This is a genomic window from Segatella copri (assembly GCF_051861805.1).
In the GTDB taxonomy this organism is placed as follows: domain Bacteria; phylum Bacteroidota; class Bacteroidia; order Bacteroidales; family Bacteroidaceae; genus Prevotella; species Prevotella copri_M.
Genome location: NZ_CP146520.1, coordinates 722,844 through 780,514, shown reverse-complemented (window position 1 = coordinate 780,514; position 57,671 = coordinate 722,844). Strand labels below are relative to the sequence as shown.

At 45.5% G+C, this 57,671-nt stretch carries 48 protein-coding genes (1 of these 48 only partly in view); 22 read left to right on the top strand and 26 right to left on the bottom strand.

Annotated features, from left to right (window positions below; all coding sequences use genetic code 11):
• Nucleotides 1-418: 418 nt before the first annotated feature.
• Both V8Z93_RS02950 and V8Z93_RS02945 read right to left on the bottom strand, forming a co-directional pair.
• Nucleotides 419-2,914 (bottom strand): hypothetical protein, encoded by a 2,496-nt coding sequence (locus tag V8Z93_RS02950; RefSeq protein WP_439432346.1) that lies wholly within the window; start codon nt 2,912-2,914, stop codon nt 419-421.
• A gap of 210 nt (nt 2,915-3,124) precedes the next feature.
• Entirely contained in the window at nt 3,125-4,735 is a 1,611-nt protein-coding gene (locus V8Z93_RS02945) for a hypothetical protein (RefSeq protein WP_439432345.1), read from the bottom strand.
• A 927-nt stretch (nt 4,736-5,662) separates the two neighbouring features.
• Here V8Z93_RS02945 and V8Z93_RS02940 point away from each other — a divergent pair.
• From V8Z93_RS02940 to V8Z93_RS02930, 3 genes are all read left to right on the top strand, one after another.
• A complete protein-coding gene (locus V8Z93_RS02940; protein WP_439432344.1) occupies nt 5,663-6,895 on the top strand; it encodes a phage integrase SAM-like domain-containing protein in 1,233 nt (410 codons plus the stop codon).
• Nucleotides 6,896-6,959: 64 nt separating this feature from the next.
• Complete coding sequence (locus tag V8Z93_RS02935; protein WP_118034277.1) at nt 6,960-8,171, top strand: site-specific integrase; 1,212 nt, start codon at nt 6,960-6,962, stop codon at nt 8,169-8,171.
• Nucleotides 8,168-8,530, top strand: a complete 363-nt coding sequence (locus tag V8Z93_RS02930) for a hypothetical protein (RefSeq protein WP_264905686.1) — start codon at nt 8,168-8,170, stop codon at nt 8,528-8,530. Before V8Z93_RS02935 ends, V8Z93_RS02930 begins: the two co-directional genes overlap by 4 nt.
• 237 nt (nt 8,531-8,767) lie before the next feature.
• Here V8Z93_RS02930 and V8Z93_RS02925 read toward each other — a convergent pair whose 3' ends face one another.
• A complete protein-coding gene (locus V8Z93_RS02925) occupies nt 8,768-9,076 on the bottom strand; it encodes a helix-turn-helix domain-containing protein (protein ID WP_008145366.1) in 309 nt (102 codons plus the stop codon).
• Between the two features lie 82 nt (nt 9,077-9,158).
• Complete coding sequence (locus V8Z93_RS02920; protein WP_008628599.1) at nt 9,159-9,470, bottom strand: helix-turn-helix domain-containing protein; 312 nt, start codon at nt 9,468-9,470, stop codon at nt 9,159-9,161.
• Between the two features lie 397 nt (nt 9,471-9,867).
• On the opposite strand from V8Z93_RS02920, the gene V8Z93_RS02915 reads away from it, so the two are divergent.
• The 7 genes from V8Z93_RS02915 (at nt 9,868) to V8Z93_RS02885 (ending at nt 16,768) form a co-directional block, all read left to right on the top strand.
• On the top strand, nt 9,868-10,347 hold the full coding sequence (locus V8Z93_RS02915) for a DUF3408 domain-containing protein (RefSeq protein ID WP_071122670.1): 480 nt from the start codon (nt 9,868-9,870) through the stop codon (nt 10,345-10,347).
• A 184-nt stretch (nt 10,348-10,531) separates the two neighbouring features.
• Complete coding sequence (locus V8Z93_RS02910; protein WP_218459621.1) at nt 10,532-10,945, top strand: plasmid mobilization protein; 414 nt, start codon at nt 10,532-10,534, stop codon at nt 10,943-10,945.
• A complete protein-coding gene (locus V8Z93_RS02905) occupies nt 10,942-11,892 on the top strand; it encodes a relaxase/mobilization nuclease domain-containing protein (protein WP_218459620.1) in 951 nt (316 codons plus the stop codon). The genes V8Z93_RS02910 and V8Z93_RS02905 overlap by 4 nt, the downstream gene beginning before the upstream one ends.
• 32 nt (nt 11,893-11,924) lie before the next feature.
• Complete coding sequence (locus V8Z93_RS02900) at nt 11,925-12,680, top strand: hypothetical protein (RefSeq protein ID WP_264949701.1); 756 nt, start codon at nt 11,925-11,927, stop codon at nt 12,678-12,680.
• Between the two features lie 212 nt (nt 12,681-12,892).
• Nucleotides 12,893-15,214, top strand: coding sequence for a TonB-dependent receptor domain-containing protein (locus tag V8Z93_RS02895; RefSeq protein WP_218459618.1), 2,322 nt, complete (start codon nt 12,893-12,895; stop codon nt 15,212-15,214).
• Nucleotides 15,215-15,274: 60 nt separating this feature from the next.
• Complete coding sequence (locus tag V8Z93_RS02890; protein WP_234564828.1) at nt 15,275-15,532, top strand: hypothetical protein; 258 nt, start codon at nt 15,275-15,277, stop codon at nt 15,530-15,532.
• A 471-nt stretch (nt 15,533-16,003) separates the two neighbouring features.
• Nucleotides 16,004-16,768 (top strand): hypothetical protein, encoded by a 765-nt coding sequence (locus V8Z93_RS02885; RefSeq protein WP_439432343.1) that lies wholly within the window; start codon nt 16,004-16,006, stop codon nt 16,766-16,768.
• 390 nt (nt 16,769-17,158) lie between these two features.
• Here the strand turns inward: V8Z93_RS02885 and V8Z93_RS02880 are convergent, their stop codons facing one another.
• The 4 genes from V8Z93_RS02880 to dapB form a co-directional block, all read right to left on the bottom strand.
• Nucleotides 17,159-17,812, bottom strand: a complete 654-nt coding sequence (locus V8Z93_RS02880) for a WbqC family protein (RefSeq protein WP_203051449.1) — start codon at nt 17,810-17,812, stop codon at nt 17,159-17,161.
• 297 nt (nt 17,813-18,109) lie between these two features.
• Nucleotides 18,110-18,586, bottom strand: a complete 477-nt coding sequence (locus V8Z93_RS02875; protein WP_439432342.1) for a S26 family signal peptidase — start codon at nt 18,584-18,586, stop codon at nt 18,110-18,112.
• Between the two features lie 12 nt (nt 18,587-18,598).
• Entirely contained in the window at nt 18,599-20,047 is a 1,449-nt protein-coding gene (lepB, locus tag V8Z93_RS02870) for a signal peptidase I (protein ID WP_439432341.1), read from the bottom strand.
• 5 nt (nt 20,048-20,052) lie between these two features.
• On the bottom strand, nt 20,053-20,814 hold the full coding sequence (gene dapB, locus V8Z93_RS02865) for a 4-hydroxy-tetrahydrodipicolinate reductase (protein WP_119248609.1): 762 nt from the start codon (nt 20,812-20,814) through the stop codon (nt 20,053-20,055).
• A gap of 171 nt (nt 20,815-20,985) precedes the next feature.
• On the opposite strand from dapB, the gene V8Z93_RS02860 reads away from it, so the two are divergent.
• The 4 genes from V8Z93_RS02860 to dusB all read left to right on the top strand — a co-directional run bounded on the left by V8Z93_RS02860 (nt 20,986) and on the right by dusB (nt 25,441).
• A complete protein-coding gene (locus V8Z93_RS02860) occupies nt 20,986-21,396 on the top strand; it encodes an acyl-CoA thioesterase (RefSeq protein ID WP_439432812.1) in 411 nt (136 codons plus the stop codon).
• A gap of 121 nt (nt 21,397-21,517) precedes the next feature.
• A complete protein-coding gene (locus V8Z93_RS02855) occupies nt 21,518-22,810 on the top strand; it encodes a DUF2851 family protein (RefSeq protein WP_439432340.1) in 1,293 nt (430 codons plus the stop codon).
• Nucleotides 22,811-23,110: 300 nt separating this feature from the next.
• The gene (gene dprA / locus V8Z93_RS02850; RefSeq protein WP_439432339.1) at nt 23,111-24,241 is read left to right on the top strand and encodes a DNA-processing protein DprA; all 1,131 of its coding nucleotides are present in this window, start codon (nt 23,111-23,113) and stop codon (nt 24,239-24,241) included.
• A gap of 213 nt (nt 24,242-24,454) precedes the next feature.
• Nucleotides 24,455-25,441, top strand: a complete 987-nt coding sequence (gene dusB, locus V8Z93_RS02845) for a tRNA dihydrouridine synthase DusB (protein ID WP_218420486.1) — start codon at nt 24,455-24,457, stop codon at nt 25,439-25,441.
• Between the two features lie 95 nt (nt 25,442-25,536).
• Here dusB and V8Z93_RS02840 read toward each other — a convergent pair whose 3' ends face one another.
• From V8Z93_RS02840 to ruvB, 4 genes are all read right to left on the bottom strand, one after another.
• Nucleotides 25,537-25,932: a hypothetical protein gene (locus V8Z93_RS02840; protein ID WP_439432338.1), complete on the bottom strand. Its 396-nt coding sequence runs from the start codon at nt 25,930-25,932 to the stop codon at nt 25,537-25,539.
• A gap of 112 nt (nt 25,933-26,044) precedes the next feature.
• Nucleotides 26,045-26,479, bottom strand: coding sequence for an rRNA maturation RNase YbeY (gene ybeY / locus V8Z93_RS02835; protein ID WP_006848933.1), 435 nt, complete (start codon nt 26,477-26,479; stop codon nt 26,045-26,047).
• A 19-nt stretch (nt 26,480-26,498) separates the two neighbouring features.
• The gene (coaD, locus tag V8Z93_RS02830; RefSeq protein ID WP_203041688.1) at nt 26,499-26,984 is read right to left on the bottom strand and encodes a pantetheine-phosphate adenylyltransferase; all 486 of its coding nucleotides are present in this window, start codon (nt 26,982-26,984) and stop codon (nt 26,499-26,501) included.
• Between the two features lie 48 nt (nt 26,985-27,032).
• Nucleotides 27,033-28,067, bottom strand: a complete 1,035-nt coding sequence (gene ruvB, locus V8Z93_RS02825; RefSeq protein ID WP_294715523.1) for a Holliday junction branch migration DNA helicase RuvB — start codon at nt 28,065-28,067, stop codon at nt 27,033-27,035.
• A 367-nt stretch (nt 28,068-28,434) separates the two neighbouring features.
• Between ruvB and V8Z93_RS02820 the strand changes: the two genes are divergently transcribed.
• Nucleotides 28,435-29,406, top strand: coding sequence for a bile acid:sodium symporter family protein (locus tag V8Z93_RS02820; protein WP_203041686.1), 972 nt, complete (start codon nt 28,435-28,437; stop codon nt 29,404-29,406).
• 187 nt (nt 29,407-29,593) lie between these two features.
• On the opposite strand, the gene V8Z93_RS02815 is transcribed toward V8Z93_RS02820, so the two are convergent.
• From V8Z93_RS02815 to V8Z93_RS02805, 3 genes are all read right to left on the bottom strand, one after another.
• Nucleotides 29,594-31,177, bottom strand: a complete 1,584-nt coding sequence (locus tag V8Z93_RS02815) for a S41 family peptidase (RefSeq protein ID WP_439432337.1) — start codon at nt 31,175-31,177, stop codon at nt 29,594-29,596.
• Nucleotides 31,178-31,322: 145 nt separating this feature from the next.
• Nucleotides 31,323-33,314, bottom strand: coding sequence for a DNA topoisomerase IV subunit B (locus V8Z93_RS02810; protein ID WP_439432336.1), 1,992 nt, complete (start codon nt 33,312-33,314; stop codon nt 31,323-31,325).
• 136 nt (nt 33,315-33,450) lie between these two features.
• Nucleotides 33,451-34,602, bottom strand: coding sequence for an N-acetyltransferase (locus V8Z93_RS02805; protein WP_439432335.1), 1,152 nt, complete (start codon nt 34,600-34,602; stop codon nt 33,451-33,453).
• A 1,329-nt stretch (nt 34,603-35,931) separates the two neighbouring features.
• Here V8Z93_RS02805 and V8Z93_RS02800 point away from each other — a divergent pair.
• Complete coding sequence (locus tag V8Z93_RS02800; RefSeq protein WP_439432334.1) at nt 35,932-36,648, top strand: sensor histidine kinase; 717 nt, start codon at nt 35,932-35,934, stop codon at nt 36,646-36,648.
• Between the two features lie 67 nt (nt 36,649-36,715).
• Here the strand turns inward: V8Z93_RS02800 and V8Z93_RS02795 are convergent, their stop codons facing one another.
• Nucleotides 36,716-37,588 carry a hypothetical protein gene (locus tag V8Z93_RS02795; RefSeq protein WP_439432333.1) on the bottom strand — a complete coding sequence of 291 codons (873 nt, stop codon included), beginning with the start codon at nt 37,586-37,588 and terminating at the stop codon, nt 36,716-36,718.
• 877 nt (nt 37,589-38,465) lie between these two features.
• Here V8Z93_RS02795 and V8Z93_RS02790 point away from each other — a divergent pair.
• On the top strand, nt 38,466-39,242 hold the full coding sequence (locus tag V8Z93_RS02790; RefSeq protein WP_439432332.1) for a sensor histidine kinase: 777 nt from the start codon (nt 38,466-38,468) through the stop codon (nt 39,240-39,242).
• Here the strand turns inward: V8Z93_RS02790 and V8Z93_RS02785 are convergent.
• The 5 genes from V8Z93_RS02785 to V8Z93_RS02765 form a co-directional block, all read right to left on the bottom strand.
• On the bottom strand, nt 39,177-39,881 hold the full coding sequence (locus V8Z93_RS02785) for a response regulator transcription factor (RefSeq protein WP_439432331.1): 705 nt from the start codon (nt 39,879-39,881) through the stop codon (nt 39,177-39,179). The two genes, V8Z93_RS02790 and V8Z93_RS02785, sit on opposite strands and share 66 nt — an antisense overlap.
• A 139-nt stretch (nt 39,882-40,020) precedes the next feature.
• Nucleotides 40,021-41,358 carry an acetylxylan esterase gene (locus V8Z93_RS02780; protein ID WP_439432330.1) on the bottom strand — a complete coding sequence of 446 codons (1,338 nt, stop codon included), beginning with the start codon at nt 41,356-41,358 and terminating at the stop codon, nt 40,021-40,023.
• A gap of 42 nt (nt 41,359-41,400) precedes the next feature.
• Nucleotides 41,401-42,576 (bottom strand): DUF1186 domain-containing protein, encoded by a 1,176-nt coding sequence (locus V8Z93_RS02775; protein ID WP_203051489.1) that lies wholly within the window; start codon nt 42,574-42,576, stop codon nt 41,401-41,403.
• 19 nt (nt 42,577-42,595) lie between these two features.
• Nucleotides 42,596-42,757 carry a hypothetical protein gene (locus V8Z93_RS02770; protein ID WP_203051490.1) on the bottom strand — a complete coding sequence of 54 codons (162 nt, stop codon included), beginning with the start codon at nt 42,755-42,757 and terminating at the stop codon, nt 42,596-42,598.
• Nucleotides 42,758-42,976: 219 nt separating this feature from the next.
• A complete protein-coding gene (locus V8Z93_RS02765) occupies nt 42,977-45,403 on the bottom strand; it encodes a leucine-rich repeat domain-containing protein (RefSeq protein ID WP_439432329.1) in 2,427 nt (808 codons plus the stop codon).
• Between the two features lie 325 nt (nt 45,404-45,728).
• Here V8Z93_RS02765 and V8Z93_RS02760 point away from each other — a divergent pair, with 325 nt between their 5' ends.
• Both V8Z93_RS02760 and V8Z93_RS02755 read left to right on the top strand, forming a co-directional pair.
• A complete protein-coding gene (locus V8Z93_RS02760) occupies nt 45,729-46,313 on the top strand; it encodes a Fic family protein (protein ID WP_439432328.1) in 585 nt (194 codons plus the stop codon).
• Between the two features lie 150 nt (nt 46,314-46,463).
• A complete protein-coding gene (locus V8Z93_RS02755) occupies nt 46,464-46,622 on the top strand; it encodes a hypothetical protein (RefSeq protein WP_439432327.1) in 159 nt (52 codons plus the stop codon).
• Between the two features lie 297 nt (nt 46,623-46,919).
• Here V8Z93_RS02755 and V8Z93_RS02750 read toward each other — a convergent pair whose 3' ends face one another.
• The 5 genes from V8Z93_RS02750 to V8Z93_RS02730 form a co-directional block, all read right to left on the bottom strand.
• Nucleotides 46,920-48,290 carry an ATP-binding protein gene (locus V8Z93_RS02750; protein ID WP_439432326.1) on the bottom strand — a complete coding sequence of 457 codons (1,371 nt, stop codon included), beginning with the start codon at nt 48,288-48,290 and terminating at the stop codon, nt 46,920-46,922.
• 204 nt (nt 48,291-48,494) lie between these two features.
• Nucleotides 48,495-49,925 carry a class I SAM-dependent methyltransferase gene (locus V8Z93_RS02745; protein WP_439432325.1) on the bottom strand — a complete coding sequence of 477 codons (1,431 nt, stop codon included), beginning with the start codon at nt 49,923-49,925 and terminating at the stop codon, nt 48,495-48,497.
• 617 nt (nt 49,926-50,542) lie between these two features.
• The gene (locus V8Z93_RS02740) at nt 50,543-51,301 is read right to left on the bottom strand and encodes a succinate dehydrogenase/fumarate reductase iron-sulfur subunit (protein ID WP_089543082.1); all 759 of its coding nucleotides are present in this window, start codon (nt 51,299-51,301) and stop codon (nt 50,543-50,545) included.
• Between the two features lie 15 nt (nt 51,302-51,316).
• Nucleotides 51,317-53,299, bottom strand: a complete 1,983-nt coding sequence (locus tag V8Z93_RS02735) for a fumarate reductase/succinate dehydrogenase flavoprotein subunit (protein WP_117663575.1) — start codon at nt 53,297-53,299, stop codon at nt 51,317-51,319.
• A gap of 32 nt (nt 53,300-53,331) precedes the next feature.
• A complete protein-coding gene (locus V8Z93_RS02730) occupies nt 53,332-54,015 on the bottom strand; it encodes a succinate dehydrogenase/fumarate reductase cytochrome b subunit (RefSeq protein WP_203040376.1) in 684 nt (227 codons plus the stop codon).
• Between the two features lie 233 nt (nt 54,016-54,248).
• Here V8Z93_RS02730 and mnmG point away from each other — a divergent pair, with 233 nt between their 5' ends.
• The 3 genes from mnmG to uvrC form a co-directional block, all read left to right on the top strand.
• Nucleotides 54,249-56,120: a tRNA uridine-5-carboxymethylaminomethyl(34) synthesis enzyme MnmG gene (gene mnmG, locus V8Z93_RS02725; RefSeq protein ID WP_439432324.1), complete on the top strand. Its 1,872-nt coding sequence runs from the start codon at nt 54,249-54,251 to the stop codon at nt 56,118-56,120.
• Between the two features lie 215 nt (nt 56,121-56,335).
• On the top strand, nt 56,336-56,866 hold the full coding sequence (locus V8Z93_RS02720) for an adenine phosphoribosyltransferase (protein WP_203051766.1): 531 nt from the start codon (nt 56,336-56,338) through the stop codon (nt 56,864-56,866).
• A 69-nt stretch (nt 56,867-56,935) separates the two neighbouring features.
• Nucleotides 56,936-57,671 carry the start of an excinuclease ABC subunit UvrC gene (gene uvrC / locus V8Z93_RS02715; protein WP_439432323.1) on the top strand. It continues 1,112 nt past the right edge of the window, so only the first 736 of its 1,848 coding nucleotides appear in the window; it begins with the start codon at nt 56,936-56,938; the stop codon falls past the right edge of the window.

The following is a 57,671-nucleotide window of genomic DNA, read 5'->3' as shown; positions in this document are numbered from 1 at the left end:
TAATTCCGGTGCAAAGATACAAACTTTTGTGTTCGCACACAAATGTTTTAGAAGAAAAGTTTCAGAAACCCCCGATTTCTTGATAAAGGTCAAGTACCTTTACATTCTCGTTACGAAATCAGGAGGGTGTGTCAAAAGTCCAAGACACACCCTCTTTTTTTGTTGCTTCATCGTTTTTCTTCATCGGATTACGCTGAGTTAACGGAACATTCTTGCTTCACGGATTACGCACGGAATTTAAACGGATTTGGCCTTACGGCCATTGGGCTAGCGCATTCGCATTCCAGCTTTAGGGGGTATCGCCACGACCGCCAGGTCGAGTTTCCGTTTAAAATCCGTGAGTAATCCGAGGAAGGCGGTTAAAGTTCCGTTTATTCTGCGTAATCCGATGAATAATGACACACCCTCCTAATCTATTCTACGCTGCCATTCCCGGAGTTCCATAATGCCCATACTTGCCTATGAACTTAGCCGTCTTCGAGAAGGTGCCATCCTCGTTCTTCACGATGAAGCCACGCTTCTTCCAGTTGCACAGCAAGATGGCAAGCTTCGTCTTCGTGCCGTGAATCTGACACACACGCTGAATCTCCACCTTATCAAACGTATCGTGAACAAAGAGCAGAAGATTGCTCACACCCGTAGCATGATAAACCATACGACTGTCGGCATCTATCGCCTCCTGCATCTGATTGCCGAAGAAACGCATCTTGCACCATAAATCATACTTCACGCTCCACTCTATGAAATCCTCTATCGGCTTCTCCCACTTCTCGCCGTTAGCCAGATAAAGCACCATCGCACGGCGGAAACCATTCGCCAAACCACGCTTGGCAAACTCGGCGTATGGCTTGTTGTAAGCCAGCTGAGCCGTCTCCATAATCTCATTCTCCAGTCGCTCGATGAGCAGTCGCGCCTTCTTGCAATCCTTGAAACCGCTGGTGCCGTTGAGATGATGAATGTAAGGAGCCAACTGCGCCTTGAACAGGGCATCATACTCGCCTACCACCGGACGCGGAGCGAAATCGGGACGGATGATAGTGGCTAGCGACAAGCGGCTCACGGCACCATCAGCCACCTCTCTTACCGAGAAGAACTTCTGGGTAACGGCGATGGTGCTCGAAGCATTCCAGTTGAAACGGGTCTTCACCTGCGCCGTAACGCTCTTTACGCCCACACGCTCCTGGCCATCCAGCGAGCAATCCCAGCAGCAGCGAATCAGCTGACTAGGGTCGTTGAACTTCTTGAGCATATCCACCTCGTCCATCTTGCAGTAGAGGAAGCCGTCGCCAGCCTTCTGCACATCGTCGAGACGCTGAATGTAGGCGGCACGGGTAAGGTCGGGCGAAACGATGCGGATGCAGATATCCTCCGGGCGCACCGGCTTTTTCTTGTTGTCGCCCATGGTGCTCACCTCGTCCTTCCAGTCCTGCTCCTTCTGGCGGTTCACCTTATCCATCTGCACCAGGTCGTCGATGATGCAGTCGATAGGACCGTTCACCAGCGATTTGCCCGAAGACATCGCTGCCACCAGCAGATTCATCATCGCCGGCTCGTGCACCTGGTTATCGGTGTATCTGAAGCTTACGCCCTTGAGGTGGGCGGCAAGCGGTGGGAACACCGCCATCGCTACGGCTGGCTTGAAATCGGCAGGCACCTTGCTGGTGAGCAGCTTCACGAGCTTAGGCAGCTTGACAGGCATCTGAGGGGGAACATCGGCGTAGATTCCCGCCTTCTCGGTGGCTTGCTGAGCCAGATAATTCTTGCGGGCAAATTCTATCGCCACCTTCACCTTTTCTGGCATTACGGCAGATTGAGCCACCTTGCAAGCACTGTCCACGGTAGCAAAAGCCTTCTGCTCGTCCTCGCCATAGATAAGGATTACCTGCTTGATCCATTCGGGGTCGTTGTTGCAGATGTAACGCAGATAAAGCGCCTCTCTGTAGATGAAGTTGTTGCGATTGCCCGTAGCCGGATCAGGACCTATCTGCGCCGCCAGCTCCTTCACAATCACCTCGTAAGGAATGCCCTCGTAGGTCTGTTCATACTGCACAGTATTGGCTGCCTTTCTCGCCTTCTCCTCCTCGCTCTCTATCGGCTGGAAATCTACGGTTGGAGCGGCAGAAGATGATGATGATGAAGAAATATCCAGCGGACGGCCGTCGATATCCAATCCTCTCTTTCTATAAGCCTCACGATATTCTGCCACGGCCTCCTCGTCCAGGCGCTTGTACCAGTCGTCGGCTGTATAGATCTGGCTGGTTGCATCGGTGATGAAGATGATGCGCTCGGGAGTTACGCAGCTAGGGTCTTCGGTGGCATGGATGAGCTTGCAGAAGGCACTCTGCGCCTCGGCGATGGTCATTCCCACCGGGATACGGATATCGATGTGCGCCTTGTTGCGAGCCGAACGTTCCACGTGAAGCACTTTTCCCTTCCAAAGCTCGATGTCATCGGCAGAGAAAATCTTCTCACGGAAGAGCTTCTCCTCTGCATCATCAAACATCCCATTCAACAGCAGGGCATTCTTCACCGCCGTCTCTACCTCCTCCGGGTTATCGATATCAACGGTGGTTTGGAAGGTGAAGGATTCCGGGTCAATGGTTTTCTGGGCACGATGGTCGTCGATGAAATGGAAGTAGTGAGGCGAGCGGAACGGCAACTGCTTCTTCAGGAAGCCCACCTGCTTATCCAGCTGCTTGTAGGCCTCGCCCGCCTTCATCTCCTCCTGCTGGGCAGTGAGGTCGCGAATCTGCCCTACGAGCTGGGCGAGCCAAGGCTGCTTGGTAAGCTCGGTGTAGTAATCGAGGAGGAAAGTAGAAATCTTACCCATGTTCGCATTGCGATTAGGGTTCATGGCGACGAGACGGCTGCTCATCTGCTTGCACTCATCAAAAGAAAGATTGTTTTTTACCATTTGAATATTATTTTATGTTAAACAATGACTGGAATACTGAAAACCAGCCACTTCTCTTCCGAAAAGCGATGCAAAGATAAACAAAAAAAAAGCCGTTTACAAGTTTTTTCTGGAATAAAAAAGCAGGGGTATAAGGAGGGGTATAAAAAGGTATAAAAGTATAAACAAAGGGTATAAGAGGGGTATAAGCGGGGATATATTAATACCCCGCTAACTACCATCTCTCGCCATCATCTCGTCATCTTTCATGGTGTTCGAGGTTGGCACTTTCTTATCCACCAATTTCGGCAAGATTTCCCTCAAGTTCACATTCTCCGAACAGGCTGTTTCTCCCAAAATCTTCTTGAAAGTATTCACAATATCGCAATAACGATTGAATCTTTCTAAGCTTATCGAGCCCAACCCACCTGAATCAAGTTTCCACCATTCCAGAGCCGCATATTCGAAAGGTGCAGATTTCACCTGCGCAAGATCCTTCCATTTGCAGAGCGGAGCACGCTCCGTATTCTCCGGAGGTAGTTTTTCATACAGGTGGGCCAGATGTTTACAGAAGGCTGTAGGAGCTCCCATATCGAATAGCCCCCACCCGTTTAAGAGTCGGAACACAGGGAACCAGTCGGATTGCTTTTTCACCAGCAATTCAGGACAGCCGTTTTTCTTATAAACCGCTATCTTCGGAATTATCAAATCAACCAATCGCATGAATTTCTCTTTCTTCACTTCGTTCGAAGGCTTGGCACCCACCGCCTTCATCGCCTTCAGCGATGCCACATCGCCGTGTTTCCCCCACTGCTTCACATCATTCACCCTGCCGCTCTTAATCATCAGAATGATGCCCGAAAGCAGGGGAATCATCATCTTTCTGGGCACTCGCTTGTAGAACACCTGGCGCAGGAAATCCACGGGGTCGGCCTTGAACACACGATAAAGGTTAAAGGGGAATGCCCCCAGCTGGTGCTCTATCTCGTCTATCTGGTCCTCATAATCGTAAGCCCCGTTTGGCTTCCCCTTGATAGCTATCGGCGTATCTATGAAAAAGCTCTTCGCCGCACTCTCTCGATATTTCGAACTGGTGATGAATCCCATCTCCGTGAGCAGAACGGCTCTGAGTTTCTGCAGTTCATCATCCTTTATCTGTCCCAGTTTCTTGAGCAGTCGGTTGCGCGCCTGGGTCATTTCTCTCGAATAATCACTTCGCTGGTTTTCCAGGAAGGCTACCAGTCGCTCTCTTGCCTCTTGCAGGTCTTTATCGAGTTCTTCCTGCAGCATCGCCATCATCTCTCCATCCTGCTCTTCAGCCTGCCCGTTCACCCCAGCATTCTTTCCTGCCAGTTGCTTCTGAATTTTGATAATGCGGTTGATTACGCCTTCCAGCATCAAGGTAGAATCGCTAAATCTAACCAGTTTATCGATGGTGTAGATAGGTCCGGTGTAGCGCCAGTCTTCATACATTCTGTCGTCGTAAATTTTGATGCGTGCCTGTTCTATTTCCTCATCGGTAGCATCTACCAGTGCTTTTACTTCGAGATAAAGCCCGGTTTTACCGTTTTCTTCCTTGCTGTCGCAAGCCATGCATCGGGTGCGCAGGCTGCTATCTCCCGATGCGATGATGGCAGCTCTTACATCCTCGGCTTCGAGTGCCGAGACAAAGCCTATAGACTTCTGCCCTTCGTAAGCCTTTACGGCTAGCAAATCAAAGGGATTGGCATCATCGGGCACTAAACAGAGGGTTTTGCCCACAGCTTCCTTGGCATACTGTACCTCGCAATTTTTCACATCATTGTGAGTGAGTCCTACTATGTGGAATTTCAGAATCTTCATAGTTGTTTATTTTATGCTGTTATAAGTTATTGTGCAGTTAGAACTGCACCATGCAGTTTTCACTGTCGTTTCTAAGTTTGCCACAAAAGTACTGTTTTTCGAGGAGACCACCAAGCATTCTCTCTAAAAACTGCAAAAATACGAGCTTAAAAAAGATACTGATGATAAGAGAGGGAAAGGGAAAGGGAAAGGAAAAGGAAAAGGGAAAAGAAAAGGGAAAGAGAAGAAAACAGAAAGACAAGGGGGTTAACAGGGTTAACAGTTAACAGCTGTTTTTTCTACCTCCCCCTTGCGTACCTTATTATATTTAAATATATATATACTTATTTTTATATATGTGTGGGAGGTGGAGTATGCATTTTTGGGGTGTTAACTGTTAACCTGTTAACTCTACCTGGTTGATGAGGGAGGAAAATGGGAACGGGAGATGAGGGCTAAACAGGCTTTAATAAGGGCCTAAGCAAGGGCTCAAATAAGGGCTTTAACGGGTCATAAATGAAGACCAAGGATGGTCATAAATGATACCTAAGGCCGGTCATCATTTATCGCTAGAAAAAGGACAAGAAAGGCTCAAGCTATGACTTCCCAGGCAGAAAGCTATGAGTTATGGGATAGGAAACTATGAGTTAGGTTTTTTAACATAAAGCTCTAAAGCAGCCAAAGGAGAATAAAAGAGGTTGGAACGTAAACAGTTGGGAATGAGTAGATTTGCACAAAGTTGCCAAATCGGCATAAAGCAAGCGAGTGAGGAATATTGAAGTAGTTCAGTTACTAAATCGTGAGCCACAGTTACCTATGCAAAGCAGGTAACAATGCGGAAAGGCAACTTTGTGCATCAACGGATTTTATTGCACTGATTCTCAATGATTTGCGTATCAAGGAACGCTTACAAAATGATTATATTTGCACACTCAAAATGTAAGCGTTATGAAAATAGAAAAATTCAAGGTGTTGCTCTACCTAAAAAAGAGCGGAATGGACAAGAATGGAAAAGCTCCCATCATGGGACGCATCACGGTGAACAGGACTATGGCGCAGTTCTCCTGCAAGTTGTCTTGCACTCCATCGCTTTGGAATCCTCGTGCCAGCCGATTGGAGGGCAAGAGCAAGGAAGCCGTGGAAACCAACAAGGACATCGGGCAGTTGTTGCTTTCCATCCAAAAGGCTTTCGATATGCTTGTGGAAAAGAGAACGGACTTCGAGGCTAAGGATGTCAAGGAGGCTTTGCAGGGCAGCGTCAAGACACAGACCACCCTTCTCTCCTTCGTGGACGAGCATATCAGTGAACTCAGCACCCATGAGGGCATCGATATGTCGAAGAGCAGTGTCTGGACTTACAGAAAGATTCGCAAGAATCTCGCTGAGTTCATCGGGGAGAAGTATAGGTTGACTGATTTTGCTTTCGGACAGCTGACCGAGCCTTTCATCAGTGATTTTCACCATTACTTGCTTGACGAGAAAGGCTTTTCATCAGGAACCATCACCATCTATGTGTCGCTCTTCAAGAAGATGTGCCGCATCGCCTTTGAGCGAGGCTTGTGCAAGAACCTGCTGTTCGCCCATTATCGGGTTGGCACTCCAAGGGTTACGACACCCAAGGCTCTCAGCATGTCTGATTTCATAAAAATCCGTGATGCGGAACTGCCCGAAGACAAGCCGAAACTATCCGTTAGCCGTGACATGTTTCTTTTCGCCTGCTATGCAGGAACAGCCTTCATAGACACCGTTTCCATCACGAAAGCCAATGTCAAGGTGTTGGAGGATGGCGACAAATGGCTCATCTATAACCGCAAGAAGACCGGAACACTTGCCAGGGTGAAACTCCTGCCCGAGGCGTTGGAGCTGATGGCGAAATACGAGGACGGGGCAAGAGATACCCTTTTCCCATTGCTGAGCACGAATCGTGTTCGTATCGACCTCATCACCATCTGCAAGTTGGCGGAAACGAGCAAGACCTATTCCTACCATTCGGGACGACACTCGTTCGCCAGCCTCATTACGCTGGAGGCTGGTGTGCCGATGGAGACCATCTGCAAGATGCTCGGTCACAAGGATGTGAAGATGACGCAGCGGTATGCGAGAGTAACCCAAAAGAAGCTGTTTGAGGACATGGACAAGTTCATCGCTGCAACCGAGAAGGACTTCGTTCTCGCATTATGAACAAGGCTTTCAACTTTTCTTTTTACAGTTTCAACTACATTATTATATTATAAGGACAACAACTATGAGCAGAAGTACATTTTCAATTTTGCCTTACATCAACAGACAGAAGGTGAAGGCAGACGGAACAGCCAACATACTTTGCCGCATCACCGTTGACGGCAAAAGTGCAGCCATTTCCACAGGCATATCCTGTACCCCACAGGAGTGGAACGCCAAGAAGGGAGAGGTACGGAACGCAAGGGACAACGGACGATTGGCAAGTTTCCTTGCTGAGGTCAAGGATAAATACAACTCACTTCTTACCACCAACGGCATCATCACCGTGGAAATGCTGAAGGCTGTGTTGAAGGACAAGGACACGACAGGAAGGTTCTTGCTGAACTTTGGTGATACCATCGTGGAATGGTATCGAACCTCAAAAGCCAGACAAACCTTTCTGCACAAGCGGACATGGCAGAAGAACCTGAGAGCCTTTGTCCATTCATTGGATAAGGACGACATCGCCTTTGAGGACATAGACGAGAATTTCGGGGAGGAATACAAGCTATTCCTGAAACGAGACCAGGGACGTATCGACAGCTACGTGAACCATTGCCTTCTCTGGCTGAACATGTTGATGTACAAGGCAGTGGACAGGAGCATTATCCGCTTCAATCCCATAGCCAAGATAGGGTATGAGAAGAAGGCAGCCCCGAAGATGACCCATATCAGCAAGGCAGACTTCATCAAGATGCTCTCTACCCCGATGGCTGACGAGCGAACGGAGCTTGCACGCAGATGTTTCATTTTTGCCTCGCTCACCTCCTTATCCTATATAGATGTAAAGAAACTGTACCCTCACCATATCAGTGAGAACTCCGATGGCAGGAAGTTCATCCGCAAGGAAAGAGAGAAGACAGGCGTGGAGTTCTTCGTGCCGCTCCATCCGATAGCCGAGAAGATTCTTTCGCTCTACAATACCACGGACGACAGCAAGCCTGTTTTCCCACTGGGTGAGAAGAAAGACATCTATCTTGATGTGCATACCCTTGGAATGGTGCTTGGCATAAGTAATAAGTTGGGATTCCACGCCAGCCGCCATACATTCGGAGTCTTGATGCTCAACGAGGACATTCCCATCGGCAGCATAGCCAAGATGATGGGACACGCAGACATTACAAGCACACAGGTCTATGCGCAGGTGACGGAGCAGAAGATTTCAAATGACATGGATAAGCTTATTGCCAAGCGAGAAAGGAACAGATTATCGAACGAAAAAACTATTGGAAAATGAACAGAGGAGTTATAACTATCAGCGAGAGCGGAACGGTATCCATGCCGACCGATACTGTATGGATGACCATGCAGGAGATTGCCGACATGTATAATATATTCGGCTGTTATGTGCGCAAGGCAGTCAAGGCTGTATTCAAGGACGGCATTCTGAAAGAGCAGGGTGTACGCCGTCATGTCAGGAAGAACGACCGCATCAGCTATGATGTGTATAGCCTTGAACTCGTCATTGCGGTAGCCTTCCGTATTGACAGCATTGAGAGCAGAGCCTTTCGGGAGTTCATCATGCAGTCCGTCATCGGCAGGAAGACAAGCCACACTAAACTGGTCTGTATCTTTACAGAGAACACAATGGCATAGACCTGCCATAAAGCAACGTTCCTTGGAGGCTTTGCGCCTCCAGCCACTTGGGCGAACCACCGCAGTGTTTTAGCATAGTATTAGATTTTATACAGACCATACGGAGAACACCCGGCAAACACGACCAACTCGGTATAGCCAATAAAACGAGGCGACAACCTATAACAACCACGCTCGGTAAGTTATACGTTGTCGCCTTGTTCATTTCACCCCACTCATCAAGGACATGTATTTCTCCTACAAGCCCTTCATTCTGTACGCCTCACGATAGTTAGCCATCAGAATCTTCTGAATGTCGGACTCGCGGTAAAGTATCTTTCCGCCAAGCTGGATATACGGGATGACACCGTTGTTTCGGTAGTCCTGCAGGGTTCTTCGGCTCAGTTGCAGCCTGGCACAAAGCTCCTTGTCCGTCATGAAGCGCTCACCGCCAAGCATGGGGCGGTAGTTCATCACGGCACGTTCAAAATTGTCAACCATTCGGTTGAGGTGGTTCACGATGTGGTTCATCCACTCGCTGTTTCTTGTCATTACTTCATTGCTCATAGTTGTCTCGTTTTATTGTTGATACTTACGTTACTCGGTTTACTTGCTGCATTGGATAAAGTGGCTGTTGTATATTGACAGCCTAACCTGTGCGCTTGCGAAAGCGCATGTCCTTTTTCCTGTCCTCCACTACTGCTACGATAGCCATCACGTCCTCCGGCTTGTAGTAGGTCTTGTGGCTGATTTGCGTATAAGCCAAAGTTCCGTTGTCCCGAAGCGTCTGCACTGTCCGTGGGCAGATGTTGAGCGTCTGACACACGTCCTGCGTGTCGAGCCACTTGTTCATGGTCTTGTCCTCACTGCGCTCACGGATTCTGTCCATGCGCTTCACGAAGTTCTCCAACTGGGCATCAAGATAGTTGAATGCCTCTTCCTCGAATACGATGAATCCCATACTTTTCTTTTTTCTAAGTTAATACTATGTTATATGTCGCAAAGCTCCACGCATATGCAGTGCTCCACGTTTGTGAGTGCAAAGATAAGGCACGGCAATCTAAAAACAAGCGTTTTCAATTTCTGTGGCAGTATGTTGCCGGGGTTTGCCGACTTCAACGCCAAAAACAACAAGAAAAACTTGCACGACTGCAACGAATACATGAACAATGATGAGTTGAGAAATACGTTGAAGTTCTCACAACTATCTCGGTATGCAAATAAGCAAGCCACAACTAAATTGCCACGTTACACCCAATCAGTTGCATGGCTGCACTCAGTACACTTACTTTGCACCCGACAATCGGTCAATGGTGCAAACCGTGACCACTATACTAACAAATAAAACAGCATAAGCTATGGCAAGAACAAAAGAAACGAAAATGTTTCCTGAACAGCAGGAGAAAATGACACAGGAGGTGATGGCTTCGCTTCACCCATCCACTTATGGTAAAGACTATGCCCAAAAACATAGCTCTTTCTTTGAAGAGGTGGAGAACTCCGATTTAGAAGTTGTGACAGAGAATGTGGCTGCAACAACCTCCAACATGGAGGACGAGCTTACGAACGAGGTTCAATCGCCACCGAATCCGCAGAAGCGCATCAGTGGCAAGCAGCGCAAGGCGACATTAGAGGAGTATCAGCAGACCTTCCTCCAAGTTCCAAGGATTGACGACCGCAAGCCAGTCTTCGTCAGTTCCGATGTACGAGACCGTCTTGATCGTGTCGTCCGCATCCTCGGAGGAAGGCGCATGAGCGTATCGGGCATCATCGAGAACATCGTGCGCCACCACCTAAGCCTTTATGAAGAGGACTTCGAGGCTTGGCGCAAATTGTGAGAATTAAGGTCTGCGACCTTGGACGTGGATAGCTGAAAGGCAGTAGTTCCAACTAACGTGTTATGAGAGGGAGCGAGGTTATGTTTTGGGAACCCCAAAACGCCTCGCTCCACCATAAGGGCGGAGGAATTTTGCTCCCAACGGTCGCAGAAAGTGAGTGTACAAACTATAAACAGTGTATCGAATGACAAGCATACAGGAACAGGACAAGAGAAAGGGCGGAAGACCGCCCACGGGCAGGGTTCGCAAGCTGTCGAAGTCTGTCACGGTAAAGTTCTCGAAGCCAAGCTACGAGGCTCTGAGGCTGAGGGCGAGAAAAGCCAACCGCAAGTTGGCGGAGTACATCCGTGAGTCCGCCTTGAATGGCGAGGTGGTCAGCGGACACAACGCAGAGACGGTAGCCATCGCCAAGAACCTCATTGGCATGGCGAACAACCTCAACCAACTTACCAAGCTGTCGCATCAGAGAGGTTTCCATGAAACCCATGTATATGTGGTGGACTTGTTGAGAAGATTGAAAGAAATCCTTGGCGAGTATCGCCAAGCAAGTTATAAACCGAAGCCAAGCAGTATGGGCAGAAAGGAGGATACCACATGATAGGCAAGCTAAAGAAAGGTGCATCCTTTGGTGATTGCGTCCGCTATGTGACAGGCAAGGACGAGGCGAAAATCCTTGCTTCCGATGGTGTTTTGCTCGGCACGAATGCCGAGATAGTACAAAGTTTTGAGCTGCAAAGACAGCTAAATCCAAGGATTAAGAAGCCTGTGGGACACATTGCATTGAGCTTCAAGCCAGAGGACAAGCCACGTTTAACGGATGAATTCATGGCTAAGATAGCCCTTGAATACATGCAGATGATGGGTATCAACGATACCCAATTCATCATCGTAAGGCATCACAACACCGACAATCCACATTGTCATATCGTGTATAACCGCATCAATAACGAGGGCAAGCTCATATCAGACAGGAATGATTACAGGCGTAATGAGCAAGTGACCAAGGCTCTTAAATCCAAGTATGGATTTACCTACGGAACGGACAAGAGCAATACTAATACTCGCAAGTTACGCAATGCTGAGCGAGCCAAATATGAGATTCACAATGCTGTAAAGAGCGCATTGAGAATGGCAGATAGCTGGGACGAGTTCAAAAGTGAACTTGCAAAACGAGGTGTTCACTTAGAGTTTGTCTATAAGGATAAGGAGCAAACCAAGGTTCAAGGCATCCGTTTCTGCAAGGATGGATATAGCTTCAAGGGTACGCAGATTAGCCGAGAATACAGCTTTGTCAGGTTGGATGCAAGACTTGGCACAGAGTATAATCGTGTATCGCCAAGAGCCGAATCTATGCAGGGAGGACAACTAAGTTGTCACCAAGTAGAACAGACTCAACCAACGGCAGAACATACCCAAGACCCTTGGAGTGGTATTTCTTCCATCGGCTTGTTCGCTCCGTCTAATGCCCAAACTTATGAGCCATTCCCAGAGGATGAATCCGCCAAGAAGAAAAAGAGAAAACGCAGAAAGGGCTTCAGCCTTTGATGCAAGTTACAAACTTAAAATTAGAATCGAACATGAAAGAAGAACTATTGGAAGCCATCTATGGCACAGTTGAGAGATTGGAGCAGAAAGTCGATGAACTTTCTGCCTCCACAAAGAACGCAGGAGCGGAAACCGTTCCTGCAAGTAATGACATAACCAAGTTGGATAAGTCAATCAATGCGATGTTTATCAAAGAAGAGGAAGTCAGAGGTAAAATATCCAAATTAAGAGATGCCATTGTCGTTTTTGCTGACCTTATTAAGGTTGAACTTGGCAAAAATAAGCAGCGAAGCAAATTCTTGGTTGATGCAGTCAAGCAGATGAGACAAGAGAATGATGTTTCCTCGAAGGCATTGCAGGCCAAACTTGAAGTGATGAACAAATCACCTCAAAAGAAGGTTGTAACCCATCGCTTTGAGCCTACATCAAAGAAAGTTCTTCTTTTCATTGGTAGCTTGGCTCTGTCTCTTGTCCTCTCCATTTGGGGCAATCTCACCCAATGGCGAGAGCACCAAGATTGGGAGGAGGCAGACTTGAAATATAGGGCATTGAAGATGGTGCTTCCATCTAACGATCCGAACATTCGCTACATCGAAAAACATTTCAATGTCCAACGAGACGAAGACATAATTGATAAATTAAGAACCCAAGTTGATGTGTATGAAGATTCCGTCTATCACTACCACAAAATGGTTGAGATAGCATCATATAAAGATAGTATAGCAAGACAACTTATTGATGAATCAAATAGGATAAAAATGCAGATAAACAGTAAGAAAAGTAAATGAAAACGTAATTTTTGTATTATTATGCAAAGTGTAAGCATATACAACATTGTTTAACGTAATTTAAATATTCTCCTAAAATTATGTTGTTTCAAAAAGCCTTTATATCTTTGCACCTGGAATACAAAATGAGGCAAATAATTGCAGTTTGCTTTCGTTAGTATAAATGTTTGACCACATTTACGAAAAAGTATATTTGATTAAAAAGTTGTATTATGAGAAAGCTTATCATGACAATAGCCGTGTGTTTCTGGGCAATGTCCCAGATGATGGCGCAAAACATTTCAGGAAAGATTGTAGATGCCAAGGGAGAGCCTTTGGCATTTGCAAATGTAGTGCTACTAAACCGTCAAGATTCAACATTCGTCAATGGGGCTGTGAGTGGAGAGAATGGGTGTTTTTCTATCGACTCCCCTTGCAGCGTTGGAATCCTCAAGGTAACTTCTGTAGGCTATAAGACAATCTTCAAGGACTGCAAAGGTGAGAATGTGGGAGTTATCAAGATGGAAGAAGACAGCAAGATGCTCGATGAAGTCGTGATAAAATCATCTTTGCCGAAGACCGTTTTGAAAAATGGGGGAATGATGACTACTATTGTTGGTTCTGTCCTTGAAAAGGCAGGAACAATGGAGCATCTGCTCGACCGCATACCTAACGTATCTGCACAAAATGGCAATATCAAGGTGTTTGGACGTGGCGAGCCTATAATATATATCAATGGACGACAGATGAGAGACAGAAGCGAACTCGACCGTTTGAGTTCGGACAACATCAAGTCGGTTGAAGTAATATCCAACCCAGGTGCTCGTTATGCTGCAAGCACTAAGGCGGTTATACGTATCAATACGAAAAAAAGAACAAAAGATGGATTCGGATTTGAAACGAGGACATTTGGGAAAAATGATGAAAACTCAAGAATTGGTGGATATGAGCAACTGAACATAAACTATCAGAAGAAAGGTCTTGAGACATTCACTGTCTTGAAGATTAAAGACGCTGAAAGTTCAATCAAGCAAGATCTCGTTCAAAACACCTATGTTGACAATGTTTGGCATCAACGCAATGATATTAAGGGTAGCATAAGAAACAGGCAATTATATTGCGGACTAGGAGTTAACTATCAGATAAGCAATAATAGTTTTATAGGTGCAAGTTTCAACTTCAACCGCATGTTCAATAAAGCTGTAAGCAATATAGCGACAACCATATATAAAGATTATGCCTTCACGGAAGAATCCGCAAGTGACATAGCAAAACCAGGCAACATGAGCCTTGCAAGTAGTAACGTTTATTATATGGGGAAAATAGGCATCGTGGACATAAATTTTAATACCGATTGGCTTTGGGACAAAGATTTCTCCAAAGTAAATACCCTTGAAAGGTACCAAGAGTATGGAGGCGATTGGCAGGATAAAGCTGTACATACAAAAACAAATACCAAGAATGAGCTTTTTGCTTCCAAGCTGACATTGACTTTGCCATTTTGGAAAGGACAACTTTCTTTCGGAGGAGAATACTCTAATACTAACCGTAACAGTTCGTATGATGTTCAGCCTATGGGATTATTGGACAAACAGGATAACAGAATCAAGGAGGGCATGGCCTCTGTGTTTTGTGATTATACACGGAAATTCGGGCAATTGAGAGTCCTTGCGGGAATAAGGTATGAGAATACGGATTTTAATTATTATGAAGAAGGAAAAAGAATCCCCGAACAAAGTAAGAGGTATGGGAATCTCCTTCCTTCATTATCATTATCCCTTCCGGTAGGAAAAACCCAAATGCAATTAAGCTATGGAGCTACAATAAAGCGTCCTTCATATTATGATATGCGGTCAGGAATAGGGTATGATAATCGTTATACTTATGAATCAGGAAACCCCTTCCTTGTCTCGGAAATAAGCCGTAACATTAATTATATGGTGTCTTACAAATGGCTTATGGCTGAGGGCATTTATACTCATGTATCTGATCCAATTGTGATGTTAACTCAGTCGTACAAGGACAATCCTAATATAGCGTTAATACAAAATGTGAATTGGAAACCATATAATCGTATCGGGGCTTCGCTTTCCGCAAGTCCCAAATTTGGAATATGGCATCCCTCTTTGCGTTTCCATTTCTTCAAGCAATGGTTTGACATGGAAACTCATGGAGGGCACGGTCTTGACAATCCAAAGATTACGGTGCGTTTTGATAATACTATAGATACTAAGTTCTGTACAATCTCCCTGCTGCTAACAGCGCAGACTAAGGGTGACGATGAAACTTCTTATATGTACCGTAATTATTTCAACTCGAATTTATCAATATATAAATCGTTTCTGAAAGGAAAAATGGTAGTGTTCTTTTATGCTAATGATTTGCTCGGTACAGGGAATATGCATAGTAAAATGTACTCCGGAAGTATGCGAGAAATAATTCATCATGATTACTCAATAAGTGAATATTCTCTAACTATCCGATATAGATTTAATGTGGCAAAAAAGAAGTATAAAGGTACAGGAGCAGGTCAAAGCCAGAAGGATAGAATGTAATTCTACGATGTTCTTTAAAATGAGAAAAATAACAATTATACATCAACATGACTCCATGCAATGCAGGTGTTTGTACCATACAAGTATTTGTATCTTTTCGATGAGTCAAGGTCGGCTCATGTATCTTTCGAGGGCAACGCTAATGCATCTTATAACTGCGACATCATGAGCCATAATGCCAAGCTCATACATAGGGAAGATGGTAACTATTTTATGGCTATAGCCACTGTGAGCACACAGGGACAAAATACTCCTATACTGCAAAAGTATATGAAAGCTTATGTGAGAATCATCGTCAGCAACAGAACGTTGTGGTAGCAGGTATTTGGATAGTCTATGTCCGAATACCTGCTGTTTGTTTTTGGATGCATATTGTGTTGGTAAGCATCAGATTTTACGCAAAAGTTCTAATTTCCATAAAATTCCTCTTGTAAATCATTGGATATTTAGAAAAATATCGTATCTTTGTCCCCGAATTAAGGCGTTCTTTGCATATTGCAAAATACAGAAACGAGCAGAAGTCCGCTCGTTTCCATATTGTTACCTATATAATATAGGCAAACGCCCAACTTCTTGATTTTCAATCAAAGTCCAATTTAGAGCGAGTTAGTTTTATTAACGTTACATTTTCATCATTTTCCCGGACAAGTTCTCAATAGAAGAACGAATAATTGTTTTTTTACGCATTGAAGTGGATTCTTTAACGCATTGAAATGGTTTTCCGTATTTTTTTTGTACCTTTGCGCCCGGATATTAACTATTATTTTTTAGTATAAACAGATAAAACGTATGAATTCAAAATCAGTAGCAAAATTAGCAGCATGCGCCTCAGCGACGCTATTGTTGTGGGTAAGCCTGACGAGTTTCTCGCCTGCAGTTACCAAAAACGCCGAAAGTTTCACCGAAAGTAATGCCGAAGGTTTTACGGAAGGTAATACCGAAAGAAATACTATCGGTACTCTTTCTGAATTAAACCAGATTGAATACGAGAAGCATCTCCTGCCTTCCAACAGCATCAGCGCCGGATGCGGATATTCATGGCTCAGCAACGAAATTCTTACGGCTAACGGCAAAAGCCTGAACAGAACGCCTACGGGCTTCGACGTTACCCTGGAATACGCCCATCTGTGGAATCTGTGGAAGCAGCCGAACGCCTACCGCCGTCCTTTTTATATGGGCTTCTCCATCAATGCTGTGGGCAGCAGAACCAAGGTGGGAATCCCTACTGGCTTCGGCAACGATGCCAACGATGTGATCATGAACTATTTCGTGGGTGCGGGTTACAAAATGGCCTACAAGACGAATAAGCACTTCATCTGGAATATGGTGCTGAGCCTTGGCTACGCCTGCACTGACGATGATTTCAACACCATGGATGGCTTTGGTGTCTATGCGGAAATGGGATGCGAATACTTGCTCAGCAAGCACTGGTCGGCTGGCGTGAGTTTTGGCGGTATTAGCACCTCTTATAAGCAGCCGGCAGGATGGGACGGCAAATATAGATTCGGCATCGATCACAATGGCTTACGCGCAAAGCTGGGGTACTATTTCTAAGTTAACAGCAAATTCAGGCACTTTTTCTGGGGATTTGCTACCACAAAATAGCGCAAAAAGGTGGATTTTTAACTAAACAGGGGGTAAATTCTGTTTTTTATGTGGAAAAATAATAGAATTTACACCACAAAAAGGCAAACTTTACGAAAAGAAGACACAAAAAGTTTGTACCTTTGCATCAGTTAAAACAAAAAGACGTTGTGAAACGTTTTATCATCATCTTTTACTTATACAAATAAATTATGAAAAAAACGAGTTTCCATGGGGATGGGAGCTCGTTTTTTCGTTTTTTAAGTTCCATTGCACCCAAGATATTAACTATAATTCAAGTAATAAATAAATGAATAACTGAGCTTTTTAAAGGCAGCGAGGCGATACTCTACCTTATTATTATAGGTAGAATATCGCCTCGTTTCCTTCGTTGAAGAGAAGATCTAGGATGCTCATGTTGGGCTGGAAACCAAATTTCTGCTCATACACCTGATAATAGCGCTTCGATTCGAATTCGGCATCAGGGAGCGGTTTCTTGGGGCGAATGGCTTCGCGGAAATCCTTGATACTTTCAACTTTATGCTTAGTAAAGCTGTTGAATTCTTCACTCTTCACTTTTCGTTCTTCGCTCTGAATATACTCGTTGGTGATTGAAATCTTGGGACGGATATCCAGAAGTTCTATCATCTTCTCTGTAATCTCCATGTTGAAATCGAAGAGGAACTCGTATTTCTTCTCGTAGAAGGGGCGGATGTCGTCCTGGTAATACTCGAAGAAGGGGCTCTCGCCGTAGGCGGAGAGGAGCGCATTCCAGTGAACATGGCGCCAGTTGGCGTGGTCGGAGATGCGGATGTCTTTCATCGCCAGCGATGTGTTGTGGTTCGTGGGGATGGTGAGGGCGAGGGGGCCGTTGGTGGTGGGGATGAGCATGCGGTTGCGATAAGTTTGCTTGATAAAGCTCTCGTGGCGCTCTATCAGGCACTCGTCGTAGCGGTTCAGCTTCTGATACCACTGAATGGGGCCGAAATAGGTGGAGGATAATAATGCTTTCAAATTCTTATTCTTATGTATTTATTAATTCTTACTCAAGTTTCGCATGTAAGCTCCACACGCCCTGAAAGGGCAGAAGCTCTTAGCCCAGGGCATCGCCCTGGGTAATTACGGACACAAACTTGTCGCCCTGTAAGGGCAAAAGCTTGGTACATTGCCCAGTATTTTAAAGTTTTTGCCCTTACAGGGCGCCTTGCTGATTGCCATTATACCCAGGGCGATGCCCTGGGCTAGGAGCTTTTGGGCCTTCAGCCCGTTCTTGAACCACATACGAAAGTTCAGTTAATAACGTGTTTATTCTCAAAATAGCTTATAGGCTTTGCCTATCATCTGATGCTTGTGAACCAGCTGCTCACCGGCAGGCGTCTTTAGGAGATAGAAGCGGCAATCCTTGCAGCCGCAGCGCTTGCAGCACTCCATGGGGATGATGTAGCTCGCCTTGCCGATGCAGAGGGTATCGCCAGGGAGCTTCTCTATCCGCCCTATGAAATATTCTACGATTACTCGCTTGCGGCGATGGTTGAAACCCTGGCTGCTGCTCTGGTTGAAGCCCTGGTTGCGGAGCGGAAGGGCCACGGAATCGGCATAAACCACTATCTCGCCACGATTGAAAAAATCGCAGTCAATCCTATTCACTATCACCCGGTTGCCCTCTTCCAAATGCGGAGGGAGACCCCCGGCGGGCACCGTGAAGACAGTGAATGCATAGGTTCGCACCGCCCATACCAGGAGCAGCGACAAGCCTAAAGCTATTAGGAATTTAACTGCGATTTTCAATCTATCTTTCTATTACTTGATGTTATCTACGAAGTTGAACAGGCGATTCCAGCGGATGCCTGAGAAGCCCGGATGGTCAGGACTGTGGCTCCACCAGATGAAGATTGGCTTGCCAACAATGTGATCCTCTGGCACGAAGCCCCAGTAGCGGCTATCGGCTGAGTTGTGGCGGTTGTCGCCCATCATCCAGTAGTAGTCGAGCTTGAAGGTGTAGCTCTTCGCCAACTTGCCGTTGATGAAGATGTTGCCCTGGCTGTCTACCTTGAGGTCGTTGCCCTCGTAAACCTTGATGCAGCGCTCATATACTGGCAGGTTCTTCAGCGTCAGAGCGATGCTCTTACCCTTCTTCGGAATCCAGATAGGACCGTAGTTATCGCATGTCCAGCCGGTGTAGGCGTTGAGCGGATAGAGGTCGCCGTATCTCGCATCGGTGTTGATAGAGATGCTCTCTACAAGGTTCTTGTTCGCCTTCAGAGCCATGTAAGCCTTCTTGGTGAGTGGAATCACGCCGCTCTGATTATACATCAGCAGGTCTTCGTTGGTGATTCCCAGCTCATCGGCAAGCTCGATAGGGAACTCGCCCTTGAGCTTCATCTTGTAGGTATATTGCACATTATCAGGCTCCTTGTTTGCCTTTCCGTTCAGATAAACGATGCGGTTCTTGATCTGCAGGGTCTGACCAGGCAAGCCCACGCAGCGCTTTACGTAGTTCTCGCGACGGTCGGTAGGACGGCTGATGATGTCACCATATTCGCCCGGCATGCTGGCGATGTAGTTGCGTCCGGCAGCATACACCTTTTCGAAGTAGTGGCGCTGCTGCAAAGGGTTCAGCACGCGCACATCCTGCTGCTGTCCGTTCTGCTCCAGGAGCTGGTCACCGATAGAGTAAACCATCTGATAGTAATCATTCGCCTGATAGCGCTCCTCGTTGCAGAGGGTGTCGCCGGCAGGATAGTTGAACACCACGATGTCGTTGAGCTTCACGTTGCCCAAGCCTTTTACTCGGCGGTAATCCCAGTGAGGCCACTCCACGTAGCTCTTCACGTTGACCAGCGGCAGGGTGTGCTGGGTCAGAGGCATGGTGAGCGGGGTTTCAGGAATGCGAGGGCCATAGCTTACCTTGCTCACAAAGAGATAGTCGCCCGTGAGGAGACTCTTTTCGAGAGAAGATGACGGAATCACATAGTTCTGGAAGAAGAAGAGGTTGATGAAATATACTGCCACGAGGGCGAATACGAGGGCATCAACCCAGCTCATGATGAAGCGCACGGGGCCTTCTTCATCCTTCCACCACTGCCAGTGAATCTTCTTGGTGATGTAAACGTCGAAGATGAACGGAACCACGATGAGTCCCAGCCAGCTCTCAACCCATATCAGGAAGAGGAGGTAGAGGGCGAGAACCACTGCGAACTTCGCCCACTGCACCTTCATATTGAGGTTTTGTTTCTGTTTATCAATCATATTTATTAGAACTTAAATAAATCTGATGTAGTGAGCAAACCTGAATGGTTGGCTGTGAACTCTGCTGCGAGAACGGCTCCAAGGGCGAAGCCCTTGCGTGAGTGGGCACTGTGCTCGATGGTAATCATATCAGCATCTGAATCATACATCACGGCGTGGATTCCAGGAACCTCGCCATCGCGTACGCAGTTGATAACCAAATCTTCGTCGGTGATGTTAGCATCGCCCTCATCGTGATGGCCATCCTCTGTCCAGTAGGTTACGCCACGCTTCCAATCCTTCTTTCTATCGATGTTGTCGATGATTTCCTCGGCCAGTGTGATGGCTGTGCCTGATGGCGCATCGAGCTTGTGTACGTGGTGGGTTTCCTGCATGCATACGGAGTACTGTGGGAATCCGTTCATGATCTTTGCCAGATAGCGGTTTACGGCAGAGAAGATGGCCACACCGATGCTGAAGTTAGACGCCCAGAAGAGGGTCTGCTTGCCGTCGGCGCAGAGCTTCTCCACGTCTTCCTTATGGTCTTTCATCCAACCGGTGGAACCTGAAACCACCTTCACGTTGTGAGAGAAAGCCTTCAGATAGTTGCCGTAGGCGGCAGTAGGGTTAGTAAACTCGATGGCAACATCGGCAGAGCAGAACTCCGGACTGTCGATATCCTCAGGGTTATTCACGTCAATCTTACATACGATTTCGTGGCCACGCTGCAGGGCGATCTCCTCGATCATGTGTCCCATCTTTCCGTAGCCGATCAAAGCTATTTTCATCTTTATCTAAATTTTATTTGTTTTTTACTCATTTCTTATGCAAAAATACACATTTTTCTTCGAAAAACCTTGAAAAATACGGGTTATTATTATAATAAATAGAAAATTTTGGTTATTTTTGCAGTGATTTAGGGCTTTTAGCCTCATTTAGTAACTAAAATGGAGAAAATGATGAGCAAATACATATTCGAGACAAAGATGGAAGTGAGGGATTACGAGTGCGATATTGAGGGCATTGTGAACAACGCCAACTATCTGCACTACCTAGAGCATACCCGCCATCTCTTTCTGAAGGAGTGCGGCCTCAGCTTTGCCGAAATGCACAACAAGGGCGTGGATGCTGTGGTGGCGAGAATGAACCTGCAGTACAAGGTTCCGCTGCAATGCGATGATGAGTTCTTCTCGCGCCTGTGGCTGGAGAAGCAGGGCGTGAGATATGTCTTCCATCAGGACATCTTCCGTGCCAGCGATGAGAAGCTCTGCCTGAAGGCCACCGTTGAGCTGGTTTGCCTGATTAACGGAAGGCTGGGCAACAGCGAGGATTACGACAAGGCATTCGAGAAATACCTTGGGGGGAGTTGATAGTTGAGAGTTAATAGTTAACAGGTTAACAGCTGATTTTTCAATACCCCTTCCGCATACGAGCTTCCGAACTTGCGTTCCGAAAGAGGCATTCCTATAAACCCTATAAAGCCGAAACAACATGGAACAACTACTTCACTATGTGTGGAAGCACAAACTCTTCCCACTCTCCCCTCTTTCCACCACCGACCATAGGCAGGTGGAAGTCATCGACCCCGGATTGCACAACCGCAATGCAGGGCCCGATTTCTTCAACGCTAAAATCAAGATTAACGGTACGCTGTGGGTGGGCAACGTGGAGATTCACGACAAGGCGAGCGACTGGTATCTTCATGCCCACGACAAGGATGAGAGATACGACAACGTGATTCTGCACGTCTGCGGCACCATCGATACGGAAGCCCGGAACTCGAAGGGTGCCCTGCTGGTTCAGATGCAGCTCGATATTCCGAATCATGTGCTGAAGCACTATCAGGAGCTGCTCACCATCGACCAGTATCCTCCTTGCTATCAGATTATTCCATCGCTCTCGAAACTCACCGTGCATTCGTGGATGAGTGCCCTGCAAACCGAGCGCCTTTCGCAGAAGACGGAGGCGATAGAGGAGCGTGTGCGCCGCTGCAACGGCGACTGGGAGAATGCTTACTTCGTGACTCTGGCCAGAAACTATGGTTTCGGAATCAATGGCGATGCCTTTGAGCAGTGGGCGCTGAAACTGCCTCTGAGGGCGGTGGATCATCACAGAGATGACCTCTTCCAGATAGAGGCTATCTTCATGGGGCAAGCGGGATTGCTGGAGCTGAACACCATTCCCGAAAGATATCAGAAAGACGCCCTGAACGACGGGTATTTTGCGAGATTGAGAAATGAGTATCTTTATCTCTCGCACAAGTTCTCGCTGCAGCCGATGGATTACAAGCTGTGGCGTTTTCTGAGACTTCGCCCGCAGAACTTCCCGCATATCCGCATTTCGCAGCTGGCGAATCTTTATTATAACCGCCGTGCGGGATTAAGCCAGCTGCTGGAGGCTTCTACGGTGAAGGAGGCAAAGAAGGTGCTTGCCACCAGCGTTACGGGGTATTGGGAAACTCATTATACCTTCGGAAGCACGAGCATCCGCAACGAGAAGCACCTCTCTCCTTTCTCGCTGAACCTGCTTATCATCAACACCGTGGTTCCTATTCTCTTTGCTTACGGAAGACACCGGGGTGAGGAGAAATACTGCGACCGTGCCTTCGATTTCCTGGAGGAGCTGAAGGCTGAGAATAACCATATAGTAAGGATGTGGCAGCAGTGCGGATTGGAAGTGGAGAACGCCGGGGATAGCCAGGCGCTTATCCAGCTGAAGAAGGAATACTGCGACAAGAAGGAATGCTTGAGGTGCAGGATTGGATATGAATACTTGAAAAGATAAAGACTCAAGTTTCGCATGTAAGCTCCATACGCCCTGAAAGGGCAGAAGCTCCTAGCCCAGGGCATCGCCCTGGGTAATTACGGACACAAACTTGTCGCCCTGTAAGGGCAAAAGCTTTAAAATACTGGGCAATATACAAAGCTTTTGCCCTTTCAGGGCGCCTTGCTGATTGCCATTATCCCCAGGGCGATGCCCTGGGCTAGGAGCTTTTGGGCCTTCAGCCCGTTCTTGAACCACATGCGAAAGTTCAGTAAAAGATTATAAAAGATAAAAGATTATAAAAGATAAAAATAGAAGATTATGGCAGACCAACAGGAAATATTAAATACTATCCTCCTAACAAGGCTGAATTATTTCAGCCTTGCAGGAATGCTGGAGCTATATAGAAAGGTGGGCTCCGCCACGCTCATCCTTGAGCATAAGAACGACCTGAGAGACATCCTGCCCGATGCCTCGGATAAACTCGTGAACGCTATCCAAAACTGCGACGAGGCTCGAAAACGGGCCGAGGTAGAACTGGAGTACGACATAAGATATGGTATCGAACCGATAACGATGAACGATGACCGCTATCCGCAGCGACTCAAGGATTGCAATGATGCGCCACTCATGCTCTTCTACAAAGGCAACGCTAATCTCAACCAGCAGCGCATTATCAATATCGTGGGCACACGCCACTGCACTCCTTACGGCGAGGACCTCATCCGCCGCTTCGTCTCCGACTTGAAGCAGCTCTCACCTCGTGTGCTCATCGTGAGCGGCTTAGCCTATGGCGTGGATATCGTGGCTCATCGCCAGGCACTCGCCTGCGGCTACGAAACCATAGGCGTACTGGCTCATGGTCTCGATGACCTCTACCCACGCCAGCACCGGGAAACGGCTGCCAGAATGATAGAGCAAGGCGGTTTGCTCACCGAATTCCTCACCCAAACAAATGCAGATAAAATCAACTTCGTGCGCCGCAACCGCATCGTGGCAGGAATGTCGGATGCCTGCATCCTGATAGAGAGCGCCGCCCATGGCGGCGGACTCATCACCTGCGAAATTTCCCAAGCCTACGGCAGGGATGTTTTTACCTTTCCTGGCCGTATCGGGGACGCATATAGCGAGGGGTGCAACAATCTGATAAGAAACAACGGGGCAGGTCTCATCACCAGTGCCGCCGACTTCATCAAGGATATGGGATGGCAGGATGATGCTACGCTGATGCGAGCCAAGCAGCAAGGCATCGAGCGCAGCCTCTTCCCGGAGTTATCGCCCGAGGAGCAACTCATCGTAGATGTCCTCTCCAAGACCAACAACCTGCAAGTGAATCTCATCTCCGTAAAGACGAATATCGACATTTCTCGCCTCACTTCCCTCCTCTTCACATTGGAGATGAAGGGAGTCATCAAGACCTTTGCAGGAGGAATGTATCATCTTTTAAAGTGAATCAAAGGAGGAGTTAAGGAGTTAAAGGGAGTTAAGGAGTTAAGACAACAGTTATGAGATTCTCATGTTTTTTTGTATATCATGGCAATTTCTCATAAAAAAAGTGTAACTTTGCAGCCGAAATTTTGGAGAAGGAATATCAAGGATTATCATTTTCGAAGCATTTGTCTTAACTCCTTTAACTCCTTAACTCCTTTAACTCCTCATAAAACGATGAAAATAGGTAATATAGAATTTGGGCCTCAGCCCCTCTTCCTCGCTCCGATGGAAGACGTAACGGATATTGGCTTTCGCATGCTCTGCAAGCGATTCGGAGCAGCCATGGTTTATACTGAGTTCGTATCGGCAGAAGCCTTGGTGCGAAGCATCAAGAGCACAGTCAGCAAGCTTACGATAAGCGATGAGGAGCGCCCTGTGGGCATTCAGATTTACGGCAGAACCACCGAGGATATGGTGGAAGCTGCCAAGATTGTGGAACAGGCGAAGCCGGATGTGATTGATATTAACTTCGGCTGCCCGGTGAAGAAGGTTGCCGGAAAGGGTGCGGGAGCCGGAATGCTCCGGAATATTCCGCTGATGCTGGATATTACAAGAGAAGTGGTGAAGGCGGTAAACGTGCCCGTAACCGTGAAAACCCGATTGGGTTGGGATTGCGAGAACCTCATCATCACCGAGCTTGCCGAGCAGTTGCAGGATTGCGGAATCCAGGCGCTCACCATCCACGGCAGAACCCGAAGCCAGATGTACACGGGTGAAGCCGACTGGAGCCTCATCGGCGAGGTGAAGAACAACCCCCGCATCCATATTCCTATCATCGGCAATGGCGATATTACGACCCCGGAGGAAGCCAAGCTTGCTTTTGAGCGTTACGGCGTAGATGCAGTGATGATTGGCAGAGCCACTTTTGGAAGACCATGGATTTTCAAGGAAATACGTGATTATCTGGATAATACGGGTGCAGCCCCACTCACCGTAGATGAGAAGATTGACCTTCTGGAGGAGCAGCTTCGCATCAACGTGGAGCGCATCGACGAGTACAGAGGCATTCTCCACACCCGTCGCCACCTTGCCGCCTCCCCTATCTTCAAAGGCATTCCTGATTTCCGCCAGACGAGAATCGCCATGCTGAGAGCCACTACCGTGGAGGAACTGAAAGAAATATTGAAAGAATGCCGGGAGAGAATCAAGGCGATAGAATAAGCATAAAGGGAGACTCCAAGCTTCAACGTTGGAATCTCCCTTTTAATATTGTTTGTTTAGCACTATACATTGTAAAGACTTAGCCCCTACAGCTGTTATTCGCAAGGTCTGATATAAAAATGAACATTTGAAGGTTCAGGAAGGCCTATTTGATTAGGATACTCTTTCCATTCGATTTTTTCCACCATAAAACTAACTATCGAACCTTTTTTAAGAGAGTGAGGCCATGCATTCTCGTCAAACCAGCATGAAGACATTGACAAGACAAGAGTTTCCCAGTCATTAAATTTATCAAGACTAAAACCATTCTCTATTCGAAAATACACCTTAGCTTCATCAATAGATCTTACCTCTGCAACCACTTTTTCTTGTGTTTGCCAAACATAGCTTTTATCTATAACCTCAGCTAATTCATCTTCGTCCTTATGGCATCCAGTTAATGCAAATATGCCAAAGACAACCATTATTATGAATAATATTTTCTTATACATAGCTTTTATTTTTAACCAACATTCTAAAATTAACTGCCAACCTGTAACAAAGTTAACAGGTTAACAGTTAACAGCTGTTTTTTCTATACTTCCCCCTTTAAAACAGGGGGCTTTACTTCTTCAATATAGAAGCACCTTCGAGCAGGGCGAGCGCCTTGTTCTCGTTCTCCTCCATGATTTCGCGCTCACCCGGACCTTTGTCGTTAATTCCGCAGAGGTGCAGGATGCCGTGGATGATGACACGGTGAAGCTCATCATCGTAGGTCTTGCCAAACTGCTCGGCATTGGTGCGCACGGTATCGAGCGAAATCACGATATCGCCGTTAATCACATCATCCTCATCATAATCGAAGGTGATGACATCGGTATAGTAATCATGACCCAGATACTCGTTGTTCACTTCGAGAATCTTCTCGTCATCTACAAACATATAGCCTATCTCTCCCACCTTGCGGCCATGAGAGGCAGCCACCTTGCGAATCCAGGCACTGGTATCGCGCTTCTTGATCTTCGGCATTTTCACGCCATCTACATTGTATGTTATCATACGCTTCTTCCTCCTGTTTTTATTTTATTTTTGGTAAAAATTCATCTACTTCTCTTCCGAAGAACCTCAGTTCCCTGACCAGCGTTGAGCTGATGCTACTGTATCTTGGGTCAGAAAACAGCAGGATGGTTTCTACGCCGCCCAACTGCCTGTTGATATCCGCCTGCTCTCGCTCGTACTCGAAATCCTTGGCTGAGCGGACGCCGCGAACCAGGAACCTGGCTCCCAGGCGATGCGCCAGGTCGATGGTGAGGTCATCATAGGCAACCACCTCCAGGCGATAACCCTTGGATGCATCCTCCGCATCTACCAGCTCAGCACATTCCTTCGGGAAAACCTTTCTGATATCTTCTACACGCTTCGAGATTTCCTCGCTGGCGTGCTTCAGCTTGCTCATCGCCACTGCAATCACGAGCTTGTCGAACATGGGCAAGGCACGCTCGGCGATGTTCTGATGTCCTATCGTAAATGGGTCGAATGTACCCGTAAATATCCCTATTCTCATCAATCTCTAATCATTAATCACTAATAACTAATCACTAATAACTACTCATTATTCAAACAGGTCGCCCTGCATGATGTTGCTGCCATACGGATTCCTGCCCAGATGCTCATAGGCAAGCTTGGTGGCCATTCTGCCTCGTGGCGTGCGCTTGATGAAGCCTTCCATGATGAGGAATGGCTCGTAAACCTCCTCTACGGTGCCGCCATCTTCGCCGATAGCCGTGGCAATGGTGCTTACGCCCACCGGACCTCCACGGAACTTGTCGATGATGGTGGTGAGAATCTTGTTGTCTATCTCGTCCAAGCCATACTGGTCGATATTCAGCGCCTTGAGCGCCACCTGGGCTATCTCGAAGGTGATGGTTCCGTTGCCCTTCACCTGGGCGAAATCCCTGACTCTTCTGAGCAGCGAGTTGGCAATACGAGGGGTTCCACGCGAGCGGCGGGAGATTTCTACTGCCGCCTCATCTTCTATAGGCACCTGCAGGAGCATGGCACTTCGCTTGATAATCTTCTGAAGCGTCTCAGGGTCGTAGTATTCCAGATGCAGATTGATTCCGAAACGGGCACGGAGCGGAGCCGTGAGAAGACCGCTGCGAGTGGTGGCTCCCACGAGGGTAAACGGATTCAGATCTATCTGGATGCTGCGTGCCGAAGGACCCTTGTCTATCATGATGTCGATGCGGTAATCCTCCATCGCCGAATAGAGATACTCCTCTACCACTGGCGAGAGGCGGTGAATCTCGTCGATGAAAAGCACGTCGTTAGGCTCCAGGGAGGTAAGGATACCTGCCAGGTCGCCCGGCTTATCGAGCACAGGGCCTGATGTAATCTTGAAGCCCACGCCCAGTTCGTTGGCGATGATGTTACTCAATGTGGTCTTACCCAATCCCGGAGGACCGTGCAAGAGGGTATGGTCGAGCGGTTCGCCACGATACTTGGCAGCCTCTACGAAGACTTCGAGATTATCCACCACGCCATTCTGTCCGCTGAAGTCGGAGAACTTCAGTGGGCGCAGTGCTTTCTCGAATTCCTTTTCGGCAGGCGAAACCGTCTGTTGTCTTATATCAAAATCTTCGTTCATTCTATGACTATTATCGATAATATGGTGCAAAGTTACACATTTGTTGCGGAATTAAAGAAGAAAAGCCTAATTATTTTGCTTGTATTTTTGCTTGTGATTTTGCACAATCCAAAAAGATTCGTGCAGAATTGCAAGCGTTATCTATTAAAAATGTTATAATTTATCATTTTCTTGGCAAATAATTTGTTTATTCGATAGAAAAGATGTACTTTTGTACTCGATATTGAAAGAGAGGAAAGGAAAGAGAGGAAAGAAAGAGAGACAATAAATAACAATAAATAAGAGAGGAACAGAAAGAAACAGAGAGAAATATTGAGAATAGAAAAAAATATAGAGAAATATCAGGATTTTTTAAAAGAATAGAATTATGCTTAGATTTTTTCAAGGGCTCAGCCGTTGGCTGGCCAATTACACATCTATTTTTGTAATAGGTGTAGCAGTATTTACATTCTTCTTCCCACATACCTTCGACTGGGTGCGCGGAACTACCCAAACCGTGATTCTCGGTATCATCATGCTCACCATGGGCTTGACCCTGACCACCAACGACTTCAAGATTCTGGCTCAGCGCCCGCTGGATGTGTTCATCGGTGCCTGCGCCCAGTTCATCATCATGCCGGGCGTGGCTTATACCCTGGTGCATGTGTGGCATCTTGACCCAGCCCTGTCGCTCGGCATCCTGCTGGTGGGTTGCTGCCCCGGCGGCGTATCGAGCAACATCATGAGTTATCTGTGTCATGGTGACGTGGCTTTTTCTGTGGGAATGACCTGTGCCTCTACGATTCTTGCGCCAGTGATGACTCCGCTGCTGATGAAGATTACGGCAGGCGAGATTATCCATGTAGATGCTGTGGGAATGTTCATCAATATTCTGATAGTCACGATTATTCCTGTGGCCATCGGCTGCGCCTTGAATTATATCTATGGCAAGAAGGATTGCTTCCCTACCATCCAGAGTCTGATGCCGGGCATCAGCGTAACGTGTCTGGCGATCATCGTAGGAGGCGTGATTTCTACGGTTCACGATGATTTGGTGGCTCGTGGCTTATCGCTTTTCCTCTGGACTTTTGCCGTGGTTTTCTGCCACAACACCCTGGGTTATCTTCTGGGCTGGCTTGCCGGAAAGCTGGCGGGCTTCAATACTGCCAAGAAGCGTACCATCAGTATTGAGGTGGGAATGCAGAATGCCGGTCTTGCCACGGTTCTTGCTGGCAATTTCTTTGCCGCCCAGCCTCTCGCCGTTTTGCCTTGCGCCATCAGTTGTGCCTGGCACAGTATTTCGGGCACCATCCTTGCAGGAATCTATCTGAAATGGGATCGCATGCATGAGAAGAAGTAAATGAATCCGGAAAGGATTCATGACTTCTTACAGAAGCAAATATTGAGCAGCACGCCCTGAAAGGGCAAAAGCTCCTAGCCCAGGACACCGCCCTGGGTAAACATACAACCAACAAAACGCCCTGTAAGGGCAAAAGCTTCGTATCAGAAAGCTTTTGCCCTTACAGGGCGTATTGGATTGAGTTCCCCTACTTCCCTGTAGTCAGCAGCTTCACGGCACGCTGAACTATCTCGTTGGTCTCGTTCCAAACCTGGAAGTACTGGCTCATATCCCAAATATCTCTTGCCACAAGTGCCTTCAGCTGCACGGCCAGATATTTCTTCGTCTGGGCAAGTTCAGCCTCATCCTTCGGCTCTATCTTCTCCTTCTTGCCCTCGGCGATAATCGCTTCGATGAGCGAAGAAGGAACCTCGTAAGTTGCCAGGAACTTATTGAAATCCTTATACTGATTCTTCAAATCCTTGCGGTGTGCATCGATGAACTTCAGGCTCTGGTTGATGACGATGCTCTTGGCTGCCAACTGGCGATGCATCTTGGTGTATTTCGTTGTGTCCAACGGCACGAAGTAATCGGGCATGATTCCGCCGCCACCATAAACCACACGATGCTTGCGCAATGTGTAATACTTCAGGCTGTCAGAAAGATGGATGCTGTCCTGATTGGTGAACTCGCCGTGCTTGTATCGCTTGTCGAGATCCATCGCATAATCCAGTCTATCACCTTTCTTATATGGCTTCTGGATGCATCTGCCGCTAGGCGTATAATAATGGGCGATGGTGAGGCGAATCTCGCTGCCATCATCGAAGGTGAGCGGACGCTGCACCAATCCCTTGCCGAAGGTTCTGCGACCTACCACTACGCCACGGTCCTGATCCTGGATAGCTCCGGAAACAATCTCGGCGGCAGAAGCGGTAAACTCGTTGGTGAGCACCACCACCTTGCCCTTGCGCCATCTGCCGTTAGCCTGCGCCTTGTACTCCTGGCGTGGAGCCGCACGACCGCTGGTATAAACGATGAGATCTCCCTTTTCCAGGAACTCGTTGGCTATCTGAGCCGCCGTCTGAAGATAGCCGCCGCCATTATCCTCCAGGTCGAAAATCAGGTCTTTCATACCCTTCTTCTTCAGCGAATCCATCGCCATGGTCACCTCCTTATGGCTGGTCAAGCCGAAGCTTCCCAATCGGATGTAGCCGATGCCCGGGCGAATCATGTAAGCCGCATCCATCGTGGTTACAGGAATCTTGTCGCGCTTCACCTTGAAGGTGAGCTTATCCTTGATGCCACGGCGCACGATGGTAAGATTCACTGTGGTTCCCTTAGGACCGCGGAGGCGCTTCATGATTTCCTCCTTGCTCATCTTCACGCCCGAAATGGCAGTATCGTTTACGGCAACAATGCGGTCGCCGGCAATGATGCCCACCTTCTCGGAAGGACCGTTGGTAACCGGCTGGATAACGAGCAGGGAGTCATCTACCATATTAAACTGAACGCCGATGCCGTCGAAACTTCCGTTCAGCGGTTCGTTCATCGCCTTGGTTTCCTTGGCTGTGGTGTAGGAAGAATGAGGGTCGAGCTTTTCGAGCATGCCTCTGATGGCATCCTCCACGAGCTTGTTCTCATCCACACTATCCACATAGAGGTTGGTGATGGCGATTTCCGCCCTGCCCAACTTCTCTATCGGGCTGTTCTTGCCCATCTTGATACGCAGCTGGGCACTGGCAGAAGTTACTGCCAGGAACGCCAGGAGCGCTATAAATAGATATTTCTTCATTTACTTTGAACTTATTGTTTAGAAAAGAGAGAATCCTTCAAGAGTTAACAGGTAACAGTTAAAGGTTAACAGTTAACAGCGCTTTTTTCAATGGTTACCCCTTGAAAGCACTTGAATTCTTCACTCTTCGTTCTTCACTCTTCACTTAATCCAGCGGTGCTGAGTCTTCCTCTGGAATATCCTCTTCAATCACCAGGTTGTCGATGATGAAATTCTGACGTTCCATCGTATTCTTACCCATGTAGTACTCCAGGAGCTTCTGCACCTGGTCGGTCTTGTGCAGCGTTACCTGCTCCAATCGCATATCCGGACCTATGAAGTGGGCAAACTCTTCTGGCGAAATCTCTCCCAAGCCCTTGAATCGAGTGATTTCCGGGTCAGGACCCAGCGCCTTGATGGCCTGCTGGCGCTCCTCATCGCTGTAGCAGTAATACGTAATGAAGTCGCCCTTCTTCTCCTTAGGTCCCAGTTTGGCATCAGCATCAGCCACCGCCTGCTTGTTCTTGATTTTGGTTCGCTTGTTGCGCACTCGGAACAATGGAGTCTGAAGCACATACACGTGGCCCTTCTTGATGAGGTCGGGGAAGAACTGCAGGAAGAAGGTGATGATGAGCAGGCGGATGTGCATTCCATCTACATCGGCATCGGTAGCCACAATCACCTTATTATATCTCAATCCGTCCAATCCGTCCTCGATATCCAGGGCTGCCTGCAGCAGGTTGAACTCCTCGTTCTCGTAAACCACCTTCTTGGTCAGGCCATAGCAGTTTAACGGCTTGCCTCGCAGCGAGAACACCGCCTGAGTATTCACGTCACGGCTCTTGGTGATGCTTCCGCTGGCAGAATCACCCTCGGTGATGAAGATGGAACTTGCCTCCTTCAGCTCGTTCTTGGCATCGCTGAAGTGGATGCGGCAATCGCGCAGCTTGCGGTTGTGGAGGTTCGCCTTCTTGGCACGCTCACGAGCCAGTTTGGTAACGCCCGCCATCGCCTTGCGCTCACGCTCGCTCTCCTTGATTTTATTCTCCAGAATCTCAGCCACGTCCTTGTGGATATGCAGATAGTTATCCACCTCCTTCTTCAGGAAATCGCCCACATACTTGTTAATGGTTTCGCCGCCATTCGGAGTCATCGTGGTGCTACCCAACTTAATCTTCGTCTGACTCTCGAACACCGGTTCCTCTACGTTCAGGGCGATGGCAGCCACCAGTCCGTTACGGATATCGCCATACTCATACTTGCCAAAGAACTCCTTGATGGTCTTGGCTATATGCTCCTTGAAGGCACTCTGATGGGTTCCGCCCTGGGTGGTGTGCTGGCCGTTCACGAAAGAATAGTATTCCTCGCCATACTGGTTGGTATGGGTAAAGGCTATCTCGATGTCTTCGCCCTTCATGTGGATAATCTCATAGAGGCCCTCGTTGGTCATATTATCCGTAAGGAGATCCTTCAAACCGTGACGGCTGAGGATGCGGCGGCCATTGTGCATGATGGTAAGACCGGTGTTCAGATAAGTATAGTTGCGGAGCATGGTTTCCACAATGTCGTCGTGGAAGGAATAATTCTTGAAGAGGGTGTTATCAGGCTCAAAATAGATGAAAGTACCATTCTCATCTTCAGTATCCTCGGTAACATCGCTCTGCAGAATACCTTTCTCAAACTTCAGATGGCGCACCTTTCCCTCACGGAACGACTTCACCTCAAAATGAGAGCTGAGGGCGTTCACCGCCTTCACGCCCACTCCGTTCAAGCCCACACTCTTCTTGAACGCCTTGCTATCATACTTACCTCCGGTGTTCAGCACGCTCACCGCCTCGACAAGCTTTCCCTGCGGAATGCCTCGGCCATAGTCGCGCACGCTGACACGCAGATGGTCTTCGATGTCGATTTCGATGCGGGTACCGGCGTTCATCTTGAATTCGTCGATGGAGTTATCCACCACCTCCTTCAGGAGCACATAAATACCATCCTCCGGCAAGTTACCATCGCCCAAACGACCGATGTACATACCCGGACGGGTTCGCACATGCTCCATATCGCTCAGATGTCGGATGTTGTCGTCGGTATAAGCCACCGGCTGCTGCTCCTGCTGTTGCTGCTCCTGCGGGGCATTCAATTCGTTATTATCTTCTGACATAGAATCCTCCTAGTTATAAAATTTAGGAGGAGTTAAGGAGCTATGATTCAAAACCATCTGTCTTAACTCCCTAACTCCTTGACTCCTTGTTTGTTTAATTATCTTATTGATTACTATTCAATAATCTTCTTGATTACTATTTGATAATCTTCTTGTAGCATTTTCTGCGCTTGTGCATCACTGGGGTCAAAGCTCCCCACTGTCCCTGCACGCCGGCATTGGTTTCCAGCTCTACCTGGGTTTCCCCCCATTCAATGCCGTACTTCTGGTACCAAGGAATCAGGTCGGCAAAGAGAAGCGCATTGGCACCCTTGGCACGATATTCTGGGAGAATACCGATAAGGAGGAGGTCAACGATGTTAGTCTTGTGCTGCTTGATGGCTCTCAACACGTGGAACCAGCCGAAAGGCAGCAATCTGCCACGGCGGCACTTTCTCAGGGCATGAGCCAACGACGGCATGGTGATTCCCACACCGATGAGCTTATGCTCTCCGTCCGTCCAATCCTCGATGCAGGTGATGAGGTTGAAGTCGAGGAAACCGAGATACGACTTGATAAGCTGGTCTATCTGCTTCTGCGAGAGTTCGGAATATCCATAGAGATCCTTGTAGGTATCGTTGATGAGATCAAAGATTTTCTGACCCATTCCGCCCTGGAAGATATCCTTCTTGGTAAGCTTGCGCACATGCAGATTGTAACGTTTCTCTATCATCATCGCAATCTTGGCGTACTTCTCAGGCACCTCATCCGGCACCATGATCTTAAACTCCACGTATTTGTTATCCACCTCAAAACCCTCCAGGGCCTCGATGTGCTCCGGATAGTAAGCGTAATTATAGATGGTAGGCATGGTGCCGAGCTGGTCGAATCCCCAGACGAGCATTCCCTCAGGGTCCATATCGGTAAATCCAAGCGGACCTACCACATCCTCCATGCCTTTCTCGCGGCCATATTTCTCAACGGCATCCAGAAGAGCCTTCGAAACCTCACGGTCGTCGATGAAGTCAATCCATCCGAAGCGGACGGATTTCTTTCCCCACTTGTTGTTTGCCTTATGGTTGATGATAGCAGCAACGCGACCTGCCAGCTTTCCATCCTTATAGGCAAGATAATACTCTGCCTCGCAGAACTCGAACGCAGCGTTCTTATCCTTGCTCAGGGTATTCATTTCGTCGCTGAAAAGATTAGGCACATCGTATTCGTTGCCTTCGTAGAGGTCGTAGTGGAAGTCGATGAACGTCTTCAAATCCTTCTTGCTTTCGACCTTTTTAATTTCAATTAATGACATGATTTCAAACTAGTTTGCAATATTATAGGATGCAAAAATAGCAATATTTCGCCAAACGACCAAATATTGCTATCTTTATTTTCAGTTTTTTAGATATTTAGCACATTGAAAGACAAAGGTGTACCTCCTAATTTTGTGTGAGAAGCTCCAAGATACACCTTTACAGTCATATAGTTTTTTTGCTTTCTTACTAGAAGAATACCACTCTTTTCGTAATCTTTTTCATATTTTGTTAAATTGAAAATTTTATATTATGCAATATTAAAATGCAAATAACTATAATTGTTATTATTACAAATGGTAGGGCAAAAAGTAAAGCGGGGATAAAATCCCATGCCACGATGTACCAATATGAGTTCATTGGAGCCATAATGGAAATGCCTCCAAGACACATGCATGTAAATGTGTTTACAGGCTCTTTTTCCGGATGAATCCTTTGCCCACAATGAGTACAGCTTACATAATAAGATGTACCATGCCAAAAGTATTTGCTTACAATACTAAATGGTATTTGACCTCCACATGTAGGACATTTCGCTTGACAAATCTTTCTGTACCAATTCTTAAAATCCATATTCTTCATTTTTTTAGTTTTTGATTCTGGGTGCAAAATTACTGTTTTTTTTCAATAGAAATGTTTGGTGATTGTTAGATTTATGTTAGATTTTAAATAATATGGATGAAAAATGTGGCATTTAAATATAAAATGTGTAATTTTGCACTTAGAAATATCTAAAAGAAATGAAACAGAAGAATAATAAATATGTAATAATAGCTATCGTTGGATTATCCGCAGCGTTTATGATGCAAATGCTGTGGATAGTTGGTGGCTTCCAGTATACTATATCTAAAATAAAATCAGATGTGAATGAAAAACTGGAGCAGGCGTTATTCACCGAGGCTGAACAGAGGGCTTGTTTGTATCTGAAAAGTATATCTGTATCTCCTTCTAATTCCGATAAGCCAGATATTACATATTTTGAAACAGAGCTCAATAAGGAAACAAAATCTAATATATCTTTACCTAAACTGAAAGCTATTTTAGATAAAAGTTTACCATCTGATTACTCCATTATATTATATAATAATGGTAAGGAGCATTATTATGGTGGTGATAATAGAGCTATTCAACTATCTGTAAAGTCTGCTGTTTTCTATACAAGAACGGACCAATCGCAAGCTATTCAGATTGAGTTAACCAATCCTTATTCTATTTTTTTTGAGGAATTAGGTCTTTTGGCACTTGCTTCTTTCCTGATGCTAACCATAACTTTACTATGTATATTCAAGCAAGTTGGTATTATCCGCTGGCAGCAAAATAATGCAAAGATGAAGAAGATAATGACCTATTCCATGATTCATGACATCAAGACTCCGCTCTCTACGATTCGTTTGGGATTGGGGGCTTTGGATCATGAGCGGATAGCCAATGACTCTGAGAAAAGAACCAAGTATCTACAAGTAATCAGCACGGAGACACAACATGCTTATAGCTTGATAAATAGGATATTAACCATATCCAAGTCGCAGGCTGGAAAACTGGAGCTCAAGAAAGTACAGGTAGACATGACAAGCATGCTCTCAAAAATGGAAGAAAACTTCAGGGTGAACAGATTGAAGAATGTATCCTTTGAGAATCATATTAATTGTCAATATGCTTTTGCCGACGAGGAGTATCTTAAGGAAATATTCTATAACTTGATAGACAACTCTATCAAGTATTCTGATGGGGATGTCACGATTCGTATTTCTACAGATAAGGTAGACAAGGGCGTATCCATCCGAGTAAGGGATAATGGCATCGGAATCAGCAAAGCTGACCAAAAGGTGATTTTCGATAAGTATGAGCGTGCGTCAGCCGCCAAGCGCACCTTCAAGAAAAATGGTGCGCCTGGTTTCGGACTGGGATTAACCTATGTATTCCAAGTGATAGATGCTCATGAAGGCATGATAGGAGTAGAGAGTGAACTGGGCAGATATACCGAATTCTCTATATTCCTACCCGACCAGAAGACGGATAGTCTCGATGCTAACGAGCGGGTCTGATTTCAAGACCTTTCTGAGTTTTGTGATAATAGCTGATGTTGCCTTCTTAACATAACGATAACATTCCTTAATTGCTGCTAGTTGCAATTTTCTTGTTCAGATTGGAAGGGTCATAAAATTGAAGCTTCTTCATCTCTACTTGTATTGTTGGTGATAGAGACGGCAATCTATTTTCTGAAATAAAGCCTTCTATTGATTGAGCTGCTTCCTGGGGTTGTAGTTTTTTGCCTGCCTCTTTCTTCTTATCATCTACATATTCTTGTTCTGTAATAAATAGTTCTGTTACAACATGAATGAGCTGTTTACGAGAATCCTTCTTGTGCCAATAGTTGTAGCTTTGATCCGTTTTCTGACTGAGCAAATTCTTGAAAGAATAGTAATTCTCATCGCTTAATCTATAAGCTTCCATGAAATAATCACTTTTCATTTCTTGCGTAAAGCCAAAAATGTTATGCGTTAGCTTGTCGTATGTTGGTATCATATTCATTTCTATCATACAGCTTTTGTTGATAGAATCAGTTGTCACTCTACCTAGTATTTGGCTTGTCTTTTTGATATAGCCAACATTAGCCGAATCTTGAATAGCATACTTCTTACGGCATTCCTCTATGAATGTCTTTCCTTCTGGCCAAGGTCGAAATGTAGCTTGGTCGCTAAGCATAAAGGCTCTTTTCTTATCCTTGCTGATAAGCTCTTCATTTCTAAGATGTCTGCTACTATACATTCTTATATCTACTTTTTCATTCTTTAGGTTGATATAGTATTCCACAATGCCATCCACATAATATTTGAGTACAGAGTCATTGTGCTGATAGCTACGATAATATCCTTTAAGTCTCACAAACTTGGGACGCTGGCTACTAATCGTAACATCCTGAAGTTTTATTTGCCCTAATGCTTGGAGGGGTAAAAAGAGTAATAAAAAATACAAATATTTCATATTTATGAAGTTTAATTATAGTATAGGATGGGAATCAGAGCCTAGAACTTTTATGTTTATTTTAGCAATTTCCCATAAATGTTTCGATACTCTTCTTCTGTTAATTGTTTCATTGTTTTTACGTTTTATGTAAATCTGGGTGCAAAAGTACTGGTTTTTCTGTAATAGAAATGTTAGGCAATTGTTAGATTTATGTTAGATTTTTATTAATATGGCTAAAAATGTGGTGTTTTAAGATAAAATGTGTAATTTTGCAGGCATGAAAACAAAGAATTATATATATATTTCTATAATAGGTGTCTTATTCATAATAGTTTTGCAAACTATATGGATGTGTAAGACATATCTATATGCCGAAGCACGAGTAAGTGAGAAAATAGATGAAATTTTAGTGAAGTCTATGTTTCAAGAGGTATATAGTAGGTTTAAGTATGTACCTACAGGAACACAGATAGCAGGTGCTCCTGATACTTCTTACCCTAAGTTTCATGGCATAGAATATGTAGAAGAAGGTGTATTTAAGGCTTCACACAAAGGTGTTGACTTTTCTTTTTTAAGCAAATGCATTAGTGACAATTTAAAGATAGAAGGTTGGAACTATAGTTTTGCAATATATCAGATTTGTGGTAATAAGTTAAAACTTTTGAAAGAAACAGAAAAGAAGCCTTATGTTGTATATAACAAAATTTCATCACATGATGTACCTATTAGAATTGATGGCTCTAGGAGAATACAAATCACATTGTTTAATCCAACTGATTTATTGTTTGAACAATTAGGTTTAGTTTTAATAAGTAGTCTTTTGGCTGGTATTTTGATTTCATTGTGCATTGCAAAATTGCTTGGAGTTATCCGCTGGCAGCAGAATAATGCCAAGATGAAGAAGATAATGACCTATTCCATGATTCATGACATTAAGACTCCGCTCTCTACGATTCGTTTGGGATTGGGGGCCTTGGATCATGAGAAGATAGTTAACGACCCAGAGAAAAGAACCAAGTATCTGCAAGTAATCAGCACGGAGACACAGCATGCTTATAGCTTGATAAATAGGATATTAACCATATCCAAGTCGCAGGCTGGAAAACTGGAGCTCAAGAAAGTACAGGTAAACATGACAAGTATGCTCTCAAAAATGGAAGAAAACTTCAAGGTGAACAGATTGAAGAATGTATCCTTTGAGAATTATATTAATTGTCAATATGCTTTTGCCGACGAGGAGTATCTTAAGGAAATATTCTATAACTTGATAGACAACTCTATCAAGTATTCTGACGGGGATGTCACGATTCGTATTTCTACAGATAAGGTAGATAAGGGCGTATCCATCCGAGTAAAGGATAATGGCATCGGAATCAGCAAGGCTGACCAAAAGGTGATTTTCGATAAGTATGAGCGTGCGTCTGCAGCCAAGCGCACCTTCAAGAAAAAAGGTGCGCCTGGTTTCGGACTGGGATTGACCTATGTGTTCCAAGTGATAGATGCTCATGAAGGCATGATAGGAATAGAGAGTGAACTGGGCAAATATACCGAATTCTCTATATTCCTACCCGACCAGAAGACGAGTTCTGGAGGAGGCGATGAAGAGCTAGCAACTCTCTGCCAGCTTGAAACCGATGCCTCGGATAGTCTCGATGCTGACGAGAGGGTCTGATTTCAAGACCTTTCTGAGTTTTGTGATAACAGTATCAAGACAGCGGGAAATGAAAAAGTCTTTCTCCGCAGTATTCCAGATACGCTCTTGTATGGCTTCACGTTTCACTATCTCATTCTTGTTTTTGGCAAGAATTTCCAGTATCTTGGCATCTCTGGCTGTCAAGGTATAGCTGATGTTGCCTTCTTCATCCTTGATGCAGGCATGTTCTGGGTCCAATATATGCTTTCCAATCTTGATGCAAGAAGACACATTTCTGCTCTTCTGCCCATTCTTCAGGCGAAGAAGGCTCTGGATATGCGCATCAAGTTCTTCGGGAACAAAGGGCTTTTTGATGTAATTGTTAGCACCTGCAGCATATCCCTCCTCTAGTTTTTTAGGAGAAGTGAGATTGGTGGTGAAGAGAATGAGCGTATCGCCATCCGTCTCTCTGATGTGTTTTACCATCTCTATGCCGTTCATAATAGGCATGTCTATATCCGAGATGATAACATCTGGCTTGAATTCCTCCCAAGCCTTGATACCATCTTTTCCATTGCTGGCTGTCATTACCTCATAACCTCCAACTATATCTTCCAACGTGCTTTTTTCAATAAAAGCTAGGTTCGTATCATCTTCAACTAATAGCAACTTTATCATGTCATTAATGTTTATCTATTTTTTGTTTGCAAAGATACATCTTTTTCTGAAAATATTGCGATTATCTTCTCTTATTAACATAACGATAACATTCCTTAATTGCTGCTAGTTGCAATATCTTCCAAGAACATCAAAAAGGTTACTTCACCAGATGCTTCTTAATCCACTCCATCTGCTTGCGATTGGTGTCGGTGGTTGTCCAATGCTCGTTGATTGGTGTAAGCAACGATTCCTTCTCGCATTTCAGGGTATTCCACACAGCGTAGCTGGTGGTTGGAGGGCAGGTTACATCGTTATAACCCCAAGTAAGATAAGTGGGAGCCTTCACGTAACGGGCAAAGTTCACCACATCATAATAAGCCATCGTGTTGAGACAGTCCTTGTTCTTCAATATCTCATGATATTTATTGAAGTGAGGATATCCGCCCGTTCTTCCCTTCTCTGCATAACCAGCCATATCGCTGAGCGCAGGATGATTAGCCACACACTGGGTTACTCTGCTATCCAAGCCTGCTGCGACAATCGCCAAGGCTCCCCCCTGACTGCCGCCCTGCACAGCTACATTCTTTCCATCCCATTCGGGAAGAGAGGTCAGGAAGTCGATGCAGCGCACTAATCCCTGATAAACATGCTTCATATAATAGCGGTTCTTATCTTCCAATCCATTGGCAAGATAACCGCCGTTTGCATCATTGAATCCCTTACTTATCTCCTGGAAGGTTTCGGCAGAAAGACGTGGGTCGAGGCCATGGATTTCTATCTCGAAGCGGATAAATCCGTTCTCAGCATAATACTTATTGCGCAGGGGTTCCTTGATGGTCTTGATGCCGGCTCCCGGAGGGGTGAGAACCACGGGATGGCTGCCCCGGCTGGCATTCTTGGGATAGAAGAGATAGCCATACATCGCATGTCCCATCTTATCTATCTGAAGTTTTACGAGATAGCAATCTATCTTATCTGTACAATATTCCTTGGCGAGTTCCTTGGTGTAACTCAAGGGAACATTCTTCAGTTCATCCTTCGCCTTCTGCCAGAATGCATCAAAATCCTTAGGTTCCTGGGTATAAGGCTGAATCTTATCCACCGAGAACCCCACTTTTACATGATGCTGATAGGTTTTGCCATCGAGCTTATAGAATAATCTCAAATCTCGGAAGCCCGGAGTCTTTCGGGTACCGATGTTCAGGATGGCGCGCCCGTTCTTCAGCTTAAAGCTTCCCTGCTTGTCAGCCTTCAGCATGTCATCGCCAATTTCATAGTTCACCTCGCCGTCACGGGGTATTCCATACATGTAGAAGCTTACTTCCACCATGGCCTGCTCTCCTGTGCGATAGAGCCAGTCGGCATGGTCGGGCACGGTAAGCCAAAGATAATCACTGCGATAGGGATAGTTCTCCGCCTTCACACTTAACACACTCGTCATGTTCATCGCCAGGAAGAACAGGAGCGACAGATAGATAGTTTTTAATTTGTTCATTGCTGTATAGTTTGCTTTATTTTTTATAATTGATGGTATGTTTTATTTGCCTTTTCTCGCGGACTTTGAATTCGACTTGGCAGGCTTAGACTTCGATTTATCAGATTCCGATTTCGACTTGCCGGACTTGGACTTGGCAGGCTTCAAACCACATTCTTTAAAGAACAAAGCATCAGCATCACGCTCATCGTCCTCCTCCTCATCATCCAGCCAATCCCCATCATCCGACCAATTATCAAAACCAAACAAATCATCATTAAAATCATTGGCTTCGCCTTCCGCAAACTCATTCAAAACTTCCTTAAACTCAGCAAACATAATGATTCTATCAGTTGTTCCCTTGGTAAGCAACTTGGTTACACCCTTGATGCCATCCTCGATTTCCACTGGCGGCACACGATAATTCTTGTAGATGTTCTTGATCATAGGCAGCAATTCCACCGCCTTGATTTGAGCAAGAGATTTCACTATCCAATCCATTGCCATGGCTGGCATTGTGAAATCGATACATGATTTCAGCACATCTGTAACCCATGTCAGAACCTGCAGGCGACAGGAAGGATTCTCCACAGCCATCTGTACCACGGCATTGAAAACCGTAGGATAAACTTCAGGCATAAATCCATCCGTATTCATCATTTCCTTCAGTTCCTCAAGATGCCCCACGCCTACGTGAGCCAATATCAGAGTGGTGACTTCTTCGTACCCACTGTAATAGAACTCATAGAAACTTTGATTTTGCTTCAAGGTTTCGAGGATTACGTCGAAAAGACCTGTTAGCTTGAAATCATCAACAAGCTGGAAACCTGCTATAATAGGCAAGCCACTGGTCTCCACGTCTTCATCGAAATCATGAGTCAATCCATCGGCAAGAATGAACATAAAGAAATTGCGCATTGCATCTTCCTGTTCCTGCTGCGAGAGGGAAACCATCGCCTTATGAACCACTTCATACGCCGCAAGAATTTCGCTTGGCATGAAGGCTTTTAATAAGTGCTGAAGATATTCTGCCAAAGGCTTTACTTGCTGGGTATAGTCAGGGCGCTGATAAGTATAAACCGACTCCTGCATCTCACCCAGACTTCTACCCGACGATGCAAAATTTTCGAGATCAGCCATCAGCATCATCTTCTCTTCGGGCGACATTCCGTTCAGCATTTCGGTTAGTGCATCCAAAACAGGATTGCCGCTACTTTTTCCTTTTTTCTTTTTTGCCATTATTTTTTTGTTTTTTATTTTATGAGTTCATTTTGATTTTTAATAACTCGGCATTATACCATGCCTTGGCTCTTGCATCAAACTCCTTGCGAGCCGCACTGCCAGGCTCACCATATTTCTCTCGAAGATGATCTTCGAAAGTACGTAGTTTAGCTAATTTTTCTTCGTTAAACTTAACCATAAGCCCTTTCGTTTATTTCTGTATTCCATGCTGCAAAAATAAGAAAAATATTAGTTACTTCCAAATATTCTGGAAGGAATTTGTTACTTTCTTGCTCTTTTAGTATAATAATATGTGTTGATGCAGGCAAGCGACTTCTCAAAAAAGAGAAAAGTGGTTATTTCCACAAAGGAAACAACCACTTATTCTTATATTATTCTTGTTCTTATACTCTAACTTCTACTTCACCATTTCTTTTCTCACGCTTCCATCGCTATACTTCACGATGTTCAAGCCCTTGGTTGGAGCTGTCAAGCGCTGGCCATTGGCAGAATAGCGAGAGATTTCCTTGGCATCAGAAGTCATAACCGTATCAGTAATACCTGCATCAACTTCTGCAACTACAATATGCTTGGTTATCTGCGGAGAAGTCTCCCAATGTTCATCTCCATACTGGAATGTTGTTATGTCAGTTTCTCCTACAGCTTTGCAATAAAGATAAAACTTACCATCTTCCTTTTTTACGTCAACCACCTTATTATCATAGTTCACATACCACATTTCCCTACCTGTATTTACACTCGCTGTCAACTCAACCTTATCACCTACATGGAGATTGGACAAGTCTTGTTCCCAAGTAACTTCCTGTTTACCAGGTTTCACTTCATAATGATAGGTTATTTCGACAGTAAATTCCTTCTCGCCCTTGAATGTACCGACAAGGCGTACTGAATCTTCACCAACTTCACCGTTTAAGACATAATCCTTTGTCAAAGAAACCAATTCATAGCCAGGGATATTGCTCGTAAATGTTACTGTAGGAACCTTTCCTGTATAATAAATAGTTTCTTTGTCAGCTTTTATCATTGATAGCAGTTGTCCTCGATTTGTTCCCCAACCTTGTTTTCTGTAACTTTTTGTATTAGGAACATAAAACATACAATCCTTTCCTACTTCAAAAGAACCTTTTGGAGCATTCGTCGCTACACAAATTACTTGCTTCAAAGGAGAAGAGCCAACCCAAATACCAATATCAGTAACATTAGCAGGTATAAACAAAGACTGAAGACCAGTCTCATAGAAAGCACATTTTCCTGCAGTTTCCAACGATTCAGGCAAATCCAAAGCTTTCAAATTTGAACATCCTCTAAATGCCGCTTCACCAATTCGCTTGACGGACTTTCCAAATTTTACGTTTTCCAATGTCTTTACACCAAAGAACAACATTCCTGGCACATATTCCACTTTATCGCCAAATATGACATTTTCAACAGGTGCTTGACAACTTTCATACTGATGATACAAATCTTCCTTTACTTCCTTATGATTAATTGCATTCCATTCTAAAGTCTTCAATTTCGAACAACCCGTGAACAGATAATCAAAGTTCATACTTTGTAATCCTTCACCAACAACAACCTTTTCCAGATTGTCACAATAACTAATGGCTATGCGACCAATTGTTTTCACGCTATTAGGAATAACAAATTGCTTTATTCCATCACATTCGCCAAAAGCACTTTCACCAATACTCTCAACCGACTCCGGCAACTTGATTTCCGCTAATCCTGTACATTGATAAAGGAAATAATTAGGAATAACCCGCACTTTATCACCAATTGAAATCTTATAAAGTGACTTAGAGAATCTGCACCTATCATTATTGACTGAATCCGCATTCCAAACTACTTCGCCTAGAGAAGAACAACCATCAAATACATTCTCGCCTATACGGTCCATGCTATGAGGAATCGTTACTTTTACAAGTAGCTTATTATTTTGAAAAGCGGAAGCAGTAATACTTTTTGTTCCTTCAGGGAATTCAAACGAAATAGGTTCAGCAGTTTGCGTATCTTGACTATACTGATAGGCTGCATGGTCAAGATATATCATTTTATCTAATTCCTGAGCTCCTAACCAAGAGGTTCCCCTAAAAGCATTTGCACCAACATACTCTATTGTACCAGAAGTTTTTACTGTCGCAAGACTTCCACGACCTGCAAAAATATAAGCAGGAACGGATTTCACCTTATCACCAAAATATACTTCTCTAATAGGGCAATAGCCAAACACTTCATAGTTAGAATAACTTACAACATCTGCATCACAATCAATAGCATTCCAATTGATTTTCTCTATTTTGGTATTAGTAAAAGAATTCGCTGCCAAAAACTTCATGTTTGTAGGAACGGTAAGTTCTGTAATACCAGAACAACCACAAAAAGTAGCACCATAATCGCTATAATTTGTCCATGCATCACCAATCTGCTCCATAGACTCCGGCAATTCAAGTTTCTTCAATCCTGTACAACCAAAGAACACTCTATTACCTAAACGCTTCACACCTTCCCCAAAAGCAACATCCTCCAGATTGTCATATTCGTAAAAGGCATAGTTACCAACAAACGCAACGCCTCCTTCTATTACAACTCTTTTGATTTTACTCTTCCAAGGATTCCATGAAGGCAACGTTGCATTAGTATTGGTTGGATTAGTAAAATTATTCATTTCGCCTTCTCCACCAATCGTGAGCACACCTTGGTCATCTAAACTCCAATTCACCCCTGTTCCACACACACCTTGTGCCACATTATCTGCCAAGGATGGGATAACAGCCAGAAATAAGGCAACGACTATCAGTTGCAATCTTGCGTTAAAATTTCCCATATTAATTGTTTCTTAGAAAATTTGACTTTGCCACGAATCCTCATTTGGCGATAAAACACACAATTAGCTGACGGCAAAATAAAAAGCGTAGGATTCTACCTGTTACCCATCAAGAACAAGCGTCAAGTAAACGCCTTTATATTATGTCGCGATACCAAGCCCCACCCGCTATCCTTCTCAGCACAAAAACCTCTTAAAAAAAGACTCTCCATGCATCGATACGGCGTGAGCGAGAGTGGTATCGCTTGCAAAGGTAATGAAAAAAATCGATTACTTGTATCTTTTTCATGGATTATTTTTAGCAGTTAGGATAAAAAACTGATGTTTGGGCACACAAAGAAGACTTATTGCGCCCAAACACACCATTCTCTTCGTTTTTAAACTTGAATTCCAAATTGACTTTTCAAAATACTTCGTTGATTTTTGCAACAAGTTCCTCTGGCTTGAAGTCTTCCATCTTAGAAAAGGCAAACTGATGCAAGAACATGATTCAAAACCACAGAATCCAATTATCACCAACGTACTCTATAAGAGCAAGATATTGGAGAGTTGGGGACGTAGAATAGGTACAATGGTCGATGAATGCAAACGTGTAGGCTTGCCTGCTCCAGAATTCAATACTGATGGTAATTTTGTGTGGGTCGTGTTTAAGTATAATAGGAGCAGTGTGGTAAACACCCAACAAGCTACAAAATTTGTTCAGGAGCTGATTTCTGTTGTTAATACCAATGAATATTCAGTAAAAGAAATCATGTCACTCTTGAATTTGAAGGATAGGGTTAATTTCTTGAGGATTTATCTTAATCCAGCTTTGGAGGATGGATTCATTTCTATGAAATATCCTGAGCAGCCAAAGAGTCCAAAGCAAAAATATTTGCTTACAGAAAAAGGCAAGGTATTATTGAAATAGAGAAAGAACAAAGGCTGTGGTGATTTGTTCTACTGCCTTTGTCATTTCTATTTCTGTATCAAGTGCTTCAAATTCTCAAATACGGATATGTGCCTCTATTCTCTTTCCTGTGAAATGGAATATGGGTCTGGTTTCAAGGTTTCCCTTAGTATGTTAAAGAAAATGCGTATCTTCTATGAGGAATGGCAATGCCTTTCAATTGGTTCGCCATTGGCGAACCAATTACAACAGCTTGAAAATAAGACAGAAGAAGGTGTTGAAATAGGAGAAAAAAGTGCAGAGAGACTGTTTCTAGAAGATTCTCACTAGGCTCAGCAGAGCTGCTGAGCCTAGTCAGCAGGTCTGCCCACTGTAGTCAGCAAGTCTGCTGAGCCTAGTGACAACACCCTTTAATCGTACAACTATATACTCTTTAGTTGTACGACTATAAACCCTTTGGTCGTACGACTATAAACCCTTTAATCGTACAACTACGCACCATTTAGTTGTACAGCTTGATTTTCCTCGCCCCCATAACTACAAAAATTTGATGTCGCAAATTGCGACATCAAATTTTCAAACTCTTCCTTTGTCAATAGAAAAAGCGAAAATATAGGCTTCGTTGCCCTACAACAAAGGAGTCATATACAATGGTAAATAGACGATTCCATCTTCTATCTTCAAATCCTTATCGTGAAGGACATAAGGAGTAGCCAACTGTTTGCCATATTTATTGATACACTTGGTAAGAGAGGTAAGCGTGTACTTCTTCCCCGACTTTACTTCTATCGGAGAGATATTATGACGGCTTGTAACCGTAGGCTTAGAAATCAGAAAATCTATCTCCATACGGTCTTCTACTTCCTTGGCAGAAGGCTTACTGAAGAAATAGAGTTTGTGACCAGCAGCCCTCAACATCTGGGCCACAATATTCTCTACCAACATACCTTCATTCACCTCTAGCTTATCAAACATCAATTTCTGATATAGCTCAGTCGTAACAATACCCCTCTCATCAAACGCATGACTTATCAACAACCCAGTATCACCCATATAACACTTCAAAGTTGTTCTCTCTTCATTGAGTTTAAGTCCAATGCTAGGCTCCGTAGAATTATAGCAGCAGTTGATGATTTTAGCATCCGAAAGCCAAAAGAATGCCTCAGAATAATCTCGCATACGGGCCTCCAACTGCAAATCTGCTAGCTTAAACTTTTTCTCATGCTTCTGCAACTGGCCTGGAATCTCATCAAAGATAGCTGCAACTTTTGTCTCCTGATTATCGGCATACTTCCGAATATCATTACGATAAAGCCCCAATATGTCTCGCTTTCTCTCATCTACCTGATCGAAATCACCTGTTTCCACGTAGGTTTGTACAGCCTGTGGCATTCCGCCCACAATCATATATTTACGGAAATAATCCAGTGCCCGACGATGAAAGCCCCCCATAGGTTGCTGCTTAGCAAACTGATTTTGAATATACGGCATCATCATCTCATCGCCCATAGCCCATAAGAATTCCTCAAAATCCATCGGAAACATTTCGATGGCATGTTCCTCGGAAGGCAACATGATGTCTTTCACGTTTTTCTTGATGGAAATAAGCGACCCTGTCTCTATGTAGTCATAGCGACGATCTGCCACAAGATGCTTGATGGCAGCTCTGGCTCTTGGGCAAAACTGTATCTCATCAAAAATTACGAGCGAATGCGCTTCCTCATCTGCATTTTTTCGAGGTGTCAGCTTTTTCTTGCCATACAACTCCAAACTGGCTAGAAGCATATCTATATCATCCATATATAGTTCAAAGAACTCTATAACCTTAGGATTCACCCTGCTAAAATCCACAAGAAGATAAGAGTCATATTCGGTTTGAGCAAACTTCTCAACAATATAACTCTTTCCGATACGTCGTGCGCCCTCTATCAAGAGAGCCACGTTACCTCGCCTATTTTGCTTCCAATCAAGCAGTTGCTGATAAATTTTCCTTTTCATACCATTACAATTTACACATTTTCGAGATTTTCAAAACTGCATTTTTACACATTTTCGAGGTTTTCGAAACTGCTTTTTTACACATTTTCGAGATTTTCAATGTTGCAAATATACACATTTTCGAGAAAATCAAAGGATTTTTCCTGCATTTCTTTAAGTTTTTAACCTTTTAAAACATCATAAAGCCCCAATATTATACCTATTCTAAGCTTTCTCCGTTATTACCAGCACATGGCTTTCGTCACTCAGTGTGGTGGCGAAGATATAGATTTCGCCACCATCCTTCAGTTTCAATCGCTTGCGCAATTCTGCCACGGAAAGAGGGAAATTGCGGGTAGCGATGTTCGCCTTGGTGATTCCGGCAAGATGGTGCTTCAACTCCTTTTTATTAAAGGAGGATACGGCGATGATGCGGAAACTTCTGCCCGGGAAGGCGGCGATAGGCTCACGGCTCACGAAAAGATGACTGTTCTTGGAAAGCATCCTTGCATCATATCGCTCGGAAAGAACACCGAAACAGCCGGCTTTCATCAACGAGGCATTCGGCTCGTAAAGATACAGCATCTCTTCAAGGGGGGATGGGGCTATCTTCACCGAAGAAGACTCCATATCCAACTCGTCGCTGACGAAGCATTGCGCATCATTGACGCAATAAATACGGAGATTTTCGCCCATATTTCGCGCTGACAGCACTAAAAGAAGCTCCTTGCACTCATTGTTCACGGAGATGATATGAACCTCTCTTACGTGGCTTAATTCGCTTATAGCACGGTGCCAGTCGAGCATCGGAGAGAGTTTGATGATAACGTAATCTGCCTTCAAAAGCATCTCTTCTTGCAAAACGGTGACATCGGGTGTGCAATCCTTCAAGGATACCACCTTGTTGCCCGCATCGTCTCTACGGGCGGGATCTATGAAGATTAACTTTAATTCCTTTAACGAATGAAGCACTTCTATTCCATCCTCATTCTTCACGATGGCGTTCTTCAAGCCCAAGCGCTCGAAGTTCTCCTTTGCCGCCTCACAGAGATGAGCCTGACGCTCCACATACATCGAACTCAATCCCAATCGGGAAGCGATGTAAGAGAAATCTACCCCAAAGCCGCCTGTCAGGTCTACAAACTCTATTTCTTCAGAAAAATCTTCCTGACCAGTTTCGTTTTTTACTTCATTAACATTATCTTCTGATTCCGTTAATATCTGTTTCTTTTCAAAAGTGCCTTCATTTTTGGCGAATTCTGAATCAACCGCCCTTTCGCTCACAAATTCGCAAATTTTAGAAAAGTGAGAATCTGAAGCGTTTCCTGCTGCTTTTTCATTTTCTGATGAAGAAACTGGCAAGCCGAGCAGTCTCACTGCCAATTCAGCCTTATAAAGTGCAGTGGATTCTGAGGAGCATTGCTCCATCGAAATATGAGGGGGATAGATGATGCCATCAATGTTCGCCCAACGGGGCAACTTGGCACGAGCCATCTTTCGCCCGCGAATCTGGTCGAGGGCGAAAGGCATATCTACTTCCGGATTCTTGCTTCCGAGAAAAGCCAACTGGCGGACATCCTCATCCTGGTGCTGGCGAATAAAATCTTGTGTTGCCTGGTTCATCATTTCCGTAACTTCACTTTTCTGTAACTTCACTTTTCTGTAACTTCTCTTTTCTGTAACTACTATTCAATAATAAACGCAAAATTACGATATTCTGATGAGAATACAAAATAAATAAGGAAATATCTTACCCAAGATCCTGTTTTAAAGCACCACACACCGCTTTTTGCCTCACTATGGCAAAAGATTGCCCTTGCCAGGGCAATAATTTGCCATCCAAAGGCACAAATCAAAAAGAGAACGAACGAAAATCAAAAAGAACAAAGAAAAATTTAAAAGGGACGAACGAAAAAGCAGAAGCGTATAGAAAGGATTGAGTAAATAGACTACACACTACACTCTTATTCCATAACATCTTGATTATCAACAAATAAAAGGAGTGCAATACTCATCTGCACACTACACTCACACTACACACACACTTCACTCGCTAAAAATTTCAGAAGTGTAGTGTGCCCTTAAAAAGTGAAGAGTGAGTGAAGTGTCAAAGGGCACACTACACTCACTCAACTTCTTATACTTCAACCACTTACCCCCCAAAGAGTGTAGTGTGAAGTAGTTTTGGGAAAATTCTCCCGCACTCAGCAAATCTGCAAGAAAAGCAGAATGAATGCAGAAGAATATTCTGAATCCTTAATCTATGCGATGGATTAGTCAGCCAACTTAGCCTTCAAGAACTCACGGTTCAAGCGGGCGATGTTAGCAATAGACTCGTTCTTAGGACAAACAGCCTCGCAAGCACGAGTGTTTGTACAGTTACCGAATCCGAGCTCATCCATGCGTGCAATCATCTTCTTAGCACGGGTAGCAGCCTCTACACGACCCTGTGGGAGAAGTGCCAACTGGCTAACCTTTGAGCTGACGAAGAGCATGGCAGAACCATTCTTACATGCTGCAACACAAGCACCACAACCGATACATGTAGCGCAATCCATTGCCTCGTCTGCATTCTCCTTAGGAATCAGGATAGCGTTGGCATCCTGAGCCTGACCTGTACGGATGCTGGTGTAACCACCTGCCTGGATGATCTTGTCGAATGCTGAACGGTCAACCATACAGTCCTTGATGATAGGGAAACCAGCAGAACGCCAAGGCTCAACGGTGATAACGTCACCATCGTTGAAACGACGCATGTAGAGCTGACATGTTGTAGCACCACGCTCAGTCTTACCATGAGGTGTACCATTAATATAGAGAGAGCACATACCGCAGATACCCTCGCGGCAGTCGTGGTCGAAGACGAAAGGCTCCTGACCTGACTCGATGAGCTCCTCGTTCAAGATGTCGAGCATCTCGAGGAATGAGGTATCATCTGGGATGTTCTTCATCTCGTGTGTATCGAAGTGACCCTGTGCTGTAGGGCCGTCCTGCTTCCAATACTTAACTGTGAAACTTATATTTCTTGCCATTGTCTTGTTCGCTTTTTAATTCTTGTAATTTCTTGTCTGTACCTTAATTGCCTCATACTCGAGAGGTTCCTTGTTGAGCACTGGAGCAGTTGTATCGTTGCCCTGATACTCCCAGCAACCTACGTAGAAGAAGTTCTCGTCATCACGCTTAGCCTCGCCTTCCTCTGTCTGGTACTCCTCACGGAAGTGACCACCACAGCTCTCGTTGCGGTGCAATGCATCGTAAGCGATCAACTCGCCCATCAAGATGAAGTCACGCAAGTGGATAGCCTTATCCAACTCTACGTTCAAGCCTTCCTTCTTGCCAGGGATGAAGAGGTTCTTGTTGAATTCCTCGCGGAGAGCCTTCATCTTCTTCAAGCCTTCCTCAAGACCTTCCTTGGTACGACCCATACCTACGTGCTCCCAAAGGATGTGACCCAACTCCTTGTGGATAGAATCTACAGAGCGCTTGCCCTGGATACCCATCAGGCGGTCGATTTCCTTCTGAACACCTGCCTCTGCCTCTGCGAACTCTGGGAGATCGGTAGAGAGCTTTGGCCACAATGCCTGGTCGGCCAAGTAGTTCTGGATAGTGTATGGCAATACGAAGTAACCGTCAGCCAAACCCTGCATCAAAGCAGATGCACCCAAACGGTTAGCACCATGGTCAGAGAAGTTACACTCACCAATAGCGAAGAGACCTGGGATAGTGGTCATCAACTCGTAGTCAACCCAGATACCACCCATTGTATAGTGGATAGCAGGGAAGATCATCATTGGGTTGTAGTACTTCACGCCGTTAATCTCGTTAGCCAACTCACCTGGGTTAACGTCGGTAATCTCCTCATACATATCGAAGAGGTTGCCATAACGCTGAAGGATAACGTCGATACCGAGACGGTTGATAGACTCAGAGAAGTCGAGGAATACGGCAAGACCTGTGTTGTTGACACCGAAGCCCTTGTCGCAACGCTCCTTAGCTGCACGAGAAGCCACGTCACGAGGAACCAGGTTACCGAATGCTGGGTAACGGCGCTCCAAGTAGTAGTCGCGGTCTTCCTCAGGAATATCAGAACCCTTCTTTGTACCTGCCTGCAATGCCTTGGCATCCTCAATCTTCTTAGGAACCCAGATACGACCATCGTTACGGAGTGACTCTGACATCAAAGTCAACTTACTCTGGTTTGTACCGTGAACAGGGATACATGTAGGGTGAATCTGAACGTAAGATGGGTTAGCGAAGTCTGCACCCTTGCGGTAGCACTGGATAGCTGCTGTACAGTTACAACCCATAGCGTTTGTAGAAAGGAAGTAAGCGTTACCATAACCACCGGTAGCGATAACTACGGCGTTGGCAGAGAAACGCTCCAACTTACCTGTGATCAAATTCTTGGCGATGATACCACGAGCGTGACCGTCAACGATAACTACATCCTCCATCTCGTAACGGGTGAAGAGCTTTACCTTACCTGCCTCAACCATGCGGCTCAAAGAAGAGTAAGCACCGAGGAGGAGCTGCTGACCTGTCTGACCCTTAGCATAGAATGTACGAGATACCTGAGCACCACCGAAAGAACGGTTAGCCAGCATACCACCGTACTCACGAGCGAAAGGAACGCCCTGAGCTACGCACTGGTCGATGATGTCGTTGCTCACCTCAGCCAAACGGTAAACGTTAGCCTCACGAGCACGGTAGTCACCACCCTTTACTGTATCGTAGAACAGACGGTAAACAGAGTCACCATCATTCTGATAATTCTTAGCTGCATTGATACCACCCTGTGCAGCGATAGAGTGAGCACGACGTGGAGAGTCCTGGATGCAGAAGTTCAAGATGTTGAAGCCCATCTCGCCAAGAGAAGCAGCTGCAGAAGCACCTGCCAAACCTGTACCTACGACGATAACGTCGAGCTTTAACTTATTCTTTGGGTTAACCAAACGCTGGTGAGCCTTATAGTTGGTCCATTTCTCAGCTACTGGTCCTTCAGGTATTCTAGAATTTAATGTTTTTGCCATAATCTTTTTTAATACTTAAATGATTACACGAATTATGCGCAGCACAAAGATGGAGCGCAACCGAAAGCGAATGCCAATACGACAACGATGAAGAGGAGAAGCAGGATGGTAGAGTAAATCATACCAATAGTCTTCCAACGGCAGAACCAAGTCTTACCGTTCCAACCGAGAGTCTGAATAGCACTCCAGAAACCGTGAGTGAGGTGGAACCAAAGAGCTACCAACCAGATGATGTAGAGAACTACGAACACAGGGTTAGCGAAGGTGTCCTGGATGAAAGCGAAGCCGTCTGCTGGGCTGTGACCGAAGCTTGTACCCAAAAGCTCTGCAAACATCATGTTGTACCAGAAGTTGAAGAGGTGAAGCAACAAACCGAGAACGATGATGATACCAAGCACCAACATGTTCTGGCTAGCCCACTCTACCTTCTCTGGCTTTGAAGTTACCTCGTAACGCTGATTTCCGCGAGCACGACGGTTCTGTGCTGTCAGAATGAAAGCGTAAACGATGTGACAAACTGCCAAAGCTGCCAAACCTAATGTTGCAACTACGGCGTACCAGTTAGCACCCAACAACTCGCAGATTGTGTTGTAAGCTTCTCCAGAGAAAAGCGCAACCACATTCATGCAACCGTGGAATGTCAAGAATAGAATAAGTGCGATACCAGTTACTGACATCACTACCTTTCTACCAATAGATGAATTGATTAACCACATAAATGATTGAATTTAAATTATTTAACTGTTTGAAACTATTTAATATTTCCTTCATCAAGTGCCTGCGATACCTACTTTTAGGCATTCTGCAATCCTCATTTTTAGGTATATTTCCGCAAGTCAGCTGCAAAATTACTATATTTTAATGATTTATCAAAGTATTTTTGCTAAAATTTCAATTTAATTTCTTACTTTTGCCGAAAATTAGAAAAAATATAGATTAAATAGAGATTATGAACTTCAATTATGACGTAATCGTTATAGGTGGAGGACACGCCGGATGCGAGGCCGCTGCGGCCGCTGCAAACATGGGTGCCGACACCTGTCTGATAACGATGGACATGAACAAGATTGGTCAGATGAGTTGCAATCCTGCCATCGGAGGAATTGCAAAGGGACAGATTGTACGGGAGATTGACGCACTGGGCGGACAGATGGGTATCGTGACCGACAAAACCGCCATACAGTTTAGAATGCTCAACATCGGTAAGGGACCTGCCGTATGGAGCCCACGTGCCCAATGCGACCGCGGCAAGTTCATCTGGGAATGGAGATCCATCCTCGACCACACCGACCATCTCGACATCTGGCAAGACCAGGCCGACGAACTGCTCGTTGCCAACGGCGAGGCCATCGGCGTGCGCACCATCTGGGGAGCCGAGTTCTACGCCAAGAGCATCATCATCACTGCCGGCACTTTCCTGAACGGACTGATGCACGTGGGAAGAAAGATGGTGGAAGGTGGAAGATGTGCAGAACCAGCCGTGCACCACTTCACCGAGAGCATCACCCGATGGGGAATCACATCGGCAAGAATGAAAACGGGAACACCGGTGCGCATCGACAAGCGAAGCGTTCACTTCGAAGACATGGAGGAGCAGCCGGGCGACATCGACTTCCATCAGTTCTCATACATGGGCAACCATCGTGTGCTGAAGCAACTTCCTTGCTGGACTTGCTACACCAATAATAAAGTACACGAGATTCTGAAAAGCGGGCTCGACGATTCACCTTTATATAATGGTCAGATCCAGAGCACCGGTCCCCGCTACTGCCCGAGCATAGAAACCAAGCTCGTCACCTTCCCCGACAAGCAGCAGCATCCGCTCTTCCTGGAGCCGGAAGGCGAAGATACGAACGAGATGTACCTGAACGGATTTTCTTCGAGCATGCCGATGGACATCCAGCTGAAGGCACTGCACGAAATCCCGGCTCTGAGAGATGCGAAGATCTACCGACCAGGTTACGCCATCGAGTACGATTACTTCGACCCTACCCAACTGAAGCATACGCTGGAGTCGAAAATCATCAAGGGTCTCTTCTTTGCCGGACAGGTGAACGGAACCACCGGTTACGAGGAGGCAGGCGGTCAGGGCACCGTTGCCGGAATCAACGCCGCCCTCCACTGCACGGGCGACAAGACTTTCGAGATGAAACGAGACGAGAGCTACATCGGCGTGCTCATCGATGACCTCACCACAAAGGGCGTGGATGAACCTTACCGAATGTTCACCTCAAGAGCCGAGTATCGCATCCTGCTGAGACAAGACGATGCTGATGCCCGACTCACCGAGAAGGCATACGAGCTGGGCATTGCCAAGCGCGACCGTTACGACTGGTGGTTGGAGAAGAAGGAAGCCATCGAAAGAATCATCGACTTCTGCGCCAACTATCCTATCAAGAAGGAAGAGATCAATCCGAAGCTCGAAGCGCTCGGCACCACTCCGCTGCGTGCCGGCTGCAAGCTCATCGACCTCGTAGCCCGTCCGCATCTGAACCTTCAGAACCTCTCGGAGATTATCCCCGACCTGAAGGCAGCGATGGAAGCACCGGCAAACCGCAAGGAAGAGATTGCAGAGGCGGCGGAAATCAATATGAAGTACAAGGGTTACATCGACCGCGAGCGACTCATCGCCGACAAGATGCACCGTCTGGAGAACATCAGAATCAAGGGAAGATTCAAGTACTCGGAGATTCACGAAATCTCTACCGAGGGACGCCAAAAGCTCGAACGCATCGACCCTGAAACTCTGGCCCAGGCAAGCCGCATTCCGGGCGTTTCGCCAAGCGACATCAACGTGATGCTCGTGCTGATGGGAAGATAAGCCGGAAACATCGGCTGTTTCACCGCAAAAGAGTGCGAAACAAAGGATATCGCAGAATGTTTCACGTGAAACCCACAAAACATAAAACATTTGATATTAAAGAACTTAGATTCTTTTGCATCAAGTAAATTGTGGCTAAAGTAAAACTTCAGCATTTTCGTGGAACAAAAGCGAAGAAAGAAGAAATATAGTATTAATTTTATAGTAAATAAGTAATGAACAATCAGCTATTATTAGACAATCTGCGTTGCATTCCAGATTGGCCTATCAAGGGTGTAAACTTCCGTGACGTGAGTACCCTTTTCAAGAATCCTGCATCTCTCAAGGAGATCTGCGACGAGATGTATGAGATCTACAAAGACAAGGGAATTACCAAGATTGTAGGCATCGAATCTCGCGGTTTTGTAATGTCTTCGGCACTCGCCATTCGCCTCGGAGCAGGCGTAGTTTTGTGCCGCAAGCCAGGTAAGCTGCCATGCAAAACCGTGCAGGCTAGCTACGCCAAAGAGTATGGCATCGACACCATCGAAATCCACGAAGATGCCATCAACGAGAACGACGTAATCCTCCTCCACGACGACCTTCTCGCCACCGGCGGAACCATGAAGGCTGCATGCGATCTGGTGAAAAAATTCCACCCGAAGAAGGTGTATGCCAACTTCATTATCGAGCTCGTAAACGAGAATTTCGAAGGTAGAAAAATCTTCGATGACGACGTAGAAGTATCAACTTTATTGCAGTTGTAATCCCATTTAGCGTTGCAGTTTCACGTGAAACCGCAACGCTATTTTACCCTATTTTTAACCCATAACAAGATGACGAAACAAGAAAATGAGGAGCGATTGGCAAGGCTGAAAAACATAGTTTTGAGCATGCCGGAGAAGCCAGGAAGCTATCAATACTACGACGAAAACCATACGATTATATACGTGGGAAAGGCGAAAAACCTGAAGAGAAGAGTGTCTTCTTACTTCCATAAAGAGGTGGATAGATACAAGACAAAGGTGCTTGTTTCTAAAATTTTCGACATCTCTTATACCGTTGTAAACACCGAGGAAGATGCCCTTTTGCTAGAAAACAGCCTCATAAAAAAGTATAATCCAAGGTATAATGTTTTGCTGAAAGACGGCAAAACCTACCCTTCTATATGCGTTACGAACGAGTATTTTCCCCGCATTTTCAAGACCCGAAACATCAATAAAAAGGTGGGAACTTTCTTCGGTCCTTACCCTCATGTGGGCAGCATGTATGCCGTTCTGGAGGTCATCAAGAAGCTGTATAAACCCCGCACTTGCCGGTTTCCTATCACCAAAGAAGGCGTGGCGGAAGGCAAATACAAGCCCTGTCTGGAGTACCATATTCACAACTGTGGTGCCCCTTGTATCAACAAGCAGAGCTACGAGGAGTACCAGGAAAACATGCGCCAGGCACGTGAAATTCTGAAGGGAAACACCCGCGAAGTGAGCAAATATCTCTATGATTTGATGATGAAAAATGCCGAACTTCTGCGCTTCGAAATAGCCGAAGAATACAAGAAGAAGTACCAGTTGC

What these genes read in the sequence shown, in the direction of transcription:
- V8Z93_RS02905 (WP_218459620.1), top strand. Translation starts at nt 10,942, where the DNA reads ATGATAGGCAAGCTAAAGAAAGGTGCATCCTTTGGTGATTGCGTCCGC.
- V8Z93_RS02800 (WP_439432334.1), top strand. Translation starts at nt 35,932, where the DNA reads ATGAAGAAGATAATGACCTATTCCATGATTCATGACATCAAGACTCCG.
- V8Z93_RS02950 (WP_439432346.1), bottom strand. Translation starts at nt 2,914, where the DNA reads ATGGTAAAAAACAATCTTTCTTTTGATGAGTGCAAGCAGATGAGCAGC.
- V8Z93_RS02930 (WP_264905686.1), top strand. Translation starts at nt 8,168, where the DNA reads ATGAACAGAGGAGTTATAACTATCAGCGAGAGCGGAACGGTATCCATG.
- V8Z93_RS02885 (WP_439432343.1), top strand. Translation starts at nt 16,004, where the DNA reads ATGAATTCAAAATCAGTAGCAAAATTAGCAGCATGCGCCTCAGCGACG.
- V8Z93_RS02775 (WP_203051489.1), bottom strand. Translation starts at nt 42,576, where the DNA reads ATGGCAAAAAAGAAAAAAGGAAAAAGTAGCGGCAATCCTGTTTTGGAT.
- V8Z93_RS02740 (WP_089543082.1), bottom strand. Translation starts at nt 51,301, where the DNA reads ATGGCAAGAAATATAAGTTTCACAGTTAAGTATTGGAAGCAGGACGGC.
- dapB (WP_119248609.1), bottom strand. Translation starts at nt 20,814, where the DNA reads ATGAAAATAGCTTTGATCGGCTACGGAAAGATGGGACACATGATCGAG.
- mnmG (WP_439432324.1), top strand. Translation starts at nt 54,249, where the DNA reads ATGAACTTCAATTATGACGTAATCGTTATAGGTGGAGGACACGCCGGA.
- V8Z93_RS02730 (WP_203040376.1), bottom strand. Translation starts at nt 54,015, where the DNA reads ATGTGGTTAATCAATTCATCTATTGGTAGAAAGGTAGTGATGTCAGTA.
- coaD (WP_203041688.1), bottom strand. Translation starts at nt 26,984, where the DNA reads ATGAGAATAGGGATATTTACGGGTACATTCGACCCATTTACGATAGGA.
- V8Z93_RS02720 (WP_203051766.1), top strand. Translation starts at nt 56,336, where the DNA reads ATGAACAATCAGCTATTATTAGACAATCTGCGTTGCATTCCAGATTGG.
- V8Z93_RS02860 (WP_439432812.1), top strand. Translation starts at nt 20,986, where the DNA reads ATGAGCAAATACATATTCGAGACAAAGATGGAAGTGAGGGATTACGAG.
- V8Z93_RS02780 (WP_439432330.1), bottom strand. Translation starts at nt 41,358, where the DNA reads ATGAACAAATTAAAAACTATCTATCTGTCGCTCCTGTTCTTCCTGGCG.
- V8Z93_RS02855 (WP_439432340.1), top strand. Translation starts at nt 21,518, where the DNA reads ATGGAACAACTACTTCACTATGTGTGGAAGCACAAACTCTTCCCACTC.
- ruvB (WP_294715523.1), bottom strand. Translation starts at nt 28,067, where the DNA reads ATGAACGAAGATTTTGATATAAGACAACAGACGGTTTCGCCTGCCGAA.
- V8Z93_RS02805 (WP_439432335.1), bottom strand. Translation starts at nt 34,602, where the DNA reads ATGTCATTAATTGAAATTAAAAAGGTCGAAAGCAAGAAGGATTTGAAG.
- V8Z93_RS02765 (WP_439432329.1), bottom strand. Translation starts at nt 45,403, where the DNA reads ATGGGAAATTTTAACGCAAGATTGCAACTGATAGTCGTTGCCTTATTT.
- V8Z93_RS02810 (WP_439432336.1), bottom strand. Translation starts at nt 33,314, where the DNA reads ATGTCAGAAGATAATAACGAATTGAATGCCCCGCAGGAGCAGCAACAG.
- V8Z93_RS02770 (WP_203051490.1), bottom strand. Translation starts at nt 42,757, where the DNA reads ATGGTTAAGTTTAACGAAGAAAAATTAGCTAAACTACGTACTTTCGAA.
- V8Z93_RS02915 (WP_071122670.1), top strand. Translation starts at nt 9,868, where the DNA reads ATGGCAAGAACAAAAGAAACGAAAATGTTTCCTGAACAGCAGGAGAAA.
- V8Z93_RS02815 (WP_439432337.1), bottom strand. Translation starts at nt 31,177, where the DNA reads ATGAAGAAATATCTATTTATAGCGCTCCTGGCGTTCCTGGCAGTAACT.
- V8Z93_RS02940 (WP_439432344.1), top strand. Translation starts at nt 5,663, where the DNA reads ATGAAAATAGAAAAATTCAAGGTGTTGCTCTACCTAAAAAAGAGCGGA.
- V8Z93_RS02755 (WP_439432327.1), top strand. Translation starts at nt 46,464, where the DNA reads ATGTTAAAGAAAATGCGTATCTTCTATGAGGAATGGCAATGCCTTTCA.
- V8Z93_RS02795 (WP_439432333.1), bottom strand. Translation starts at nt 37,588, where the DNA reads ATGAAATATTTGTATTTTTTATTACTCTTTTTACCCCTCCAAGCATTA.
- ybeY (WP_006848933.1), bottom strand. Translation starts at nt 26,479, where the DNA reads ATGATAACATACAATGTAGATGGCGTGAAAATGCCGAAGATCAAGAAG.
- V8Z93_RS02785 (WP_439432331.1), bottom strand. Translation starts at nt 39,881, where the DNA reads ATGATAAAGTTGCTATTAGTTGAAGATGATACGAACCTAGCTTTTATT.
- V8Z93_RS02735 (WP_117663575.1), bottom strand. Translation starts at nt 53,299, where the DNA reads ATGGCAAAAACATTAAATTCTAGAATACCTGAAGGACCAGTAGCTGAG.
- V8Z93_RS02945 (WP_439432345.1), bottom strand. Translation starts at nt 4,735, where the DNA reads ATGAAGATTCTGAAATTCCACATAGTAGGACTCACTCACAATGATGTG.
- V8Z93_RS02750 (WP_439432326.1), bottom strand. Translation starts at nt 48,290, where the DNA reads ATGAAAAGGAAAATTTATCAGCAACTGCTTGATTGGAAGCAAAATAGG.
- V8Z93_RS02895 (WP_218459618.1), top strand. Translation starts at nt 12,893, where the DNA reads ATGAGAAAGCTTATCATGACAATAGCCGTGTGTTTCTGGGCAATGTCC.
- V8Z93_RS02900 (WP_264949701.1), top strand. Translation starts at nt 11,925, where the DNA reads ATGAAAGAAGAACTATTGGAAGCCATCTATGGCACAGTTGAGAGATTG.
- V8Z93_RS02840 (WP_439432338.1), bottom strand. Translation starts at nt 25,932, where the DNA reads ATGTATAAGAAAATATTATTCATAATAATGGTTGTCTTTGGCATATTT.
- V8Z93_RS02925 (WP_008145366.1), bottom strand. Translation starts at nt 9,076, where the DNA reads ATGAGCAATGAAGTAATGACAAGAAACAGCGAGTGGATGAACCACATC.
- V8Z93_RS02790 (WP_439432332.1), top strand. Translation starts at nt 38,466, where the DNA reads ATGAAGAAGATAATGACCTATTCCATGATTCATGACATTAAGACTCCG.
- lepB (WP_439432341.1), bottom strand. Translation starts at nt 20,047, where the DNA reads ATGATTGATAAACAGAAACAAAACCTCAATATGAAGGTGCAGTGGGCG.
- V8Z93_RS02935 (WP_118034277.1), top strand. Translation starts at nt 6,960, where the DNA reads ATGAGCAGAAGTACATTTTCAATTTTGCCTTACATCAACAGACAGAAG.
- dusB (WP_218420486.1), top strand. Translation starts at nt 24,455, where the DNA reads ATGAAAATAGGTAATATAGAATTTGGGCCTCAGCCCCTCTTCCTCGCT.
- dprA (WP_439432339.1), top strand. Translation starts at nt 23,111, where the DNA reads ATGGCAGACCAACAGGAAATATTAAATACTATCCTCCTAACAAGGCTG.
- V8Z93_RS02920 (WP_008628599.1), bottom strand. Translation starts at nt 9,470, where the DNA reads ATGGGATTCATCGTATTCGAGGAAGAGGCATTCAACTATCTTGATGCC.
- V8Z93_RS02910 (WP_218459621.1), top strand. Translation starts at nt 10,532, where the DNA reads ATGACAAGCATACAGGAACAGGACAAGAGAAAGGGCGGAAGACCGCCC.
- V8Z93_RS02890 (WP_234564828.1), top strand. Translation starts at nt 15,275, where the DNA reads ATGCAGGTGTTTGTACCATACAAGTATTTGTATCTTTTCGATGAGTCA.
- V8Z93_RS02820 (WP_203041686.1), top strand. Translation starts at nt 28,435, where the DNA reads ATGCTTAGATTTTTTCAAGGGCTCAGCCGTTGGCTGGCCAATTACACA.